General features: G+C 63.2%; 47 protein-coding genes, 1 tRNA gene, 2 pseudogenes and 1 riboswitch (1 of these 51 running past the window's edge). Of the genes and pseudogenes, 32 read left to right on the top strand and 18 right to left on the bottom strand.

Features of this window, described 5'->3' with window-relative positions:
* Positions 1 to 413 carry the 3' portion of a YebC/PmpR family DNA-binding transcriptional regulator gene (locus J1C49_RS15965; protein ID WP_227446838.1) on the top strand. 337 nt of this gene lie to the left of the window's left edge, so only the last 413 of its 750 coding nucleotides appear in the window; its start codon lies beyond the left edge, outside the window; its stop codon occupies positions 411 to 413.
* A 247-nt stretch (positions 414 to 660) separates the two neighbouring features.
* Here J1C49_RS15965 and J1C49_RS15960 read toward each other — a convergent pair whose 3' ends face one another.
* Together J1C49_RS15960 and J1C49_RS15955 are read right to left on the bottom strand one after the other, a co-directional pair.
* Positions 661 to 2,739, bottom strand: a complete 2,079-nt coding sequence (locus tag J1C49_RS15960) for a calcium-binding protein (RefSeq protein ID WP_227446837.1) — start codon at positions 2,737 to 2,739, stop codon at positions 661 to 663.
* A 405-nt stretch (positions 2,740 to 3,144) separates the two neighbouring features.
* Complete coding sequence (locus J1C49_RS15955) at positions 3,145 to 5,181, bottom strand: calcium-binding protein (protein WP_227446836.1); 2,037 nt, start codon at positions 5,179 to 5,181, stop codon at positions 3,145 to 3,147.
* A 327-nt stretch (positions 5,182 to 5,508) separates the two neighbouring features.
* Between J1C49_RS15955 and J1C49_RS15950 the strand changes: the two genes are divergently transcribed.
* From J1C49_RS15950 to J1C49_RS15900, 11 genes are all read left to right on the top strand, one after another.
* Positions 5,509 to 6,102, top strand: a complete 594-nt coding sequence (locus J1C49_RS15950) for a LysE/ArgO family amino acid transporter (protein WP_227446835.1) — start codon at positions 5,509 to 5,511, stop codon at positions 6,100 to 6,102.
* A 64-nt stretch (positions 6,103 to 6,166) separates the two neighbouring features.
* Positions 6,167 to 7,066 carry a DMT family transporter gene (locus J1C49_RS15945; protein ID WP_227446834.1) on the top strand — a complete coding sequence of 300 codons (900 nt, stop codon included), beginning with the start codon at positions 6,167 to 6,169 and terminating at the stop codon, positions 7,064 to 7,066.
* Positions 7,067 to 7,194: 128 nt separating this feature from the next.
* Positions 7,195 to 7,377, top strand: a complete 183-nt coding sequence (locus J1C49_RS15940) for a hypothetical protein (protein ID WP_370639426.1) — start codon at positions 7,195 to 7,197, stop codon at positions 7,375 to 7,377.
* Between the two features lie 231 nt (positions 7,378 to 7,608).
* Positions 7,609 to 8,769: a DUF1036 domain-containing protein gene (locus J1C49_RS15935; RefSeq protein ID WP_227446832.1), complete on the top strand. Its 1,161-nt coding sequence runs from the start codon at positions 7,609 to 7,611 to the stop codon at positions 8,767 to 8,769.
* 118 nt (positions 8,770 to 8,887) lie between these two features.
* Complete coding sequence (betI, locus tag J1C49_RS15930) at positions 8,888 to 9,457, top strand: transcriptional regulator BetI (RefSeq protein WP_227446831.1); 570 nt, start codon at positions 8,888 to 8,890, stop codon at positions 9,455 to 9,457.
* Positions 9,454 to 10,959 (top strand): choline-sulfatase, encoded by a 1,506-nt coding sequence (betC, locus tag J1C49_RS15925; RefSeq protein WP_227446830.1) that lies wholly within the window; start codon positions 9,454 to 9,456, stop codon positions 10,957 to 10,959. The genes betI and betC overlap by 4 nt, the downstream gene beginning before the upstream one ends.
* A 96-nt stretch (positions 10,960 to 11,055) precedes the next feature.
* Entirely contained in the window at positions 11,056 to 12,513 is a 1,458-nt protein-coding gene (gene betB, locus J1C49_RS15920; protein ID WP_227446829.1) for a betaine-aldehyde dehydrogenase, read from the top strand.
* Positions 12,510 to 12,755, top strand: coding sequence for a DUF6552 family protein (locus tag J1C49_RS15915; protein WP_227446828.1), 246 nt, complete (start codon positions 12,510 to 12,512; stop codon positions 12,753 to 12,755). The genes betB and J1C49_RS15915 overlap by 4 nt, the downstream gene beginning before the upstream one ends.
* Before the next feature lie 13 nt (positions 12,756 to 12,768).
* Positions 12,769 to 14,421, top strand: coding sequence for a choline dehydrogenase (gene betA, locus J1C49_RS15910; RefSeq protein WP_227446827.1), 1,653 nt, complete (start codon positions 12,769 to 12,771; stop codon positions 14,419 to 14,421).
* Positions 14,422 to 14,647: 226 nt separating this feature from the next.
* Positions 14,648 to 15,325, top strand: coding sequence for a thermonuclease family protein (locus tag J1C49_RS15905; RefSeq protein ID WP_227446826.1), 678 nt, complete (start codon positions 14,648 to 14,650; stop codon positions 15,323 to 15,325).
* Positions 15,326 to 15,420: 95 nt separating this feature from the next.
* Positions 15,421 to 15,657 (top strand): YdcH family protein, encoded by a 237-nt coding sequence (locus J1C49_RS15900; protein WP_227446825.1) that lies wholly within the window; start codon positions 15,421 to 15,423, stop codon positions 15,655 to 15,657.
* Between the two features lie 185 nt (positions 15,658 to 15,842).
* On the opposite strand, the gene J1C49_RS15895 is transcribed toward J1C49_RS15900, so the two are convergent.
* The 5 genes and pseudogenes from J1C49_RS15895 to J1C49_RS15875 form a co-directional block, all read right to left on the bottom strand.
* Positions 15,843 to 16,358 carry a glutathione peroxidase gene (locus tag J1C49_RS15895; protein WP_227446824.1) on the bottom strand — a complete coding sequence of 172 codons (516 nt, stop codon included), beginning with the start codon at positions 16,356 to 16,358 and terminating at the stop codon, positions 15,843 to 15,845.
* A gap of 121 nt (positions 16,359 to 16,479) precedes the next feature.
* Positions 16,480 to 17,340, bottom strand: a complete 861-nt coding sequence (locus tag J1C49_RS15890) for a DMT family transporter (RefSeq protein WP_227446823.1) — start codon at positions 17,338 to 17,340, stop codon at positions 16,480 to 16,482.
* 69 nt (positions 17,341 to 17,409) lie between these two features.
* Positions 17,410 to 19,227 carry a M3 family oligoendopeptidase gene (locus J1C49_RS15885; RefSeq protein ID WP_227446822.1) on the bottom strand — a complete coding sequence of 606 codons (1,818 nt, stop codon included), beginning with the start codon at positions 19,225 to 19,227 and terminating at the stop codon, positions 17,410 to 17,412.
* A gap of 433 nt (positions 19,228 to 19,660) precedes the next feature.
* Positions 19,661 to 21,256 carry an ATP-dependent DNA ligase gene (locus tag J1C49_RS15880; RefSeq protein ID WP_227446821.1) on the bottom strand — a complete coding sequence of 532 codons (1,596 nt, stop codon included), beginning with the start codon at positions 21,254 to 21,256 and terminating at the stop codon, positions 19,661 to 19,663.
* Between the two features lie 251 nt (positions 21,257 to 21,507).
* Positions 21,508 to 22,497: pseudogene (locus tag J1C49_RS15875) on the bottom strand (ligase-associated DNA damage response exonuclease); the annotation flags it as partial.
* Positions 22,498 to 22,848: 351 nt separating this feature from the next.
* On the opposite strand from J1C49_RS15875, the gene J1C49_RS15870 reads away from it, so the two are divergent.
* The gene (locus J1C49_RS15870) at positions 22,849 to 23,616 is read left to right on the top strand and encodes an HpcH/HpaI aldolase/citrate lyase family protein (protein ID WP_227446820.1); all 768 of its coding nucleotides are present in this window, start codon (positions 22,849 to 22,851) and stop codon (positions 23,614 to 23,616) included.
* Between the two features lie 182 nt (positions 23,617 to 23,798).
* Here J1C49_RS15870 and J1C49_RS15865 read toward each other — a convergent pair whose 3' ends face one another.
* Positions 23,799 to 24,761 carry an alpha/beta fold hydrolase gene (locus J1C49_RS15865; RefSeq protein WP_227446819.1) on the bottom strand — a complete coding sequence of 321 codons (963 nt, stop codon included), beginning with the start codon at positions 24,759 to 24,761 and terminating at the stop codon, positions 23,799 to 23,801.
* The gene (locus J1C49_RS15860; RefSeq protein ID WP_227446818.1) at positions 24,761 to 25,051 is read right to left on the bottom strand and encodes an SCP2 sterol-binding domain-containing protein; all 291 of its coding nucleotides are present in this window, start codon (positions 25,049 to 25,051) and stop codon (positions 24,761 to 24,763) included. Before J1C49_RS15860 ends, J1C49_RS15865 begins: the two co-directional genes overlap by 1 nt.
* A gap of 63 nt (positions 25,052 to 25,114) precedes the next feature.
* Here J1C49_RS15860 and J1C49_RS15855 point away from each other — a divergent pair, with 63 nt between their 5' ends.
* From J1C49_RS15855 to J1C49_RS15835, 5 genes are all read left to right on the top strand, one after another.
* Entirely contained in the window at positions 25,115 to 25,681 is a 567-nt protein-coding gene (locus tag J1C49_RS15855) for a tetratricopeptide repeat protein (RefSeq protein ID WP_227446817.1), read from the top strand.
* A gap of 83 nt (positions 25,682 to 25,764) precedes the next feature.
* Entirely contained in the window at positions 25,765 to 28,725 is a 2,961-nt protein-coding gene (locus tag J1C49_RS15850) for a helicase-related protein (RefSeq protein WP_227446816.1), read from the top strand.
* Positions 28,726 to 28,828: 103 nt separating this feature from the next.
* Complete coding sequence (locus tag J1C49_RS15845) at positions 28,829 to 29,197, top strand: RNA-binding S4 domain-containing protein (RefSeq protein WP_227446815.1); 369 nt, start codon at positions 28,829 to 28,831, stop codon at positions 29,195 to 29,197.
* A gap of 47 nt (positions 29,198 to 29,244) precedes the next feature.
* Positions 29,245 to 29,583 carry a ferredoxin FdxA gene (fdxA, locus tag J1C49_RS15840; protein WP_227446814.1) on the top strand — a complete coding sequence of 113 codons (339 nt, stop codon included), beginning with the start codon at positions 29,245 to 29,247 and terminating at the stop codon, positions 29,581 to 29,583.
* Between the two features lie 290 nt (positions 29,584 to 29,873).
* Entirely contained in the window at positions 29,874 to 30,383 is a 510-nt protein-coding gene (locus J1C49_RS15835) for a CarD family transcriptional regulator (RefSeq protein ID WP_227446813.1), read from the top strand.
* 310 nt (positions 30,384 to 30,693) lie between these two features.
* Here J1C49_RS15835 and J1C49_RS15830 read toward each other — a convergent pair whose 3' ends face one another.
* Complete coding sequence (locus J1C49_RS15830) at positions 30,694 to 32,568, bottom strand: monovalent cation:proton antiporter-2 (CPA2) family protein (RefSeq protein WP_227446812.1); 1,875 nt, start codon at positions 32,566 to 32,568, stop codon at positions 30,694 to 30,696.
* 87 nt (positions 32,569 to 32,655) lie between these two features.
* Positions 32,656 to 33,597 (bottom strand): alpha/beta hydrolase, encoded by a 942-nt coding sequence (locus tag J1C49_RS15825; RefSeq protein WP_227446811.1) that lies wholly within the window; start codon positions 33,595 to 33,597, stop codon positions 32,656 to 32,658.
* Between the two features lie 115 nt (positions 33,598 to 33,712).
* Positions 33,713 to 33,789, top strand: a riboswitch (SAM riboswitch).
* Positions 33,790 to 33,860: 71 nt separating this feature from the next.
* On the opposite strand from J1C49_RS15825, the gene metZ reads away from it, so the two are divergent.
* The 4 genes from metZ to J1C49_RS15805 all read left to right on the top strand — a co-directional run bounded on the left by metZ (position 33,861) and on the right by J1C49_RS15805 (position 39,544).
* Complete coding sequence (gene metZ, locus J1C49_RS15820; protein ID WP_227446810.1) at positions 33,861 to 35,063, top strand: O-succinylhomoserine sulfhydrylase; 1,203 nt, start codon at positions 33,861 to 33,863, stop codon at positions 35,061 to 35,063.
* Between the two features lie 120 nt (positions 35,064 to 35,183).
* Positions 35,184 to 36,284, top strand: coding sequence for a GTP cyclohydrolase FolE2 (folE2, locus tag J1C49_RS15815; protein WP_227446809.1), 1,101 nt, complete (start codon positions 35,184 to 35,186; stop codon positions 36,282 to 36,284).
* A 204-nt stretch (positions 36,285 to 36,488) separates the two neighbouring features.
* On the top strand, positions 36,489 to 37,940 hold the full coding sequence (locus J1C49_RS15810; RefSeq protein WP_227446808.1) for a TrkH family potassium uptake protein: 1,452 nt from the start codon (positions 36,489 to 36,491) through the stop codon (positions 37,938 to 37,940).
* Entirely contained in the window at positions 37,940 to 39,544 is a 1,605-nt protein-coding gene (locus J1C49_RS15805) for a 5-guanidino-2-oxopentanoate decarboxylase (RefSeq protein WP_227446807.1), read from the top strand. Before J1C49_RS15810 ends, J1C49_RS15805 begins: the two co-directional genes overlap by 1 nt.
* 360 nt (positions 39,545 to 39,904) lie before the next feature.
* Here the strand turns inward: J1C49_RS15805 and J1C49_RS15800 are convergent, their stop codons facing one another.
* Complete coding sequence (locus J1C49_RS15800) at positions 39,905 to 43,003, bottom strand: valine--tRNA ligase (protein ID WP_227446806.1); 3,099 nt, start codon at positions 43,001 to 43,003, stop codon at positions 39,905 to 39,907.
* A 704-nt stretch (positions 43,004 to 43,707) separates the two neighbouring features.
* Positions 43,708 to 43,926 carry a DUF1127 domain-containing protein gene (locus J1C49_RS15795; RefSeq protein WP_227446805.1) on the bottom strand — a complete coding sequence of 73 codons (219 nt, stop codon included), beginning with the start codon at positions 43,924 to 43,926 and terminating at the stop codon, positions 43,708 to 43,710.
* Between the two features lie 242 nt (positions 43,927 to 44,168).
* Here J1C49_RS15795 and J1C49_RS15790 point away from each other — a divergent pair, with 242 nt between their 5' ends.
* Positions 44,169 to 45,236, top strand: a complete 1,068-nt coding sequence (locus J1C49_RS15790) for an Mrp/NBP35 family ATP-binding protein (RefSeq protein ID WP_227446804.1) — start codon at positions 44,169 to 44,171, stop codon at positions 45,234 to 45,236.
* 635 nt (positions 45,237 to 45,871) lie between these two features.
* Here the strand turns inward: J1C49_RS15790 and J1C49_RS15785 are convergent.
* The 4 genes from J1C49_RS15785 to J1C49_RS15770 form a co-directional block, all read right to left on the bottom strand.
* Positions 45,872 to 47,041 carry a DNA polymerase III subunit delta' gene (locus J1C49_RS15785; RefSeq protein ID WP_227446803.1) on the bottom strand — a complete coding sequence of 390 codons (1,170 nt, stop codon included), beginning with the start codon at positions 47,039 to 47,041 and terminating at the stop codon, positions 45,872 to 45,874.
* Positions 47,038 to 47,697: a dTMP kinase gene (tmk, locus tag J1C49_RS15780; protein ID WP_227446802.1), complete on the bottom strand. Its 660-nt coding sequence runs from the start codon at positions 47,695 to 47,697 to the stop codon at positions 47,038 to 47,040. The genes J1C49_RS15785 and tmk overlap by 4 nt, the downstream gene beginning before the upstream one ends.
* The gene (locus J1C49_RS15775) at positions 47,694 to 48,866 is read right to left on the bottom strand and encodes a D-alanyl-D-alanine carboxypeptidase family protein (protein WP_227446801.1); all 1,173 of its coding nucleotides are present in this window, start codon (positions 48,864 to 48,866) and stop codon (positions 47,694 to 47,696) included. Before J1C49_RS15775 ends, tmk begins: the two co-directional genes overlap by 4 nt.
* A 189-nt stretch (positions 48,867 to 49,055) precedes the next feature.
* On the bottom strand, positions 49,056 to 50,009 hold the full coding sequence (locus J1C49_RS15770; protein WP_227446800.1) for an SPOR domain-containing protein: 954 nt from the start codon (positions 50,007 to 50,009) through the stop codon (positions 49,056 to 49,058).
* Positions 50,010 to 50,264: 255 nt separating this feature from the next.
* On the opposite strand from J1C49_RS15770, the gene J1C49_RS15765 reads away from it, so the two are divergent.
* From J1C49_RS15765 to J1C49_RS15725, 9 genes are all read left to right on the top strand, one after another.
* A tRNA-Ser gene (locus tag J1C49_RS15765) sits at positions 50,265 to 50,354 on the top strand.
* 142 nt (positions 50,355 to 50,496) lie between these two features.
* A complete protein-coding gene (locus tag J1C49_RS15760) occupies positions 50,497 to 51,690 on the top strand; it encodes a site-specific integrase (RefSeq protein WP_227446799.1) in 1,194 nt (397 codons plus the stop codon).
* A gap of 43 nt (positions 51,691 to 51,733) precedes the next feature.
* Positions 51,734 to 52,633, top strand: a complete 900-nt coding sequence (locus J1C49_RS15755) for a hypothetical protein (protein ID WP_227446798.1) — start codon at positions 51,734 to 51,736, stop codon at positions 52,631 to 52,633.
* A 113-nt stretch (positions 52,634 to 52,746) separates the two neighbouring features.
* Positions 52,747 to 52,977 (top strand): MerR family transcriptional regulator, encoded by a 231-nt coding sequence (locus J1C49_RS15750; protein ID WP_227446797.1) that lies wholly within the window; start codon positions 52,747 to 52,749, stop codon positions 52,975 to 52,977.
* Complete coding sequence (locus J1C49_RS15745; RefSeq protein ID WP_227446796.1) at positions 52,977 to 53,168, top strand: hypothetical protein; 192 nt, start codon at positions 52,977 to 52,979, stop codon at positions 53,166 to 53,168. Before J1C49_RS15750 ends, J1C49_RS15745 begins: the two co-directional genes overlap by 1 nt.
* Positions 53,161 to 53,490 (top strand): hypothetical protein, encoded by a 330-nt coding sequence (locus J1C49_RS15740; protein WP_227446795.1) that lies wholly within the window; start codon positions 53,161 to 53,163, stop codon positions 53,488 to 53,490. The genes J1C49_RS15745 and J1C49_RS15740 overlap by 8 nt, the downstream gene beginning before the upstream one ends.
* A complete protein-coding gene (locus tag J1C49_RS15735) occupies positions 53,459 to 54,001 on the top strand; it encodes a helix-turn-helix domain-containing protein (RefSeq protein WP_227446794.1) in 543 nt (180 codons plus the stop codon). The genes J1C49_RS15740 and J1C49_RS15735 overlap by 32 nt, the downstream gene beginning before the upstream one ends.
* 29 nt (positions 54,002 to 54,030) lie before the next feature.
* Complete coding sequence (locus J1C49_RS15730; RefSeq protein WP_227446793.1) at positions 54,031 to 54,543, top strand: hypothetical protein; 513 nt, start codon at positions 54,031 to 54,033, stop codon at positions 54,541 to 54,543.
* Positions 54,544 to 55,021: 478 nt separating this feature from the next.
* Positions 55,022 to 56,455 carry a S1C family serine protease gene (locus tag J1C49_RS15725; RefSeq protein WP_227446792.1) on the top strand — a complete coding sequence of 478 codons (1,434 nt, stop codon included), beginning with the start codon at positions 55,022 to 55,024 and terminating at the stop codon, positions 56,453 to 56,455.
* A gap of 735 nt (positions 56,456 to 57,190) precedes the next feature.
* Here J1C49_RS15725 and J1C49_RS15720 read toward each other — a convergent pair.
* Positions 57,191 to 57,343: pseudogene (locus J1C49_RS15720) on the bottom strand (IS3 family transposase); the annotation flags it as partial.
* Positions 57,344 to 57,671: the final 328 nt, after the last annotated feature.

Here is a 57,671-nt window from a genome sequence, read left to right as displayed (position 1 = left end):
GGTCGACCTTTACCAAGAATGGCGGCAATCTCGGCGAGACGGGGTCGGTCGGGTTCATGTTCGAGCGCAAGGGCGAGGTGCTGTATCCTGCCGCCGTGGGCGATGCGGACACCGTGATGATGGCCGCGATCGAAGCCGGCGCGGAAGACGTGGAGAGCACCGAGGACGGTCACGTGATCTGGTGTCAGGATACGGACCTCAACGAGGTGAGCACGGCCCTTGAGGCCGCGTTGGGTGAGAGCGAGTCCACGAAGCTGGTCTGGAAACCCACCACCACGACCGAGCTTGATCTCGAGGGCATGCAGTCACTGATGCGGCTCGTCGAGGCGCTCGAGGACGATGACGACGTGCAGCGCGTGACAACCAATTTCGAAGCCTCCGACGAGGTTATGGCGCAGCTCGAAGAGGCCTGAGGCCTCCGCTCCGGCGTCAGACATGCGCAGCTTGCCGACACCACAAATGAAAGAACCCCGGCACGGAAACGCGCCGGGGTTTTTCTTTCGGAAGCCGTGCCACCTCAAGGATGACCGCATGCAGTGTGCCGCGCTGACCCCGCTGGATATCGCAAGCCGCGCTGCGGTGCTTCCTGATGAGAACGGCGCCTGAGCCGATGTGACGGATCACCGGCTGGCTTGCGGCCGCCGGTGGTTCAAGTTGGCATCAGAACGAATTTATGACTTCGTCCACGATGATATCAAACGTGAAACCTTGCAGATCGATCCGTGAGTCCAGTTCCCTTGCATCTGTCACGCCGCGCAAGGTCAGCGTGTCGCCGGTTGTGAAGGACAACGTGAGCGAGCCATCCGCAGAGGGTTGCGCGTCGAGGATGTAATACGGGCCCGTCCGTTCGAAGAAAGCCGCACCTTCCAGTTCCAGCGTATCCCGCTCCAGATCGAAGTCCACAATCGTGTCGTTTCCGTCACCGGCCTGGAACACAAACGTGTCCGCTCCGTCGCCGCCGCGCATTGTGTCATCGCCAGCCTGACCATGAAGCCGATCGTTGCCAGAGTTGCCTTCGAGCCGGTCGTCACCATCGCCACCAAACAAGGTGTCGAACCCGTTCTGACCGAACAGCGTGTCATTGCCGATCTCGCCATGAAGCTCGTCAGAATTGATGCCGCCATTGATCACGTCATCACCTTCGGCGCCAAACACGGTGTCCTGCCCGGCATTGCCGTTGAGCGTGTCGTTGCCTGTGCCGCCGTTGAGGCTGTCAAAGCCCGCATCACCGGACAGCGAATCATCACCCGCGCCCCCCAGAATCGTGTCGAGGCCGAGCCCCCCGGAAATCGTATCGGCGCCAGCGTCTCCGAGAAGGCTGTCAAAACCGTTATTGCCGGAGATCTGGTCATCCCCCGTCCCGCCGGAAATCGTATCGAACCCGTCAAGGCCGATGATCGTGTCGTTGCCCGCGTTGCCCGCGATGACGTCAAAGCCGATCCCGCCAACGATGCTGTCATCACCGCCACGCCCAAAGATCGTGTCGTTCAGAGCGCCGCCCTGAATGGTATCCGCGTCGTCGCCGCCGTCGATCAAGTCGCTCGCGCCGCCGCCGACGAGCGAGTCCATGCCGAGCCCGCCATTGATGGTATCCGCGCCGCGGCCGCCAACCAGTGTATCATTGCCTGCGCCGCCATTGAGCAGGTCCGGCCCGGGTGTGCCGGCTGCCGTGCCACCATCCGGATTGGTCACCTCGATATTCGTCACGCGCACGTCGATCGTGTAATCGGACGGGGCGTCAGTGCTGCCTTCGGGCAGGCCCTGGGCGGCGATGAAATAGGTGCCGTCCTCGGTCGCGCGATAGCTGAGCGGTCCGCGCGTGTCGGTTGTGTCGTCCGGCGAACGGCTGTCAAGCAGCGCCCCGTCCGGCGCATGCAGGGCAAAGACCGTGTCCGGCGCATCATCGGTGATATCGAAGCGGTAGGTGTAACCGGCGAGCAGATCGACCGCGATCCAGTCCTCGTCCTGCGGGAAATCATAGGTTCCGGTATAGCTGCCGGTTTCAACGTCACCGTGGCTGAGGGTGATCTCTTCGGTGGTCTCGGCGCTGGCTGGCGTTTCGGTGGACACCGAGATGGTGTAATCGGCCAGTGCCCCGCCGTCGTCCTGCACAACCGCGTAGAACACGCCGCTGACATCCGGGGTGATGGAGATGGAGAGCGAGCCAATGGTTCCGGAACCTGTGCTGTCGCCCGGCACGGGCGCACCGGTTTCGGTCACGAGCTGGAGCATTGGCGTGACACTCTCGGGCGCCGTGAACGTGACCGCGTAGTTCCGACCTGCCAGGAGACTGACGGCGATCCAGTCACTGTCTGTGTCGGTCTCGAAGCTGCCCATATAGGGCATGCCCGAAGACGCGGCTGCAATCGTCGTGGGGCCGGACCGCTCTTCCGAGAGCAGCGTGAACGCATAGGGCAGATCCCCGGTGCCGGACACGTCCGCAGCCAAGCGCAGGAAATACAGGCCATCCGCGGGAACTTCCATACCGTCGATCACATCCGGAGCGCCGTCACCCAGCACAGTGCCCGCTCCGTCGAGCAGGGTGACACGGTCATAGCCGAGGATCGTATCGTCGAGGTAATAGGTGCGATCATTGGTTGCGTTGAATGCAATGATATCGAAGATGTCTTCCGCTCCAGGCGCCCGCGACAGCGTTCCGATGAAACGGTCATCTTCGTTGATCGTGTAGGTGTCGGTCAGCGTAGAGGGTGCGTCCGTGGTCTCGGTGAATGTGGGCATGCGTCTGTTTCCCGTCTATGCGAAGGTTCCGGTCGACCCGTCGGGTCATTTTTCTCGCAGAATAGGGTTTTTGGTGGATTGGCGAAAGTAATTATTAATAAACGAGTTTTCTGTTCGCCACCGCGGGACAATCCGAACCGGTTTGCAAAACTGTTCGTATTTTTGACGAATTTATCGTGATTTTTGCTCCGGATTGCTGGGCGCCACGTGCCGCTTTGCGGTGTGCCGAGCGCGCCGGGGCGCGTCGTCATCCCTCTTGGCCGCGCGCGCAGGGAGCGGCAGGAGGGCGGCCTTTCTCACCAAGCCGCCGCTCCCACCGGGCCGTGTTTCTCTGCCGCGCGAAGCGATGCGACCCGGGGCGCAAAACGCGGCCCCGCATGAGCGGGGGCCGCGACGTGATCCGGCTCAGATCAGCTCGACATTGTCGAGAATACGCCCGAGCGATGTCACCCCGGTGAAGGTCAGCGTTTCGCCATCGGCAAAGGTGAGCACGAGGTTTCCCGCATCGTCCGTGCCGCTGTAATCGCGCAGGTCGACATCATCCGGATCGGCTTCGTTGAACAATTCCGCATCCAGTGCGACCTCGTCGAGCCGTCTTTGGAAATCGCCGATCGTGTCGTTGCCGCCCCCCCGCTCGAACACGAACCGGTCCACACCGAGGCCGCCGCGTAGCAGGTCGTCGCCTTCGCCACCATTGAGCGTATCGCTGCCGAAATTGCCTTCGAGCGTGTCATTGCCCGCGCCGCCGTTGAGCGTGTCGAACCCGTTCTGCCCCAGCAGCACATCGTTCCCTTCGCCGCCATTGAGGATGTCGGACGCGATCCCGCCGGACAGGAGGTCGTCCCCGGCGTCGCCATTGAGCGTGTCGAACCCTGCATTGCCGTTTAACGTGTCATTGCCTTCGCCGCCATCGAGGCTATCGGTGCCGGACTGCCCCGAAAGCAGGTCGTCGCCGCCACCACCGGCCAGCGTGTCAATTCCAAGCCCGCCGGTCAGTGTGTCATTGTCGGCCCCCCCGTCAAGGCTGTCGAAACCGTTATTCCCGATCAGCACGTCCTCGCCGCTGCCCCCGAGCAGGGTGTCATAGCCATCGAGGCCAACAAGCGTGTCGTCCCCGATGGAGCCGGCCAGTTCGTCAAATCCGATCCCGCCATTGAGGTCGTCATCCCCGGAGCCGCCATCGAGCGTGTCGTTGCCTTCGCCGCCGCGCAGAATGTCATTGCCTTCGCCGCCAAGGATCACATCGAACCCGCCGCCGCCGATCAGGCTGTCATTGCGGCCTCCGCCTTCGAGCGTGTCGCGCCCGAGCCCGCCGTCGAGCGTATCATTGCCGCTGTTGCCAATGATCGAGTCGTTGCCTCCAAGACCACGCACGAGCTGGCCTGTCGGAGTCAGAACCTCGATCAACGGCACCGTGACGTCGATCGTGTATTCCTGAGGATCGACGATTGGGGCAGGCCGGCTGCGGTTGATGCTCAGATCGGTCGCGAAATAATAGGTGCCATCCGTGATGGGGCGGTATGAGAACCCTGTGGTCGGCCCGTTGGTCGTATCGTTGTCAAAGACAAGGGAGTCGCCATCGGAATCGCGCAACCGGATTGCCGTGTTGCTGACGGCATCCTGGAAGTCGAAGCGGTAGGTATAGCCCCCCAGAAGCTCCAGAGCGATCCAGTCCTGATCCTGCACATAATCGTGCCGTCCGGTATAGGAGCCGACGTCGTCCACATTGTAATCGAGCGCGATGCTCTCGCGGGTGAGTGTATTGTTCACCACCTCGGTTTCGACGGCGATGAGGTATTCGGTGGTGTCGTTGAAACCTTCGCTCGCACGGATGAAATACGTCCCGTCTGCCGGCGCGGTTGCCCAGACAAAGGTCGTTCCGGACACGCTGCTTTGCGGGGAGGAGATTTCGGTGACAGCGCCCTCTGTCACCACATCGACGGAGGGGCGTGCGGCCGAAGAGACCATGGTGACAATGTAACTCAGATCGTCTTCCATATCGAGCGCGATGTAATCGATATCGTCGTCATACTCCCAGATGCCCGCATAGGATCCGTTTGCCTCGACGCTCACATTGGTATTGGTTCCGTTGCGCTCTTCGGCCCGGATCTCGAAATCCAGCACATTGTTCACAAAGAAATCGGCCTCGAACCGCAGGAAATAGGTGCCGTCTTCCGGCAGGCTGAAGAATTGATCGTCCGGGCTGCCATTATCGCGAAAGCTCGCAATCTGCGTGCCGTCATCGGCAAAGACCTGAACGAACCGAAAGCCCAGTTGATCCGGAGTGAGATAATAGGTTCGGTCCGCCAATCCGTTGAAGGCGATTGTATCGAAATCGTCGTCGCCGCTTCCGAGCGACCCGATGAATCGATCCCCTTCATTCATCACATAGGTCGTGGTCAAAGCGGCGGGAGCATCGGTGGTTTCGGTTATCGTGGCCATGGAACTCTCTTCTGGATCAATCTGTGAAAAAGCGGGCGCGTGGACCTCCGCAATCCACAAGACGATACAAGCGTGACTTCGGGCGTCAAAGCCTTTGTGCCTCGGTTCACGGCCCATCCTTTCAGGACTGCCCGTCTGAGCGACGCCGATTAATTTCCGGGTGGCATTTTTGTGCGATGCTGACGGGCGTCGCGCGACACAAGGGTCGGGCGGATCGCGGGGATTGCCGGGATCGCGGTCTTGCACCTTTTTCCCGGCTCGCTTAGCCGTCGCAAACGGTGGTTTGCACCGCCTGATCAACACCCAGTTTTGCGGAAGGGATGCCATATGCAAGCGGCCATGGCGGGTTTTGCCCTCGGGTTGAGCCTGATCCTCGCGATCGGTGCCCAGAATGCCTTCGTGCTGCGTCAGGGCTTGCGCCGGGCACATGTTCTGCCGGTGGTGCTTGTCTGTGCCTTGTCCGACGCGATCTTGATTGTTGTCGGCGTGGCGGGGTTCGGCGCGCTCGTGGAGGCGGTGCCGGGGCTGGAGTTCTGGATGCGTGTGTTCGGGGCGGCATTCCTGTTCTGGTATGGTGCCCGCACATTGCGCTCCGCGTGGCGGGGTGGTGCTGTGATGCAGGCATCGGAGGGCACCGGAAGCCTGCGCGCCGCGGTGCTCACCTGTCTTGCGCTCACGTGGCTCAATCCGCATGTCTATCTCGATACGGTGGTTCTTCTGGGCTCGATTGCCGCGCAATATGACAACCGCCTCGCGTTTGGAGCCGGGGCTGTCACCGCGTCTTTTGTGTTCTTCTTTTCGCTCGGCTTCGGTGCCCGGGCGCTGGCGCCGGTTTTTGCGCGGCCCAAGGCGTGGCGCGTGCTCGATCTGGTCATCGGGCTGACAATGTGGGCTATCGCGGTCAAGCTGGTCCTGATGTGATCGCGGCCTGACGCGGCGTGAAACGACGCTTGCACCTGCATCGCGACGCGCTAAGCCTTGCGGTATGGATCAAAGCACGCAAAGCCCGGGCCGGGGCATTTTCTGGATGGCCGTGACAGGGCTCTGCTTTGTCGCCGTTACGGCGCTCGTGAAGGTGCTGGGGGGGCGTATACCTGCCTCCGAGCAAGCGTTTCTGCGCTATCTTCTGGGGCTCGTGTTCCTGATCCCGATGTGGCCTGCCATGCGCGCGGCAACACTCGACGCGCGGCTGTGGCGCCTCTTTGGCCTGCGCGGCGTTTTGCATACCGCGGGCGTGACGCTGTGGTTTTATGCCATGACGCGGATCCCCATCGCCGAGGTCACGGCAATGAATTACCTCAACCCGGTCTACGTGACGATCCTTGCGGTGTTCCTGCTCGGTGAGCGGCTGGCGATGCGGCGTATCGCGGCGATTTGTGCTGCGGTGATCGGGGCGTTGTTGATCTTGCGACCCGGGTTCCGGGAGCTTGATCCGGGGCATTTCGCGATGCTGCTCACGGCGTTGTTCTTTGCGGGCAGCTATCTTCTTGCCAAGATCCTGTCCGGCGAGGTGCCTGCGTCTGTCGTCGTCGGGTTCCTGTCGGTGACCGTGACCATCGGGCTTGCGCCGCTGGCGCTTTCGGTCTGGGTCTGGCCAACCCCGGCAGAGCTTGGCATCCTGTTTGCGGTGGCCTGTTTTGCCACGGCAGGGCATTTCACCATGACGCTGGCGTTTGCGGCGGCGCCGGTGACGGTCACTCAGCCCGTGACCTTCCTCCAACTGGTCTGGTCGGTGGCGCTCGGCGCGCTTTTCTTCGCCGAACCGGTCGACCCGTGGGTCATTCTGGGCGGGTCCATCATCCTGTCGGCCGTGGTTTTCATCACATGGCGCGAGCACCGGCTCAAGAAACGGGTCACGCCGGCCGTTTCAGAAACAAAGCACTGATCTGCGCGCCACTGTCTCTGTATCTTGAAAAATCCCCGGGAGGGACGCAATTCCGCCGCGATGCTCACCGTTTATTAAGGGGTGAACTTCAATGTTGAGTGGAGAGTGACATGTTTGCGGAGTACAAATTGACAGACGATATGGCTGAGATCGAGGCATTCCTTCTGAGCGAACGCCAGAAGGTTTTGTCAGAGGCGGAGTGGCGTTTCCGGATGCGCGGCTACGGGTACAACCTGCGCCGGACGGAAGACGGCGTCGAAGTGGCCCGACTGCCCCAGAACACGCCGCTTGGTACGCTGCGCCTGACCTGAACACCGAAAATGGTGGCTGCTGCGGTCCCGTTATGGGCGCGTGACGAGCGTCCGGGCCCCGATTGAATGAACGCTGTGCACGTGGTCGCCGTGTGCGAGCCCTGATTTCCCTTACTGGTTGCGCGCGGCGGACGCGCACCATGCATGCCGACCTGTGTCGGCAATACTGAATTGAGACTCGACAGAACCCCAGCTGACCTCGTTTGATACGAGAAACCGGAGGGAACCGTGATGAGCTCTCATATTTCGAAAGATTGGTATCGGAAGGCCGATCCAGCGTCTCATGATCGCAGATGGGACGGGCCGTGTGCAAAGGATCTTTGGGTCCGTGTTGCGCGTGCAGGGCGACGGCTCGGCACCGGCATTGCCGTGGCGGCGTTTGCCGCTATCGGCACCGGGTCTGCGGCTTGGGCGGGGGTCACCGTCTGCAATGAAACCGGTTCGGCGCGCAGTATCGCGATTGGCTATGAAGCCAGCGATGGGACATGGACATCCGAAGGTTGGTGGAACGTGGCGAACGGCGCCTGTCAGGCGGTGTTTGACGGCGTGCTGGGGCGCAACGATCTATACTATCGCGCGGAGCGCTCGGATGAAAGCTTTACGGGACCTTATGCGTTTTGTACCGAGCGAGGAGCCTTTACCATTCGCGGGGATACGGATTGCGAAGCGCGTGGCTATCAGCGCACGCGGTTCCGCAAGATCGATACCGGGCGAGCAGATGCCTTTCGGTTCTCCATCCGTCCCGACGGCAGCGCGCTGGCGCTCATCCCTGATGCGCTTCCTCGAGACAGGCCTGCGCCCCGACGCGTGACCGGCGCGTTGCAGCGCGGCCAGCTCGGGGAGCCGTTCTCGCAGACCGGTGTCTTTGTCGGGTGCCAGACGATCGACGGGATGGATTATTGCGGTTTCGAGGTTGAGGGGTGGCGCTACTTTGCGATCTACGGTCAGGGTACCGATGACCGACTTCTGGACGCGTTGCAGGATTGGCCCGTCCCGATGGCCGTGGCGCTGAGCGGGGACATGGTCACTTATGGCGACATCACCGTCGAGGTTGCGCTTGGTGAGGTTGCCGAGGTTATCGGCGGGGATCCGTTCGAAGCGGAGCGCCGCGCATTACAAGGCACATGGCGATCCGTCGATGATCCTGCCTCCGTGTTCCGCGTGGTGGGGGCAGACGTTTACGACTATTACAACGGTGATTGGACCGGGCATCAATGGCTCCAGCTGGTGGCCTCCTGCGACGGGGCGGAGGGCCTCGGAACCGGCGTTCTGCGCCGTGAGCTCGAGACCGGGGATGCGTGGTGCGTGATCATGGACCGTTATGGCGCGGACCGGATCGAGTTCGTCAATCCGGGGCGGGGCAATATCCTGACATATGAGCGGGCTGAATGAGGCGCACGCACGGCGTCTGAGACGAAGCGCGGGGGCGGGGCATCTGCGCTTGTCGGGGTCATGTGCACCGGCTTGATTTTTGATTGACTCGTCAGTCAAAAAACGGCACGCAGAGCATATGCCCAAGCTCGGACAAGAACCCATTCGACGCGCCGCATTGCTTGCGGCCACCGTTGAAGCCATCGGCGAGGCCGGTACGCTCGACGTCACGGTGACACAGATCGCCCGACGCGCGGGCATGTCGAGCGCGCTTGCGCATCACTATTTTGGCGGCAAGGTGCAGATCTTCCTCGCTGCCATGCGGCATATCCTGCGTGATTACGGATCGGAGGTGCGCGGCGCGCTGGCCGTGGCACCGCCAGAGCAGCGGTTGGAAGCGGTGGTGCGCGCCAATTTCGCGGACAGCTGTTTTGCTCCGGCCACGGTCTCGGCCTGGCTCAACTTCTATGTGCTTGCGCGCAGCGAACCCGAAGCGGCGCGGCTCCTGCGCGTTTACCAATCCCGATTGCGCTCGAACCTGATCGCGGCATTGCGCGGGCGCACGGCGCAGCCGGAGATGGTCGCGGACACCACGGCCGCGTTGATCGACGGGGTCTATCTACGCGCGGCGCTGACCGGGGGCGGGCTGGAGGATGCCGAAGGGCGGGTCTTGCGCGCGGCCTATGCGATGATGGAGCCCAAGACGTGAAGCCGAATTTCCTGATTGTCATGGTGGACCAGCTCAACGGCACGCTGTTTCCCGACGGGCCTGCGGCGTGGTTGCACACGCCGACCCTGCATGCGCTGGCGGCGCGGTCGACGCGCTTTGCCAACACCTACACGGCCAGCCCGCTCTGTGCGCCGGGCCGTGCGAGCTTCATGTCCGGGCAATTGCCGAGCAACACGAGGGTCTATGACAATGCCGCCGAGTTTGCCTCCGACATTCCGACCTATGCGCATCATCTGCGCCGCGCGGGATACTACACGGCGCTTTCGGGCAAGATGCATTTTGTCGGCCCGGATCAGCTGCATGGCTTCGAGGAGCGTCTGACGACGGACATCTATCCGGCAGATTTCGGCTGGACCCCGGACTACACCAGGCCCGGGCAGCGCATCGACTGGTGGTATCACAACATGGGGTCGGTCACCGGGGCAGGGGTCGCCGCGATCACGAACCAGATGGAATATGACGATGCGGTTGCGTTTCACGGCATCGAGAAGATCTACGATCTGGCGCGGACGGATGATGACAGACCGTGGTGCCTGACGGTGAGTTTTACCCATCCGCATGACCCTTACGTGGCGCGGCGCAAATACTGGGACCTTTACGAGGATTGCGCACATCTTCAGCCGCGCGTGCCGGCGATGGCCTATGAGGCGCATGACCCGCATTCGAAGCGGATATTCGACGCCAATGACTGGCGGTCTTTCGAGATCACCGCAGAGCATATCGCGCGGGCGCGACGGGCGTATTTTGCCAATATCTCCTATCTCGACGACAAGATCGGGCAGGTTCTGGAGGCGCTGGAGGAGACCCGGCAGGAGGCGGTGGTGATCTTTGTCTCCGATCACGGCGACATGCTTGGCGAGCGCGGCTTGTGGTTCAAGATGTCGTTTTTTGAGGGGTCCGCACGGGTGCCGTTGATGATTGCAGAGCCGGGTGGCATGGGGGCGCGCGTCGATGCGCCGGTCTCCACCATCGATCTGTGCCCGACCCTGTGCGATCTAGCGGGGGTTGAGATGGGCGCGGTCATGCCATGGACCGAAGGCGAGAGCCTTGTGCCGGTGATGCGCGGCGGCGCGCGCAAAAGCCCGGTGGCGATGGAATACGCGGCCGAAGCCTCCGAGGCGCCGCTGGTGGCGCTGAGGCAGGGGCGGTGGAAATACACCGCCTGCGCGCTTGATCCCGAGCAGCTTTTTGACGTCGAGGCCGATCCGGACGAGCTGGTGAACCGCGCGAGCGACGCGGATGTGGCGGATGTGCTCGCCCGGTTTCGGGCAATGGCGCGGGAACGTTGGGATCTGGAGCGGTTCGACGCGGATGTGCGCCAGAGCCAGGCGCGGCGGCTCGTGGTCTATGACGCGCTGCGGCAGGGCGGCTATTTCCCGTGGGATTTCCAGCCGTTGCGCGATGCGTCCGAGCGGTACATGCGCAACCACATGGACCTCAACGTGCTCGAAGAGAGCCAGCGCTTCCCGCGCGGAGAATAAACCGGGACCGGTCGCATTGACGACGCTCCCGCCCGCCCACCCCGCGTCGCCAATGCGACCTCGGGGCGGCGATGTTGGTGAAAGGAACAGTGAACCATGGCCTATGACACGCAGCCCGAGGCGAGCCATTTTGTGGACGGGGCGTATCTCGAAGACACAAACGGGGCGGCGATGGACGTGATCTATCCGGCCACCGGCGCGCGGATCGCGGTGGTGCATGAGGCCACGCCCGCGGTGATCGAACGCGCCCTGACCAGCGCGCGCCGGGCGCAGGCGGAATGGGCGGCGATGATGGGGGTCGAACGGGGCCGCATCCTGCGCCGGGCCGCCGATATCATGCGCGAGCGCAACCGTGACCTGTCGGTGCTTGAGACCCATGACACGGGCAAACCGCTGTCGGAGACGCTCTATGTGGATGCCACATCCGGCGCGGACGCGCTTGAGTATTTCGGCGGTCTGGCCGGATCGCTCACCGGAGAGCATGTGCCGCTGGGGGCGGACTGGGGCTATACGGTGCGCGAGGCGCTGGGCGTCTGTGTCGGTATCGGGGCCTGGAACTACCCGACGCAGATCGCCTGCTGGAAGGGTGCACCCGCCCTGGCCTGCGGCAATGCGATGATCTTCAAACCGTCGGAGACCACGCCGCTCTGCGCGCTCAAGGTGGCCGAGATCCTGCACGAGGCGGGGCTGCCTGCGGGGCTCTACAACGTCATTCAGGGCGCGGGTGACGTGGGGCGCGCGCTGGTCGCCGATGGGCGCGTCGACAAGGTGTCGCTTACCGGGTCGGTGCCGACGGGCCGCAAGGTCTATGCCGCTGCCGCCGAGGGCATGAAGCACGTCACCATGGAACTGGGCGGGAAATCGCCGCTGGTGATTTTTGACGATGCCGATCTTGAGAATGCGGTGAGCGGCGCGATCAACGGCAATTTCTATTCCACCGGTCAGGTCTGTTCGAACGGCACGCGGGTGTTTGTGCAGGACGGCATCCGCGAGGCGTTCCTCGAACGTTTGGCCGAGCGCGTGCAAGGCGCCGTGATGGGCGATCCGCTGGATGAGGCGACAACGCTCGGGCCGATGGTATCGCAGCGCCAGCGCGAGATTGTCATGGGCTATATCGCGAAAGGGCGCGCGGAGGGGGCGCGGCTGGTTTGCGGTGGTGCCGCACCGGAGCGCGCGGGTTTCTTTGTGGAGCCGACCGTGTTTGCGGATGTGACCGACGACATGACCATTGCGCGCGAGGAGATCTTTGGTCCGGTGATGGCGGTGCTTGGCTTTGCCGATGAGGCGGAAGTGATCGCGCGCGCCAATGACACGCCCTACGGGCTGTCGGCGGGTGTATTCACGCGGGATCTTGCGCGCGCGCACCGCGTGATCGGGCAATTGCAGGCGGGGAGCTGCTTCATCAATTCCTACAACGACGCGCCGGTCGAGCTGCCCTTTGGCGGCTCCAAGGCGTCGGGGGTGGGGCGCGAGAACGCCAAGGCCGCGATCGAGCATTATTCGCAAATGAAATCGGTCTATGTGCGCATGGGCGATGTGGAGGCCCCGTTTTGAGCGCGCCGACACCGTCCCGGTCGCCGCTGCAACCGGTCGATATCGTCAAATGGGTGGCCACGGTCATTCAGCTGATCGGCTACGGGCTGACCGGGCTGAACAGGGCGCCGTGGAACGTCTACCTGTTTTTTGCGGGCATCGTCCTTTGGTTTGCGGTGGGTGTGATGTGGCAGGACCGCGCGATCATGGTCGTGCATCTGGGCGCCTTCATTTCGCTGTTCATCGGCTATCTGAACGCCTGAGCGGAGCATAATCATGCAGGCAGAGTATATCGTTGTGGGCGCGGGCAGCGCCGGGTGCGCCATGGCCTACCGGCTGGCAGAAGCGGGCAAATCCGTGATTGTGATCGAGCATGGCGGGTCGGATTGGGGTCCGTTCATCAACATGCCTGGCGCGCTGAGCTATCCGATGAACATGGCGCGCTATGACTGGGGATATGAGACCGAGCCGGAGCCGCATCTGAACGGGCGGCGGCTGGCCTGTCCGCGGGGCAAGGTGCTGGGCGGGTCGTCCTCGATTAACGGGATGATCTATGTGCGCGGGCACGCGCTCGACTATGACCATTGGCGCGAGGAGGGCGCCGAGGGCTGGGGCTATGCCGATGTGCTGCCGTATTTCCGGCGCATGGAAAACTGGCATGCCTGCGGGCATGGCGGTGATCCGGCCTGGCGCGGCACGGACGGGCCGCTGCACATCACCCGAGGCGCGAGGGACAACCCTTTGGTCAAGGCCTTTGTCGAGGCCGGACGGGAAGCTGGGTACGAGACCACGGATGACTACAATGGCGCGCAGCAGGAGGGCTTCGGCCCTTTCGAGATGACCGTCTGGAAAGGCGAGCGCTGGTCCGCGGCGAAGGCCTATCTGCGCCCGGCACAGGCGCTTGGGGCGAAGGTTGTGCGCGGCCTCGCACGGCGCGTGGTGATCAACGAAGGGCGCGCCACGGGTGTGGAGGTCGCGCGGCGTGGGCGGGTGGAGATCCTGCGCGCCACGCGCGAGGTGATCGTGGCGGCGGGGGCGATCAACGCACCGGCGCTGCTCATGCATTCAGGGATCGGACCGGCGGCGCATCTGGCGGAACACGGGATCGACGTGATCGCGGATCGTGCCGGCGTTGGTCAGAACCTGCAGGATCATCTCGAGCTATACATCCAGATGGCCGCGTCCCAGCCGGTTAGCCTCTTCAAATACTGGAACCTGCTGGGCAAGGCCTATGTCGGTGCGCGCTGGCTGCTGCAGCGCAAGGGGCCGGGCGCGTCGAACCAGTTCGAGAGCACCGGTTTCATCCGCTCCGAAGCGGGCATTCCCTATCCCGATATCCAGTTCCATTTCCTGCCGCTGGCTGTTCGTTATGACGGATCGGTTGCAGCGGAAGGGCATGGGTTTCAGGCGCATGTAGGGCCGATGCGGTCCCCCTCACGGGGCGCGATCACGCTGCGCTCCGGCGATCCTGCGGACGCCCCGCGGATCTTTTTCAACTACATGTCCGAAGAGCGCGACTGGGTGGAGTTTCGCCGGGCCATTCGCCTCACGCGGGAGATCTTTGCGCAAGAGGCCTTTGCACCCTACCGGTCGCATGAGATTTCGCCCGGTGAGGCGGCGCAGAGTGACGAGGATCTCGACGCATTTATCCGGGAGCACGCGGAAAGCGCTTATCATCCCTGCGGCACGTGCCGGATCGGGCGGCGCGACGATCCGATGGCTGTGGTCGACCCGGAGAACCGGGTGATCGGGGTCGAGGGGCTGCGCGTGGCGGACAGTTCGGTGTTCCCGCGCATCACCAATGGCAATCTTAACGCGCCATCGATCATGGTGGGCGAGAAAGCCGCGGATCACGTGCTGGGCCGGCGATTGCCCTCCGAGAACGCGCAGCCATGGATCCACCCCGAATGGCGCACGGCGCAGCGCTAGCCCCCTGTCGGGTCCTGAAGACCCGTGCCGGCCCGGCCCACGGCTCTGAACGCTGAAAGGGCTGGCCGCACCGCCACTCTGAGCCGGTCCGGCCGCGCGGGGCCGTGGTTAACCACGCTCGACGCGATGCCTTGATCTCGCCACATTCGACGCGCAGGCCAAGGCCATGGTTCGATTATGTTTCATGCTGTGCGCGGCCCTGTTCTGGCCGCTGGGCGCGGGGTCCATGCTTGACGCATCGGACGCTGCAGGCGCCACCGAGATGCCGGATGCCGATTTGCGCGGCGTCGTCCGCATGATCGACGGCGATACGCTCGATGTCGGCCCCGTTCGCGTGCGTTTGCATGGCATCGACGCGCCGGAGCAGGATCAGCGCTGCGGTGGTCCGGACGGTCGCCGCTGGGCGTGTGGTGCCTGGGTCACCACGCAAACACAGGCGCTTTTTGATGGTCGGGACGCCGCCTGCACGGCGCTGGAGCGGGATCGCTACGACCGCGTGATTGCACAGTGCACCATCGGCGGGCGCGACATGGGCGCGCTTCTTGTTTCCCGTGGGCTGGCCTTTGCCTACCGGCGGTATTCGACCCGCTATGTCGCGGCCGAGCGCGCGGCCCGCGCCGCGCAGACCGGCCTGCACGGCAGTGCAATCGTTGCCCCCGAACAGCATCGTGCAACCCGCATCACACGCGAGCGGGACAGCGCCGGACAGCAGCATGCGCAAGGCGGCAAGCCCGGCGGCGTCTGCGTGATCAAGGGCAATATCGGACGGTCGGGTGCGCGGATTTACCATCGTCCCGGGCAGGAATGGTATGCCCGGACGCGGATCGACCCCGCCAAGGGGGAGCGTCTGTTCTGTTCCGAAGACGAGGCCCGTGCCGCCGGTTGGCGCCCCGCCCAACGATGAAGCGGCATTCGTTGCGATTTGATCCGGGTCAAAGTCAGCAGGTCATGCACGTGAAACACTCCTTTTGTAAGGACCAAGGATCGAAGGAGAGCGACATGTCCCACACGCCCCATGAGCTGGCAGAAGAATTTCCGGAATACGTGGAGCGCATTCATGAGCTGAAGCAGGAAAATGCGCATTTTGCCAAGCTGGCGGATGAGTATCACAGGGTGAACCGCGCCGTTCACGGAGCCGAGACGAACGTGACCCCGATGGGGCAATTCTCGGAAGAGGATCTGCGCAAGCAACGCGCGGCTCTGAAAGACGAGATCTGGGGCCTTTTGCGCGCTTGAGGACCGTGCCGTCACCGGCAGTGCCACACTGGCCTTGAGGGCCTTCCCGGCAGGAGACCGCGCAGCAGCGCGGACGACCTGTGGTGTGGCCATGCGCGGATGTGGGGGCAAATGCGGCCCAAGGGGCGGAACGGGGAAAGCCGTCCGCCCCAAAGATGCGTCTTGCCCCGCGCCGGGGCGCGTTCTCAGTTCAAGAGCGGCTCGATGCGCGAAACGAGCGCGCGAGAGAGCGGTTTGACGGCCGACCCATATGTGGCCACCACCGAGCCGTCCGGGGCGAAGAGCACCTTGTTGAAATTCCACGACGGCTCGAATCCGACGGTTTCGGCGAGCCATGCGTAGACCGGGTGGGCGTCCGGGCCACGCACCTTGGTGATGTCCGTCATGGGCAGCGTGAGACCGAAATTCACCTCGCAGAACTCCTTGACCGCCTCGGCGCTTTTGAGCTCCTGCCGAAAGTCGTTGGACGGAACCGCCAGCACCACCAGTCCCCGATCCTTGTAGCGCTCATAGAGTGCCTGAAGGCCGTCATATTGATCTGTAAACCCGCAGCGCGAGGCGGTGTTGACCAGCAGCACAGGTTGCCCGGCCCACTGGTCAAGCGACAACGTCCCGCCATCGATATTGGCAAAGGGCGCCGACGGTGCTGCCAATGCAGGAACGGCGAGAAAAGACAGTATGAAGGCGATGATACGCAGCATGATAAACCCCTTTCAGCATGAACGTAGGCGCTTCGTGTCAAAGTCAATCCGAGGCGTTCTGGCACGCCGGGTGTTGCGCATCACACGCGGGCAGGGACGCGCATGCGCGGCGATTGCGGGATCAGGTGACGCGATTCTGACGCACGACAAGTGACCCGAAGCCCGACAGCGCAATCAGCGCCAGTCCGGTGAGGGCAACCGGATCCGGCCAATCGCCAAACACCAGCACACCCAAACCTGTCGCTGAAATCAGTTGCGTGTAGATCAATGGGGCCACGAGGCTGGCTTCGGCCCTCTTGTTGGCAATCACCAGAAGGTAATTGCCTGCCGCCGATCCCAGCGCGCTCAACAGGAAAAGCGGCCAGACCGCGTTGGTGAGGGGAGGACTCCCGCTGGACAGACCCAGTGGCGCCAAGACCACCGCGCCGATCAGCAGTTGCGAAATCAACAGAAAGCGCGGGCGGAACGCCCCCGCCACCGCCCGCGTGGTGGCCAGGTAGGCGCCATAAAAGAGCCCTGCAAGAAGGGCAAAAACCATACCTGTCCCGCCGCCAAATCCGGGTTGGACCACCAGCATCACGCCGACAAACCCAAGCCCGAGCAGCGCCGTGCGTGCGCCCGAGGGGCGCTCCCCGAGGAACAGGACCGCCAGCACGTAAGAAACGACCGGGCCTATGAAAAACGCACCGAACACGTTGGCGATGGGTTCGGTGCGCAAGGCTGTCAGGATCGCACAGATGCCGCCGGCGATAAGCACCGCGCGCAAGACAACGCGCCAATCCGCAAGCTGGTGCAACTCGCTACGCCGCAACCCGCTCAGCGGCAGCAGCACGACCGCTGCAATGGCAAAGCGCGCCCACGCCACAAGCACCGGCTCGATCCCTGCTTGCGTCAGCAACTTGCCCGCCGTGTCACCGACAACCACGCAGGTCACAGCGGTGAACACCAGCGCACCAAGCCGCACCGAATCGCCCCATGTCATTCCGAAGCGCCCCCGTGCACCGTCGTCCTGCCGGGCCGGTACCATGCCGGCGACCGCTTCGGAAGCGGGTTATTGGTCTTCCATCGCCTCCAGCTGGTCGATGAATCCTTCGATCATGGAAAGCCCCTTGTCCCAGAACGCCGGATCGGACGCATCCAGCCCGAACGGCGCGAGGAGGTCGGAATGGTGCTTCGATCCGCCCGCTTTCAGCAGGTCGAAATACTTGTCCTGGAAGCCTTCGGGCTGTTCCTGATATGCGGCATAGAGCGCGTTCACCAGACCGTCGCCAAAGGCATAGGCATAGACGTAGAAGGGGGAATGCACGAAATGCGGGATATAGGCCCAGAAGGTTTCGTAGCCCTCAACGAAGTCGAAGACCGGCCCGAGGCTCTCGGCCTGCACACTCATCCAGAGCGCGTTGATGTCGTCGGGCGTGAGCTCACCGGCCCGGCGCGCCTCGTGCAGCTTGCATTCGAAATCGTAAAACGCGATCTGGCGCACAACCGTGTTGATCATGTCCTCGACCTTGCCCGCGAGCAGCACCTTGCGCTCGGCGTCGTCCTTGGCGTTTTCGAGCATCTTCTGGAACGTCAGCATCTCTCCGAACACGCTCGCGGTTTCGGCAAGGGTGAGCGGGGTCGAAGACAGCATCTCGCCCTGTCCCGCGGCCAGAACCTGATGCACCCCGTGACCGAGCTCATGGGCCAGCGTCATGACATCGCGCGGTTTTCCAAGGTAGTTCAACATGATATACGGATGCACATCGGTGACGGTGGGATGCGCGAAGGCACCCGGCGCCTTGCCCGGCTTGACGGCCGCATCAATCCAGCCCTTCTCGAAGAACGGGGTGGCGATATCCTCCATGCGAGGGTCGAACCCGGTATAGGCCCGCATGACCGTGTCGCGGGCCTCGTCCCAGCCAACGATCCGGTCGCTTTCCATCGGCAGCGGCGCGTTGCGATCCCAGACCTGCATCCGTTCGAGGCCAAGCCACTTGGCCTTGAGCGCATAGTAGCGATGTGACAGGCGTGGATAGGCCCGCACCACGGCGTTGCGCAGCGCTTCCACCACCTCCGGCTCCACGTCGTTCGACAGGTGCCGCCCGGTCTGGGCCGTGGGCATACCGCGCCAGCGATCGAGGATCTCCTTCTCCTTGGCCTGCGTGTTGTGCACCCGGGCAAAAGTCCGGATGTTGGCGCCGAACACCCGCGCCAATTCGCGCGTGGCGGCCTCGCGCTTGGCCCGGTCCTGCTCCGTCAAAAGGTTCAGCGTCGCCTCGATGCTCAAGGCCTCGCCGTCGATCTCGAATTCGAGCCCGGCAATGGTCTCATCGAACAACCGTTCCCACGCGTCGCCGACAACCCCCATGTCATGCAGGAATTTCTCCATCTCGTCAGAGAGTTGATAGGGTTTCATCGCGCGGATGCGATCAAAGGCCGGCTTGTAGCGGCCAAGCTCGCCATCGGCTGCAAACAGCGCATCGAGCACCCCGTCATCGAGCCGGTTCAGCTCAAGCGTGAAAAACACGAGCGGCGTGGTGTAAAGCGTGATCTTTTCCTGATGGTCAGACAGGAACTTCGCGCGCTCACTGTCGGTGGTATGCTGATAATAGCGCAGCCCGGCATAAGACATGATCCGACCCGCGATGGCCTCGATCTTCTCGTGGCGGTGGACCGCTTCCAGAAAGCCAGCCGCATCGAGGGTGCCAAGCTTGCCTTCGTAATCGGCAGCAAAACTGCGGCACGCCTCCTCGAGCCAATCGAGATCGCGCTTCAGTTCCGGCGCGTCCGGTGCAGGATAGAGATCGGTCAGATCCCACTCGGGCAAGGCGCCAAGATCGCGCCCTCCGGCTGAGGCATTGGCGTCGAAAACGGGTCTCATGGTCATGTCAGGGCTCCCTTGGCGCTTTTGTCATCACGTAAGGCGCAGGGACCCGTGGCTCAAGCCCCGATCGCGCGCGGCCCCGCTCACGGCTCCAAAAATCACGATGCACAAAGCATGCACATGCCATGCACAAACCATGCGCATGACGCGGAGCACTCTTCCAGACGGCCACGTCTTCGACTCACCGGGGTGTCTCACGCGCGTCGCCGTGGACCTGGGGAAAACGGCCCTGCTTCTTTGGGCTTCAAATATCCCGGGGAGCGCGAGGGGCTGGCCCCTCGCCACCGCAACGCCCGCCTCCGGCGTGACGGGCTGGCCCCTCGCCATCACAACGCCCGCCTCCGGCGTGACGGGGGTGTTTCCCGGAACGGCATCGCCCCGCTCGCGAACGTGTGCCAATCCACCGACGCATGGGGATCCCGCACCCGGTCCTCGATCAAGACCCGTATGCGGCCAGCATCTGCTGCAGATCTTCGAGCGAATTGGCCTCGTTGACCGGTTTGTCATGGCGCCAGCGACTCATCCGGGGAAAGCGCAGCGAGATGCCCGATTTGTGCCGCGGGGAGGGCTGGATGCCCTCGAAGGCGATCTCGAACACATGCTCGGGGCGCACCTGCCGGACCGGGCCGAACCGCTGCAGCGTGTTTTTCCGGACCCAGGCCGTGATCTGGGTGAACTCCTTGTCAGTCAGCCCGGAATAGGCCTTGGTAAAGGGCACCAGCTCGTTGCCTTTCCACACCGCAAAGGTGAAGTCCGTGAACAGGTTTGCGCGCCGTCCGGACCCTTGTTGGGCGTAGATCATGACCGCATCGATCGTCAGCGGATCGAGTTTCCATTTCCACCAATCCCCCTTTTTGCGCCCGGACAGATACGGGCTGTCGCGGCGCTTCAGCATGACCCCTTCGGCGCGGCGCGCGCGCGCGCTGCTGCGCAAGGCGGCAAGGCTTTCCCAGCCGTCGAAGGAGAGCACCGGCGACGCCTGCAACGCCGCATCCTCGGGCAGCCCGTCCAGCAGGGCCTCGAGCCGCGCGCGCCGCTCGGCCATGGGGGCGGCGCGCAAATCGGCGCCGTCCTGCTCCAGCAGATCATAGGCCAACAGGATCACCGGCGCCTCGCGCAGCAGCTTTTTCGGGACCGTCTTGCGCCCGATCCGCGGCTGCAGCGTCGAAAAGGGCATTGGCGCGCTGCCGTCCCATGTGACGATCTCGCCATCGAGCACCGTGCCATCGGGCAGGAAGTCGCGCGTTCGGGAGAACTCGGGGAAGCGTTCGGTGATCAGTTCCTCTCCGCGCGACCACAGGTGATGTGTGCCGTCGCGGAGGATAAGCTGGCCACGGATGCCGTCCCATTTCCATTCCGCCTGCCAGTCTGTGGCGGGGCCAAGGCTCTCTGGCGGCTCACCCAGCTGGTAGGCAAGGTAGAACGGGTAGGGGCGCGAGGCATCCGCTGCGGGATCGTCGGTCTCGATCAGGGCCTTGTAGCTGGTTGTCTCGGGCGTCCAGCCGCCCATGAGCTTGAGCGCGATCACCGGCTCGTCCTGCCCGGTGGCGCGGCTGAGCGCGCGGGTCATCAGTTTCTGGCTCACGCCGATCCGGAAGCCCCCGGTGATCAGCTTGTTGAAGAGAAAGCGCTCGGTCGCGTCTAGCTCATCCCATGCCGCGATGATGGCGGCTTTGCGCTCTGTGATTTCTGCCCCGTGCAGACCGCGCAGCACGCTGATCCAGTGCGACAGGGGCTTGTCGCTTTCGGAGCGGGCCGGCGGCAGGATCAGCGCCAGCGTCTCGGCGAGATCTCCGACGATGGGGTAGCTTTCCTCCAGCAGCCAGAGCGGCACGCCCGCCACCTCTGCCGCCCATTCGCGCAGCTGGGTCGTGGTCACGGCCCGTTTTGGGCGTCGCCCGGAAAACAGCGCGATGGTCCAGAGCCGGTCCGCGTCAGAGGCATCGCGGAAAAACGCCGCCAGCGCCTCGGTCTTGCGCGTGGTCTTGGTGGTCTGGTCTATCGCGGTGAAGAGCGCTGCAAAGTCCTTCATCGGCGGTCCGGGCCCGTGTTTGGGCCCGTGTCCAGGTCGGTTTGGCCCGACGCCGTGGCGTCATCGGGATCTGGGTCGGCGGGGGCCGACGCCGTGGCGTCTTCACGGTTTTGGCCGGTGGGATACGGGACCGTGGCGTCCGGGGCGGCGGATGTGGCCGGGTCGGAGGTCTCCGGAGCGGCCTTGTGGGCTGTGGCGGCCTGTTCTGTGGCGGCCTGTTCTGCGTCGGCAGGCTCGACCACCGGCATGTCGTCCTCTTCCTCGCCGCCAAACTGCGTGGGCACCACCGCCGCATCATAGCCTTCCGCGTGCAGCCAGCGGGCGAAGATCTCCGTATAGCCGTGGGTGGCGAAGACCCGCTCCGCGCCGGTCTCGCGGATGGCAGCCTGCAAACCGGGCCAATCCGCGTGGTCCGACACGACAAATCCCCGATCTGCCGCACGCCGTCGGCGCACCCCGCGCAGCCGCATCCAGCCCGAGGCAAAGGCCGAGGACGCGGGCTTGAACCGCCGCGCCCAGGCGCTGCCGAGGGCCGAGGGTGGTGCAATCACCAACGCACCCGGACAGGATTTGACGTCGAGCCCCGCGGTCACATGGGTGGTGTCGGGCAGGGCATATCCCTGCGCGCGCAGCACCGCGTTCGTGGCTTCGACCGCGCCATGCGTGAGGATGGGGGCAATTTCCGGGTCGATCATGCGCAAAAGACGCTGCGCCTTGCCAAGCGAATAGGCCGCCAGCAGCGAATAGGTGCCCTGCGCGGCATTTGCGGCCCACCAGGCGTTGATTTCTTTGGCCACGCTGGCCTGATCGGCCCAGGTGAAGACCGGCAGACCGAAGGTGCATTCGGTGATGAAGGCGTGGCAGGGCACGGGCTCGAAGGCCTCGCACAGCCCGTCGGGCGCGGTCTTGTAATCGCCGGAGACGACCCAGACTTCGCCGCCCACCGACACGCGGATCTGCGCAGAGCCGGGCAGATGGCCGGCGGGATGAAAGGAGACCTCCGCATCCCCGATCCGGTGCCGCGTGCCATAGTCGACACCTTCTGCGGTGATCGCGCCGAGCCGGTGCCGCATCACCGGCAGCGCCGCCTTGGTGGCGAGGTATCGCGCATGGCCGGGGCGGGCGTGGTCGGCATGCCCATGGGTGATCAGCGCGCGGTCCACGGGCCGCCATGGGTCGATGAAGAAATCGCCCGCCGGGCAATAGATGCCGCGCTCGGTAAAGGTCAGGACAGGTTTCATCGACCACGATACTAGAAGGTTTCCCGCGCATGACCATGCCGCGGTGCGATCCGGGGCGTGATTGGCGCCGCGCCGGGGGGCGCTCAGCGGGAGGCGGCGGTTGGGGGCCAGACCTTGGTGACGCGCGTGACACGGAGCATTCCTGTTCCGGACGCTGCGTAGAGCTGCGCCCCGGCCCGGCGTCGGGGGCGTTCGTGAGGGCGTGGGAGGACCAGCGGGCGCAAGCGCAGCCCGTGTCCGACGTCGCGGTCTTCCGGGCGGCAGGCGGTTTCGATGCGCGGCGCTTGGGGGCTTGCCAAGACCCGCGCGCGCAATAGGGTGGCGGCAGCCAGTTGCAGGGGAGGCGCCGACATGAGAACAGCCGGATTTCGAGAGAAGATGCTGAGCGGCGCGCCGCTGGCCGGAACATTTCTGAAAACACCGGCCTTTCAACTGGTTGAGGTGCTGGCACAGTCAGACCTCGATTTCCTGTGTCTCGATGCGGAGCACGCGCCGTTTGACCGCGCGGCGCTCGACATCTGCATCGGCATGGGGCGTGCGCTCGATTTCCCGATCCTCGTGCGCGTCGGCGAGGCAACCCCCGCCGCGATCCTGCAATCGCTGGATCACGGCGCGGTCGGCGTGGTGGTGCCGCATGTCATGACCGCCGAACAGGCGGAGACGATGGCACGGGCGGCGCGGTTTGGACTGCATGGGCGCGGCTATGCCGGATCGACGCGCTGGGCAGATTACGCGACCCGCGCCATGCCGGATCTATTGGCAAAAAGCCGTTCGGAAACCGTCGTGATCGCACAGATCGAGGAGCCGGAAGGCGTGGAGGCCTGCGAGGCGATTGCCGCTGTTCCTGGCATCGACGGGCTTTTCCTCGGACCTGCGGATTTGTCTGTGGGCTATGGTCACGACCATCAGTCCAGCGACGACCTTGCCGCCGCCTTGACCCGCGTGGGGGAGGCCGCACGCGGTGCCGGCAAGGCCTATATGAGCTTCGTGCCCGACGCGGAAAAGGCGCAGGAATGGGCACGCGCCTACGGGGTGAGCATGTTTTTCATCGGCTCGGAGCATGGCTGGATGCGGGCAGGGGCGAATGCCGCGGCGCGCGGGGTGCGTGCGATCGACTGACCGGTGCCGACGGGAGAGGCCCCGGTCAGGGCCCGCCATTGACCTAGCCCGTCATTGACCTTGCGCGTCATTGGCCCGACCCGCTGATCACCTGGCCCGTCATTGACCTGTCCCGCCGATGGCCCGGCCCGCCGGTGACCTGTCCCGCCGGACAGCTTGACGATGCCGGCGGTTGAGAGCCTTCAGGCGGAGAGAGCCGGAGCCTCTCCGGCGCGGTCAAAATGTGCGGTCAACCCCGCAATCACGACCTCCCGGATCTCGGGGCGCTCCATGAGGATCTCATGCTCTGCGCCGTCGAGCATTTCCAGTCGCCCGTTTGGCCAGCGCGCCATCCGGTCTGCGATGCGCGGCACATCCACGATCCGCTCGTTGGTGCCGCAATAGGTCAGGCAGGGCACGCGTGGCGAGGGCAGGCGTGACAGCGCCCAGCATTCCGCCAGCGCCTCGTGCAGCCAATGCATCGACGGGCCACCCAGCTGCAACTCGGGCTGCGCCAGAACCTGACGCCGCATGTAATCCCACATGTCGGGGTCGGTCGTGAGCGTGTTGTCCTCGAACGCCCCTGTCGCGGTGTAGCTTTCGATTCCGGTGCCGGGGGCAAAGAGGTGGCTGAGGCCGACCTGTTTGGAGGACCAGCTCAGCGCCCAGGCCGCGGGGCGGATCGCCTGACGCATCTTGATGCCCCACATCGGCCCGGTGAAGGCGCAGGACGCAACCGGCAGGCCGTTGATCACGGCGCGCAGGCCAATCGCGCCGCCCATGGAATGCCCGATCAGGTGATAGGGGCGCGGGAGATCAAGCTGCTCTGCGGCCCGCATCATGGCCGCCACATCGCGCTGGTAATCCTCGAACACCGCCACATGGCCGGCGAGACGGTCGTCCAGCATGCGGTCCGCCATACCCTGACCGCGCCAGTCGATGGTCAGCGTGTGATAGCCGCGCGCGGCGAAATCGTCTGCCGTGCGCCCGTATTTTTCGACATATTCCGTGCGGCCAGGAAACAGAAAGATCGTGCCGCGCGCCTCGTCGGAAGGGTAATGGGCAACCCGCAGGCGCAGACCGTCATCGGCCTGCACCCACCAGCCGCGCGCCTCCGCCGGGCCTTCGGCGAGATCGGCGAAGAAGGGAGCAGAGGCAAGCGTCATCAGGCGAGAACCTGCGCAAGCTGCATCGCTTTGCCCATGTCGCCATCGATGGTCAGCTGGCCGGACATGAAGGCGGCGGTCGGGTTCAGCTCGCCTTCGAAAATCTGCTGGAACGTGTCCACATCGGCCGTCAGTGTCACGTCGGCCTCGGCCTCGCCCGCGTGGGCGCCGGTGTCGTCGACGATGAAACTGCCTTCGTCGCCCATGACAAACTTTGCGGTGCCATCAAAACCGTCCCCGGCCATCTTTTCATTCAGCGCCGCCACGGCTGCTTGGATCGTATCGCTCATCAGAGTGCCTTTCTCTCGTAATCGTGCGCTGGCATTCCTCAACCCAGGCGCTACACTTGGGTTATGAGCACGAGACATCGCAGTTTCAAATCTACCGTCACGGCACTTTTGGCCGTAGTCGGGTTTTCCATACCCGTTACCGGCTGGGCGGAGGATCGCGCGGCCGACCTTTTGCGTCAGCTGGGCGAGGCGGAGAATGCCGCCGCCGCGCAACGGCTCGAACGGCAGGTGATCGACGCCTGGGGCAAGTCCGGTTCGGCGAGCATGGACCTGCTGCTCAAGCGCGGCCATGACGCACTCGCCGTGCGCGACCATGCCGCCGCAACAGAGCATTTCCGGGCGCTGACCGACCATGCGCCAGCCTTTGCCGAAGGCTGGCACGGGCTGGCGCTGGCCTATTTCCAGGCTGAACGGTTCGGCCCGGCCATGGATGCGCTGGAACGCACGCTGACGCTCAACCCGCAGCATTTTGCCGCAATGCGCGGGATCGGGGCGATTCATGAGCGGGTCGACCGGCCCGTCCTGGCTTACGAAGCCTATGCGCGCGCTTTGGCCTTGCGCCCGCATGACGAAGACGTCGAAAAGGCGATGGAGCGTCTGGAGCGCGTTGCCTTGGGGATTCGGCTCTAGACAGGATACCGGGAAGATCGGGAGCCGCGCGTCTGCGCGGCCACCCGTCCAGACCGCGGCAGACAGGAAACGGTCCCTCTCTCATGGCTCTTCAGCAACGGATCGTGGCCGTCCTCGGCCCGACCAATACCGGCAAGACACATTATGCGATCGAGCGGATGCTCGGCTATCGCAGCGGCATCATCGGCTTGCCGCTGCGGCTGCTGGCGCGCGAGGTCTATGACCGGATCGTTGCGGCGCGCGGTCCCTCGGTCGTCGCCCTTGTGACAGGCGAGGAGCGGATCGTGCCGCCGCGCGCGCAATACTGGGTATGCACGGTGGAAGCGATGCCCGAGGGCATGGGCGCGGATTTCGTGGCCATAGACGAGATCCAGCTATGTGCCGATCCGGAGCGCGGCCATGTCTTCACCGACCGGCTGCTGCGGATGCGCGGCACCCATGAGACCCTGTTTCTGGGGTCGGACACCATGCGCGGGCTGATTGCGGCGCTTGTGCCCCAGGCCCAGTTCATGCGGCGCGAGCGCATGAGTGAATTGACCTACTCAGGTTCGAAAAAGATAAGTAGACTGCCGGTTCGGACGGCAATCGTGGGGTTTTCGGTTGAGAATGTCTATGCCATTGCGGAGCTTCTGAAACGTCAGAAAGGCGGCGCGGCGGTGGTCATGGGCGCCCTGAGCCCGCGGACGCGGAACGCGCAGGTCGATCTCTACCAGAATGGCGAGGTCGACTACCTCGTTGCCACCGACGCCATCGGCATGGGGCTCAATCTCGATATCGACCACGTGGCGTTTTCCTCCACCACCAAGTTCGATGGCCGGCGGATGCGCCCCTTGATGCCTAACGAGCTGGCACAGATCGCCGGTCGGGCCGGGCGCGGCATGGCGCATGGCACCTTTGGCGTGACAGGAGAGGCGCGCAACCTCCCCGACGAGTGGGTCGAGGCGATCACCAACCACAGTTTCACCCCGCTCAAGAAGGCGATCTGGCGCAGCGCCAAGCTCAGTTTCGGCTCCATCGACGCGCTGGACCGCAGTCTCGATGCCAGCCCGGACGACGAGCATCTGGCGAAAGCGCGCGAAGCCGACGACCTGCGCGCGCTGCGCACGCTTGCCGCAGAAGCGGAGGTGCAGGCCCGGGCCACCAACCCCCGGTCGGTGGAGCTTTTGTGGACGGTGTGCCGGATCCCGGATTTCCGCGGCATCTCGGCGGCGGAACATGCGGGGCTTTTGGGCGTTATCTTCGGGCATCTGCACGAGCGGGGACAGATCCCGGATGATTTCCTCGCCCGTCAGATCAACCGGATCGACAGGACGGATGGCGACATTGACACATTGTCGAAACGTCTCGCCTATATCCGGACATGGACATATGTCGCGCAACGCCGTGGCTGGGTCGGTGACGAAGACCATTGGCGCGGGCAGAGCCGCGCTGTAGAAGACCGCTTGTCAGATGCGCTGCACGAGCGGCTGACACAACGCTTTGTGGACCGGCGGACCAGTGTTCTGCTTCGCCGGTTGAAACAGAAGGAGGCCCTCTTGGCCGAAGTGAACGACAAAGGTGAGGTGACCGTCGAAGGACAATTCGTCGGTCGTCTGGAAGGCTTCCGGTTCCGGCAGGACAAGGATGCCACGGGACAGGAAGCCAAGACGCTGCGTCAGGCATCGATGCAGGCGCTCGTGCCGCAGTTCAACCTGCGGGCGGACCGGTTCTACAATGCGCCCGATACCGAGCTCGATTTCACCGAGCAGGGCGGGCTGATGTGGGGCGATCAGGCGATCGGCAAGCTGGTCAAGGGCGACGACCCCTTGCGGCCGCGGATCTCTGCGTTTGTCGATGACGAGGCGGGGGCAGACGTGGCTTCGAAGGTGGAGCGGCGCTTGCAGCATTTCATCGACCGCAAGATTGCCGCGCTCTTCGAGCCGCTTGTCGCGATGCAGAATGACGAGGCGCTCTCCGGTCTGGCGCGGGGCTTTGCGTTCCGGATGGTCGAGGCAATGGGCATTGTGCCGCGCGCCGAGGTGGCCGACGAGGTCAAGGCGTTGGATCAGGATGCCCGCGGCAGCCTGCGCAAACATGGCATGCGGTTTGGTCAATACACGATCTTCATGCCGGCTTTGCTGAAGCCCGCGCCAACCCGATTGAGGCTCGTTCTCTGGAGCCTTTTCAACGGCCTGGACGAGTTTCCTGAAGCGCCGCCACCGGGTCTTGTGACTGTCCCCGCCGCGCCCGGCGTGCCGGCGCAGCATCACCTTCTGAGCGGGTATCGCCCGGCAGGCGCGCGGGCGATCCGGATCGACATGCTGGAACGGCTGGCCGATATGCTGCGCGGTGAGGACAGCCGGGGCGGCTTCGAGGCGAACCCCGACATGCTGTCGATCACCGGGCTGACGCTGGAGCAATTTGCCGACCTGATGGACGGTCTGGGCTACAAGGCGGCACGCGCGGAGCGTGAAAAGGTCAAGCCGGTGGACGCGGTTGTGCCCGACGGGGACGGCGTAGCGGCGAGTGACGAGACACCTGTGATGGACGCGACCAACCAGATCGCCGACGGCGCTGCGGCTCCTGCCGGTGACGCGAACGAGGTGGCTGCCGAAGCGCCGGCGGACGTCCCTGCGGAGGCGGTCGCCAAGCCCGATCAGGGCGAAGCGCCGATCGCAGCCGACCCAGTGGACCCCGAGCCGGCAGCAGACCCGATCCCCGAAACTCCGGCGGAAGAAATTCCGCCCGGCGCTGTGGCCGACAAACAGGTCACCGCGCAGGAGATGGAGGTGTTCTATACCTTCACATGGGCCGGAAATCGTAACCGGAACCGGGGCAATCCGCGCCGCGAGGCGCGCGGCAAACCCGACGACGCGCAGCGCAGCGGCGGCCGCAACAAGGATCGCGGCAAGCCGAAAGGTGGCAAGGGACCGAAGGGCGCAAAGGGCGGACCGCGCCCGGATCGCGGCCCCAAGACGTTCGAATCACGGCCTCAGAAGAAAGACCGGATCGACCCGGACAACCCCTTTGCGGCGGCCCTCATGGGGTTGAAGGACAACAAATAGGCAAAGCCTGACGCAATCGTGAAGCCCGCCCCGAGGACACTTGAATATGTGCCGGTGGCGGGCTTTTCTTTGGACTGAGGCGAGTTTTCAGAACGAGGGCGGCATGAGCAAACTGCGCATCGACAAATGGCTGTGGCATGCGCGGTTTTTCAAAACGCGGTCGCTGGCCGCAAGGGTGGTGTCGGAGTCGCGATGCCGGGTCAATGGCACACCGATCTCGAAGCCGGCCTTTGCCGTAGAGCCCGGTGACGTTCTGACCTTTCCGCAGGCACGGGACGTGCGGGTGATCCGCATCGAAGCGCTTGGCGAACGGCGCGGCCCGGCGCCGGAAGCCCAGGCGCTTTATACCGATCTCGATCCCCCCAAACCCCGCGAGCTGGCCCCCCCGGTGCCTCGGTTCGAAGGCAAGGGCCGCCCGACGAAGCGCGACCGGCGCATGATCGAAAAGTCGCGGTCAGACGCGCTTGAATGATCGCGCGGGAGCCATTAGTCACAACCCGCAACGTTTGAGGATCGCGCATGACCTATATCGTCACGGACAACTGTATCGCGTGCAAATACACCGACTGCGTCGAAGTGTGCCCGGTGGATTGTTTCTACGAGGGTGAGAACATGCTGGTGATCCACCCCGACGAATGCATCGATTGCGGTGTCTGTGAGCCGGAATGCCCGGCCGATGCGATCCGCCCGGACACGGAGCCGGACATGGAAAAATGGGTCGAGTTCAATCGCAAATACTCTGAAGCCTGGCCGGTGATCATCACCAAGAAAGACCCGCTGCCCGAGGCAGAGGAGCGCGACGGCGAGACGGGCAAGCTCGACAAGTACTTCTCAGAGGCGCCCGGCGAGGGCGGCTGATCGATTCGGCGCAGCGCTTCGCGTGAAGCCTGAGCTTTCGCGCGTAATTCATTGATAGAAATACGCTTTATGCCCCATTCGAATATGGTGTCATATGTCGTGAAATTGTGATATAACACTGTACAATGAAGGCACGTTGCAAAAGGTTCCGGATCGTTCGCGACCCGGTCAATTGATCGAAAGATCCGGAAAGGTGAACGGGTTTCGCAAGAGCCCGTCCGCCTTTTTTGTCGCCTGAGGATGTCGGGAGCCGCATCCGCCGCAGCGGGGAACACAAGGATACAACACGTATGAGCAAAGCGAAGAAGCCAGAATTCCGCCCGAATGACTATGTTGTCTACCCTGCCCATGGCGTCGGTCAGATCGTGTCCATCGAGGAGCAGGAAATCGCTGGCATCACGCTGGAATTGTTTGTGATCTCGTTCGAGAAGGACAAGATGACGTTGCGCGTTCCGACGCACAAGGCCACGGATGTGGGCATGCGCTCGCTGTCCAGCCCGGATGTCGTGAGCCAGGCGATGAAGACCCTCAAGGGCAAGGCCAAGGTCAAGCGGGCCATGTGGTCCCGCCGGGCGCAGGAATACGAACAGAAGATCAACTCCGGCGATCTGATTGCCATTGCGGAGGTGGTGCGCGACTTGCACCGCGCCGATGACCAGCGCGAGCAGAGCTACTCCGAGCGTCAGCTTTACGAAGCCGCGCTGGAGCGTTTGACCCGCGAAGTGGCGGCTGTATCCGGCGGCGACGAGGTCGCGGCAGCGCGTCAGGTGGATGAGGTGCTCGGTCTGCGCGCGGCGTAATCCGGCATCGGGCATGCAAGTGCCCGGACACCATGACGATGATCATCATCACAGCGATAGAGGCCTCGGGCGATGCCCGGGGCCTTTTGCTTGATGTTCCGCCAGACCCGCCCGTGCGGCGTTTGCGAGGCAGGCGGATGACCAGCGGCAGACGCGCAGCGGATGCATGCGACACCGCTGGGTGTGCGAGGCCGCGGCGATGCGGGTGCGACAGGAAGACCCGGTCGCCGTGGATATGCGTCTCGCAACAGGCGCGACCATGCCCGCGCGCTAAGGGACTCTGAGCCCGCCGTCAACGGCGGCCCCGTCCTCAGGCAGCGTCGTTGCCGCGGGCCTTGGCCTCCAGAGCGGTGTAAAGCGCCGTTTCGAGGTCCTTTTCCAATTCGCGCGCGCGCTTGATATAGGCTTCGTTCTCTGCGGCGGGGATCGCCGGGTCCCAAAGGGACGCCAGCTCGCGCACGGTTTCGCGGTCGTGGTAATAGAAGGTATCGCGCGCGATGGCGGCTTCGTAGTCGGACATGCCGACATTTTCGAGCGCATAGCGCCCGGCGCGCAGCGCGCTGTCGAACATTTCGCGGACGATGTCATTGGCCCCCGCCTGATACAGCCGGTAGACATGCGTCCTGTCGCGGGCGCGCGCGATGATGTGCAGATCGGGCCGGACGCGGCGGGCATAGGCCACCAGCTTTGAATTGGCCTTGGGGTCGTCGAGCGCGGCAACAAGCACCTGAGCGTCGTCAATGCCGGCGGCGTGCAGCAATTCCGGGCGGGTCGGGTCGCCAAAGAAGCCCTTGTAGCCAAACCGTCGCATCAGGTGGATCGTCTGCATGTTGTGATCCAGCACCACCGTTTTGTGCCCCGTCGATTGCACCAGCCGGTTCACCACCTGTCCGAAACGGCCGATCCCGGCGATGATCACCGTGCCTTTTTCGTCGATTGTATCGGCTTCCTGATTGGGGGTGCTGTCATCGGCCATGCGGCGCGACAGCATCTCGTAAAGGATGAAGAGCAACGGCGTGATCAGCATCGAGAGCGCCACGATCATCAAAAGCCGCCCCCCGAGCGCGTCGGTCAGAACGGAGGTCTGCAGCGCGAAGGAGATGAGCACGAAGCCGAATTCGCCCGCTTGCGCCAGCCCAAGGGTAAAGAGCCACTGGTCGCGCCCCTTGAGACCGAAAATCTTGCCGAGCCCGAAGAGAACCAGCCCCTTGAGCAGGATGACCCCGAGCGCCAGCCCGAGCAGGGTGAACGGCTCTGCCATCAGGGTGGGGATGTCGATCCCCGCGCCGACGGTGATGAAGAACAGCCCCAGCAGCAGCCCCTTGAAGGGCGCGATATCGGATTCGAGCTCGTGCCGGAATTCACTGTTGGCGAGAACGACCCCGGCAAGGAAGGTGCCCAGAGCGGGAGAGAGACCCACAAGCATCATCAAAAAGCCAATCCCGACCACGATGAGCAACGCGACGGCGGTGAACATCTCCGGCAGGCGGGAAGCATGGATGAAATGAAACGCCGGGCGGGCACCGAACACCCCGGCGAGGATGATCGCCACAACGGCCCCCATCGTGACAAGCGCGGCCCCCCAACCGGGTAAGCCCTCGACAAGAGACATGGTGTGATGCGCGTCGTCCGCGATGCGTGTCAGGGAGCCATCGGGTGCGATTTGCACCGGCGCTGCGACCGCGAGCAGTGGCAGCACCACCAACATTGGGATCACGGCGATGTCCTGCGAGAGCAGGACGGAGAAGGCGGAGCGGCCGCCCTGGGTTTGCATCAACCCCTTTTCGGTCAGGGTTTGCAGAACGATGGCGGTCGAACTCAGCGCGAGGATCATGCCCACGGCCACCGCCGTCTGCCATTCGAGCCCGAGCGCCATGGCCGCGCCGGTAAACAGCCCCATCGTGACAAAGATCTGCAGTCCGCCAAGCCCGATGAGCCGGGTGCGCATGTCCCACAGGGCACGCGGTTCCAGTTCCAGCCCGATGATGAACAGCATCATGACCACGCCGAACTCTGCGAAATGCTGAAGATCCTTGGTATCGGCGACGAGGCCGAGCGCGGGACCGATGACAAGCCCGGCCAGTAGGTAGCCAAGAACCGAGCCCAGCCCGAGGCGTGAGGCAATTGGCACGGCAATCACCGCCGCCAGCAGAAACACCGTTGCCTGGTAGAGAAAGCTGTCCATCTGTGCCTGTATCCTGCCGCGAAATGCGTCCTGCCTCCTGCCATGATGCGGGGGCGTGCGCGGCAGCGCAACCGCGCGTGGCGGCTGTCAGACACGATTCGCGGGGAAAGCCCGATTTGCGGGCCAAATCGGCCTTGGCGAAAAGCGCGACCAACGCGACTCTGTCCGGTCGGGCAGATGGGGGGCAAGGGTGGCCGGATCAAGCCGCCCGGCCAGAACCGCGCGATACAGGGGAAAGATCCCGACACGCAGATAGGGCGACCAGTGACAGATCCGGCGTTCGGGCAAGGCCAGCGGGTAGCCGGCCCGGCGCAGCACGTCGAGCGTTTCGGGGTGGTCAATCTGAAGCGTGGTCAGCCCGGGCAGGCGGGTCGGATCCTGTACAACACGGCCCAGCACCGGGTCGCCGCGCCGCGGCGCACGCACCGTGCGTTCGAGCATGAAATCAAACAGGTCGTTTTCCCGCGATGTGACGTTGAGCACCTGGCATCCACGCCCGCCCGGACTGTGGAGGGCCGTCTCCGCCGCGTGGGCATATTCGGCAGCGGCCATCAGAATCACGGTGCTTGTTTGGCGTTGCGGCGCAAGACACAGCGCGCGAAGCGCCACGCGCGCGCCCATGGAATGCGCGACAAGCCGCACCGGGCGGTCCGGAGCCATTTTGTGCAACCGGTGAAGCAACTCCCCCAGCACGGTGCCCGCGGTGTGGGCCTCGTCATAGGCGCGCCACACGCTGCCGCGCGCCTGCCAGCCGAAAGCGATGCCGAGCCCCTCGCCATACTGGCCGCGCAAGCCGAGCCGTTTGGGCCAGCTCACAATCCGCTTGCCGACGCGCTCCGGGCTGAGCGCGAGAATCGCATTGAAGGGGCAGTGGTCGGGATTGCCGGGCTGATACTTGTAGCCGTGGATCATGACCGTGATCGGACCGGGGTCAGCGCGCAACGCGCGGTGCAATGCCTGACCCAATCCCGTCGCCTGGCCATGCAGACGGGGCGTGCCGCTGGTTGCTTCGATTGCGATCATTGGCATGGGTCCGCTCCGCCTTTCTTCCGGTTGCGCGTGGTATGCCTATAGGCTGCGACCGATTGGTGAAGCTTTCGTTACGTCTGCGTGACGCTCTTGAAATGGTCGCGCAACAGGCGTATCCGAAGAATGTGGCGATTTGTTACCGGATTGCGGGCCACGTTAAACATGCCGCTAAAAGGTCGGACGAAGGGCTCCTTTCGCTTGACCGCGGTGGGAGCTTTTTTGTTGCGCGCGCGGGGTTGCCCGCACGCGAAGGAGAGACGGAAATGACGATTAAAGACAGGGCGGCAGGGCAGGCGCGCAGAGCGCGCACCAATCTTGTCCATGGCGGCACCAAGCGCAGCCAATGGGGCGAGGTCAGCGAGGCGATTTTCCTCACGCAGGGGTTTGTCTACGAGACGGCAGAGGCGGCTGAGGCGCGTTTTCTAAAGGCGGGCGAAGATGAATTCATCTATGCGCGCTACGGCAATCCCACAGTCGCCATGTTCGAAGAGCGCATGGCGCTTCTGGAGGGGGCCGAAGACGGGTTTGCCTGCGCGTCCGGCATGGCGTCGGTGAACGGCGCGCTGGCGTCGATGCTCAAGGCCGGCGATCACGTGGTCTCCGCGAGGGCGTTGTTTGGCTCCTGTCTCTATATCCTCGAAGAGGTGCTGACGCGCTACGGTGTGGAGGTGACCTTTGTGGATGGTGCGGATCTCGACCAGTGGCAGGCAGCGGTGCGTCCTGACACAAAGGCGGTATTTTTCGAATCGATGTCGAACCCGACGCTGGAGCTTGTGGATATTGCGGCAGTGGCACGCATCGCCCATGCGGCAGGCGCTCTGGTCGTCATCGACAACGTGTTTTCAACCCCTGTTTACTCCCGCGCGATCGAACAGGGCGCGGATCTCGTGATCTATTCCACGACCAAACATGTGGATGGGCAGGGGCGCTGCCTTGGTGGCGTGATCCTTGGCACGCGCGAGCATATCCGCGGCGTGGTCGAGCCCTACATGAAGCATACCGGCGGCTCGATGAGCCCGTTCAACGCGTGGGTCATGCTCAAGGGTCTTGAAACGGTCGATCTGCGCGTGAGGGCGCAGACCGAGGCCGCCGAGGCGCTTGCCGCGGCGCTTGATGGGCATGACAAGCTGTGCCGCACGATCTATCCGGGATTGCCCAGCCATGCGCAGCACGCGCTGGCGGAGCAGCAGATGGGCTGTGGCGGCACGATGATTGCCTTTGACATCATCGGCGGGAAAGCGGCCGCGTTCCGCTTCCTCAACGCGCTGGAGATGGTGATCATCTCCAACAATCTCGGCGACGCGAAATCCATCGCAACCCACCCGGCGACAACCACGCATCAACGGCTTTCCGACGCGCAGCGCAGCGCGCTTGGCATCACGGACGGGCTGATCCGCCTTTCCGTCGGGATCGAGGATCCGCGTGATCTTGTGGCCGATGTGCTCGGCGCTCTGGAGGCGGTCTGAGAAAAGGTGAGCGAAGTTTAATCTATTTCCCGTTGTGGGGCGTATTACTTTGCGAGAATGGATTTGGCGGCTTTCGTACCTACGTTAGATCCACGCACTACTGGTGAGGGGACCACCCTGATGAATATCCATACGCCCGAGATCGACCGCAAACCCAGCCGCGAAGAGGCCGAAGAGGCGCTTGCGCTGCTGCGCCGCTGGACTGGCAAGGCTCATGACGCGGAGATTGCAGAGCTTGACCCGGCGCTGGTGCGGCTCACGCCCGACGCCGATCCGGAGCCCTACCCGGCGCTCAAGCGCGTCTATCCCGAGGGATTTTCCGTCGATCCGGGTTACAAGAGCACGCTGCCTGATCTTCAGAACGGCCCCTCAAGCCTCATCAAGGGAGCAAACCGCGCGATCCAGCATGTGGGGATTTCCAATTTCCGCCTGCCGATCCAGTATCACACACGCGACAATGGCGATGTGACCCTTGAAACCAGCGTGACGGGCACCGTCAGCCTTGAGGCGGACAAGAAAGGCATCAACATGTCCCGGATCATGCGCAGCTTCTATGCGCATTCCGACAAGACCTTCAGCTTCGAGGTGATCGAGGCCGCACTGGACGACTACAAGAGCGACCTTGAAAGCTTTGACGCACGGATTTCCATGGCATTCCGTTTCCCGCTCAAGGTTGACAGCCTGCGCTCGGGGCTCGCTGGATACCAGTATTACGACATCGCGCTGGAACTGGTGGAGCGGGATGGGGTGCGCCGCAAGATCATGCATCTCGATTACGTCTACAGCTCGACCTGCCCGTGTTCGCTCGAGTTGAGCGAGCATGCGCGCCGGGAGCGGGGCCAGCTGGCCACGCCGCATTCGCAGCGATCCGTCGCGCGTCTATCGGTTGAGCTTACGGGTGACGCGGTTCTGTGGTTCGAGGATCTCATCGAGATGTGTCGCGTCGCCGTTCCGACCGAAACGCAGGTCATGGTCAAGCGTGAGGACGAGCAGGCGTTTGCAGAGTTGAACGCGGCCAATCCGATCTTTGTCGAAGACGCTGCCCGGCTCTTTGCCGATGTCTGTCAGGGCGATGCCCGGATCGGCGATTATCGCGTCGTGGCCAGCCATCAGGAAAGCCTGCACAGCCATGACGCCGTGTCGATCCTCGCGGAAGGCGACACGTTCGCGTCCGACAGCGTCGACCCGAAGTTGTTTTCGACATTGTTCCACGTGGGCTGACGCCCGACGCCATGTTGCTTTGAAAGGGCGGGCCGGAGCCACTCCGTCTCCGCCCTTTTTTGTGGCTGTCCGCGCAGGGCGCGCATGGTGTGCCGGCCTGGCCGCGCACCGCCCGTGGCGCGGGGTCGTCACTCCCGCCCGGAGCGCGCATCGCTGCTTGGTGAGCGCTTGACTATCGCGGCCTGCGCCGCCAACGCTGCACCCATGTACGACATCCGCCCCGTCGCTTATGTTATCGGTTTGCTGGTCGCGTGCCTTGGCGCGACGATGTTGCTGCCCATGCTTGTCGACCTCGCAGAAGGGCGCGGCCAATGGCCGGTCTTTCTGGAGTCGGCCATCATTACCATGTTCTGCGGCGGGTTGATCGCCCTGGCCTGTTCCAATGCCGTGCAAGAGGGGCTGACGATCCAGCAGACCTTCCTGCTGACCACGGGGGTCTGGGTTGCCCTGCCGATCTTTGGCGCCTTGCCCTTCGTGCTTGGCGCCACCGAGGCAAGCTATACCGACGCGTTCTTCGAGGCGATGTCGGGGCTGACCACCACCGGAAGCACCGTGTTTTCCGGGCTCGAAGACCTGCCCAAAGGGCTCCTGTTGTGGCGTGGCCTGCTGCAATGGCTCGGCGGCATCGGGATCATCGTTGTGGCGATGGTCTTCCTGCCCGAACTGCGCGTTGGCGGTATGCAGATCTTCAAGACCGAGAGCTTTGACACATTCGGCAAGATCCTTCCGCGCGCCACCCAGATTTCCTCGTCGATCTCGACGATCTATGTCTCGCTCACGCTGGCCTGTGCGGGGGCCTATATCCTTGCGGGGATGAACACCTTTGACGCCACGGTGCACGCGATGACGACCCTGGCGACGGGCGGTTTTGCCAATTACGACGCGTCCTTTGGCGCGTTCGGCCCGGCGGTGGAATACGTCGCGGTGGTGTTCATGATCCTCGCGGCCTTGCCCTTTGTCCGCTACGTGCAACTGTCGGCCACGCGGGAACTGCGCGCGGTGTTCGACGACCGGCAGATCCGCGGGTTCCTGCTCACGGCGCTTGTGCTGGTGCTCTTCATGCTGTTGTGGCGGGTGGTGTCGGCGGATGTTGCGCTGGAACCGGCGCTGCGTCGGGTGTTGTTCAACATGGTGTCGATCCTCACAGGCACGGGCTACGCTTCCGAGGATTACAGCGGCTGGGGCCCGTTTGCGGTGCTTGCCTTCTTCTTTGTCGGGCTGATCGGCGGCTGCGCGGGATCGACTTCCTGCTCGGTCAAGGTTTTCCGCTATCAGTTGCTGTTTGCCTCGATCAAGGTGCAGCTCAAGCGGATCCGCTCACCGCATGGGGTGTTTATCCCGCGCTATGACGGGCGTCCGATTGACGACTTGTTGCTTAGTTCCGTGATCTCGTTCTTTGTGGTGTTCGTGGTCAGCCTCGGTGTGCTGTCGGTTGCGCTGTCGCTGACCGGGCTGGATTTCATCACGTCGGTCTCGGGTGCGGCGACAGCGATTGCCAATATCGGTCCCGGGCTCGGGCCGGAAATCGGCCCCTCGGGGAATTTCGCCGGACTCAACGACACCGCGAAATGGATCATGTCCTTTGCGATGCTGGCCGGGCGCCTTGAGCTTCTGGCTGTTCTTGCGCTGTTCACCCCGCGTTTCTGGAGAGAATGATGTCCGCAACGCACCGCCCGCTGGGCGCCCAGATTTCCCATATGCTCAAATCGCGCGGTGTTTCCGTGGTTTTTGGCATTCCCGGTGTGCACAATATCGAGATGTATCGTGGGCTTGAGGAGGCCGGGCTGACCCATGTTCTGGCGCGTCACGAACAGGGGGCGGGGTTCATGGCGGATGGCTATGCGCGCGCCAGCGGAGCGATGGGCGTGTGCTACCTGATCACGGGCCCGGGTCTTCTGAATTCGACCACGGCGCTGGGGCAGGCCTATTCGGACAGTGTGCCGGTTCTGGCCATCGCATCCTGTCTGGACGAAACAGCGGCGCGCAAGGGCCAGCTGCACCAGATGAAAGATCAACGCGCGGCGGCAGAGACGGTCTGCGCGTGGTCTGAAACCGCGCTGACGCCTGATGCGGCCTACAGCCTCGTGGACCGTGCCTTTGGCGAGGTCGCTTCGGGAAGGCCACGACCAAGGGCGTTGCACGTGCCGATCGCCGCCTTGGGCGCGCCAGCGCCGGTATTTCCGGCCGCACCCCCGAAGGCGGACCCACCCCGGCCATCGGACTCGCAGATCCGGGCAGTGGTGGACCGGCTGTTGGCGGCGCACAGGCCGCTGTTTATTTTTGGCGGCGGCGCGAGGGGAGCGGCATCGGCGATCCCGAGACTGCTGGATCAAACCGGCGCGGCCGCGTTTACAACCTATGCCGGGCGCGGCCTCGTGCCACCGGATCATCCTTTGCTCTTTGGTTCCTTCCTCGCCCGGCCCGACAGCGCCGATGTGATCGCAGAGGCGGATCTTGTGATTGTTGTGGGCTCCGAACTGTCGGAATGCGACCTCTGGCGGACGGATCTGGGACACCGGTCTGCGATGCTGCGCATTGACATCGATCCCGCGATGCTGAGCGGTCATGCGCCGGACGACCTTGTGGTGCAGGGCGACGCGGGCGCGTTGCTGCAGGCCGTGACGGTGGCCATTGCGGCGCGCATAGACAACCGCGCTCCGGCGTGGTCCGCACAGCAGATTGTCGCCCGGCGTGACGTATGGCGTGCAGCGGTTGCCGCAGAGCGTCCGGGCATTCCCGAGATCTGTGATGTCTTGCGCGATGCATTGCCGGATGATGCGATGATCTATTCCGACATGACTCAGTTCGCCTATGCCGCCAAGGAAATCTGGGACATGCCGCGCCCGGGGCATTGGCATCACCCGTACGGGTTTGGCACGCTGGGCTACGCCTTGCCTGCGGCGATTGGTGGAGCGGTGGCGCGACCGGGCCTGCCGACGGTCGCCATTCTCGGCGACTACGGTCTGCAATACACCCTGCCCGAGCTCGGAACGGCGGTGGAACTGGGCCTGTCGCTGCCGATTCTCGTATGGGACAATGCCGAGCTCGGCGAGATCAAGGACGCGATGATCCGCGCGCAGATCGCGCCCAATGCCGTTGTGGCGCGCAATCCGGATTTTATCGCTTTGGCAGAGGCTTACGGAGCCAAGGCCTGCACGCCGGAGACGCTGCAGGCGCTTGCACGGGCGCTGTCAGATGCGCTTGAAGCCGGGCGACCGACGCTGATCCGGATGACACCGGCGCTGGTTTCTTTGGGCTGAAAATATCCCGGGGGGTCTGGGGGGCTGGCCCCCCAGCTGTGCTGTGGTCTGGGGGGCTGGCCCCCCAGCTGTGCTGTGGTCTGGGGGGCTGGGACCCCCAGCTGCGATGGGGTCTGGGGGACTGGCCCCCCAGCTGCGATGGGGTCTGGCGGCTGGCCTCCCAGCTGTGCTGGGGTGTCGCCCCAAAGGGGCACACAACATTGGCAAACAACTGGTGTGGCGGGGCTGGTGGGATGGCGGGTCGTCCCCAGCAATAACGCGATCTGGGGGCGACCCGCCCCCGAGTCATACCGTGATCCTCACCATGTGGTCACGGGTTGTGAGGCGGCTGAACTCTCTGGCCCTCGGCCTGTACGTGCCTTATCCGATTTCGGCGAGGCGGGTCAGCGCTTCGCGGAGTTTGGCGTCTTCCTCTTCGCGGGCGGCGAGGTTGGCCTTGGCTTCTTCGACCACCTCAGGCGGGGCGCTTTCTGCGAATTTCGGATTGCTCAAGCGTCCCTTCAAGCCATTGATTTCCTTGGCGAGCTTGCCCATGGCCTTTTCGAGGCGGGCTTTCTCGGCATCGACGTCGATGATATCGGCAAGCGGCATGCCAAATGTCGCGCCGCCGACGGGGACGGTGATGCAGCCCTTTGGAAATTCGTCAACGCTTTCAAGGCTTTCGATCCGCGCAAGGCGCTTGAGAAGCGCCTCGTTGCGCTCCCAGGCGGCGCGTTCGTCGGGGCCGATTTCGGTCACGAGCATCGGGACGTAAAGGCCTGCGGGAACGCGCATCTGGGCGCGCGCGGAGCGCACGCCTTCGATCACGCCGATCACCCAGCGCATCTCGGTATTGGCTTTTTCGTCAACGTTTCCAGAGGCTTGATAGGTCGGCCAATCGGTGTGCACGAGCATTTTGGCGCGGGTGCCGAGGCGGCCCCAGAGCTCTTCGGTGACAAAGGGCATGAAGGGATGCAGCAGGATCATGCACTGATCCAGAACCCAAGCCATGGTCGCCCGGGTTTCTGAAACGATTTCAGGGTCTTGCGCGTCAAAGAGCGGCTTGGAAAACTCCAGATACCAGTCGCAGACCTTGCCCCAGACAAAGGCATAAAGCGCCGATGCCGCGTCATTGAAGCGATAATCGGCAAGCGCCTGATCGACGGTTTCGCGGACCTGAACCGTCTCACCGATGATCCATCTGTTCACGGTTTGATCGGCATGCACAACATATGCACAATCCATGCACATCTCATGCGCATCGAAGACACCGTTCATCTCGGCAAAGCGGCAGGCATTCCAGAGCTTGGTGCCGAAATTGCGATAGCCCGCGATCCGGTCCACCGACAGTTTCAGCACGCCACCGATGGACGCCATGGAAGCGTTGGTGAAGCGCAGCGCGTCGGCACCGTATTCGTCGACGATCTCCAGCGGGTCGATGACGTTGCCGGTGGTCTTGGACATCTTCTTGCCCTTCTCGTCGCGGACGAGCTGGTGCAGGTAGACGGTGTGGAACGGCTTCTCGCCGGTCACGGCCAGTTGCATCATGATCATCCGGGCGACCCAGAAGAACAGGATGTCGAAACCGGTCACGAGCACGGAGGTCGGGAAAAAGCGCTTGAGCTCGTCGGTCTCTTCGGGCCAGCCCAGCGTTCCGATAGGCCAGAGGCCGGAGGAGAACCACGTGTCGAGCACGTCGGGGTCGCGCCACACGGGCACGATGACCGGCCCGGTGGGCTGCCGGATCGCGCCTTCGTTGCGCACATGCAGGTTGTGCAGATCCTCACCGAGCAGGTCGACCGCCTCGTGGATCGACTCGACAACGCGGAAATCGGTGCCGTCGGGGAAGTGATACCCGATCTGTTCCAGCGCGTCGGCCTCGTTGGCGGCACAGACGTGATAGGGCTCGCCTTCGGGGCCGGGGTAATACCAGACCGGGATCTGGTGGCCCCACCAGAGCTGGCGCGAGATGCACCATGGCTCGATGTTTTCAAGCCAGTGGTAATAGGTCTTTTCGCCCGAGTCCGGCATGATGGTGATGTCGCCGTTGCGCACCGCGTCGAGCGCGGGGCCGACAACCTTTTCGGCATCGACGAACCATTGATCTGTCAGCATCGGCTCGATGACAACCTTGGACCGGTCGCCGAAGGGCTGCATGATCGGTTTGGCTTCGACCAGCGGCACGCGCAGCGGCTCTTCGGACTCTTGCGTGTCCGCCTCGCCTTTCTTCTTCTTTGCGGGCAAGCCAAGGCGCGGGTCATCGGAGGTGGTCATCACCGCAAGGCCCTCGGCGGTGATCTCTTCGACCACGCGCTTGCGCGCCTCGAACCGGTCCAGCCCGCGCAGGTGATCGGGCACGAGGTTGATCTGGTCACATTCGGATTCGGTCAACTCCCGCTCGCGCAGTGCCACCGCGCGCGCAATCGCCGCCGCTTCGGCATAGGGCGCGCCGTCGTCGCGCATCGCACCCGTCGTGTCCATCAGACGATAGAGCGGGATGCCGCCGCGCTTGGCCACCTCATAGTCGTTGAAATCATGCGCGCCGGTGATCTTTACCGCGCCCGAGCCGAAATCCATATCGGGGTAGGGATCGGTGATGATCGGGATCAGGCGTCGGTGCTCTTTCGGGCCGACGGGGATCTCGCAGAACTTGCCGACAATCGGTGCGTAGCGCTCGTCCTTGGGGTTCACCGCAACCGCGCCGTCCCCGAGCATGGTTTCGGGGCGGGTGGTGGCGATGGAGATGTAATCACGCTCTTCCTCAAGCGTGATGTTGCCGTCTTCGTCCTTTTCCACATAGGTGTAGGTGGCACCACCCGCGAGCGGGTATTTGAAGTGCCACATATGGCCCGGCGTCTCGATATTCTCGACTTCCAGATCAGAGATGGCGGTCTCGAAATGCGGATCCCAGTTGACCAACCGCTTGCCGCGATAGATCAGGCCCTTTTCGTACATATCGACAAAGACCTTGATCACCGCGTCATGGAAATTCGGAGAATTCTCGTGGCCGGTGCGGGGATCGCCGGGCGCGCCGGCCATGGTGAAGGCGTTGCGCTCCCAGTCGCAGGAACATCCCAGCCGTTGCAGCTGGTTGATGATTGTGCCGCCATATTCCCCTTTCCAGGCCCAGACCCGGTCGAGAAATTCGGCGCGCGAGAGGTCCGTGCGGCGCTTTCCCTCTTCGGCCATCAGCTTCTTTTCGACCTGAAGCTGGGTTGCGATACCGGCGTGGTCCTGGCCCGGCTGCCACAGCGTGTCGAAGCCGCGCATCCGGTGCCAGCGCACGAGGATGTCCTGAAGCGTGTTGTTGAACGCATGGCCCACATGCAGGGCCCCCGTCACATTGGGTGGCGGGATCATCACGGTGAAGCTTTCGTCACGCGAACGGTTGGCGCCTGCGCGGAAAGCGCCGGTTTCGAGCCATTGCGCGGTGATGCGGGGCTCTGCGGTTTTTGCGTCGAAGGTTTTGTCGAGGGACATGAGGCCGCTCCTGTGCCGGTTCCTTGGCGCGGTGTTACCGGGCAGGGGCGCGGAATGGAAGAGGGCTGTGCCCGGTGCACCGGCGACGCGCCTGCGGCGATGGCTCCCTTGGGGCGTTGGGGGGCGCGCCGCGCGCAGGGGCCTTGTCCGGCGCGCATTGGCTCGTCGGGCGCGCCCGCATGGGAGGCGACGCTCTGTTGGCGCGCGTGCCGTGCGGCGCGGTTTGTCGTGATGGCGGGAGCGAGGGGAGGAATTTGGGCGACGGCGGACCCAAGGGAGGAGGAGGATCGCCGTCGCCAGCCAGTCCGTTGCCCGCGGGAGGGTGCAGGGTGGACCGGTTCGTGAGCGACAAACCCCAAGGGAGGAGGAGGGGCCTGCCACCGATCTGATCAGAGGCCCCTGGGAGGAGGTGGGTCTGATCAAAACCTGTGTGCCGCGTTGCCCGTTGTCCGGGCCGGTGCGGCGATTTGGTCATGCTGGGCGCAAAGGCGCGAAGCGGACCGGAATTGGGGGCGATGACCCCTCAAGGGAGGAGGAGAGGGGCCATCGCTTTAGTCGATCACAGTCCCGCCAGGGAGGCGGCAGGATCCGTCATCATGGGAGCATCTGCTCCGTCGTCTTGGCAGCGCACCCAGGGAGGAGCGGGTTTTGCTGCCGTCTTGCAGAGGGATCAGGGAGGAGGAGGATCCGATCTGCAAATCTTGTCATGCGCCGTAGACGGCTTCGTATGCCACGCTGCGCAGGCCTGCGCGGCTCAGGCCCAGATCGGCCAACTCTCTGTTGGAGAGCCCGTTCAGCTCGGCCAGGGTCCGGCGGTAGAGCGTGTAGCGGGCCCAACGGTCGCGGAGGCTGGCGATGAGGCTCGACGCCTTGTCGGAGGACAGGGCCGGTGCGTAGCGGGTTGTGTTCGATGCGTATGCCATAGTCTTCTGCTTCAACTTGTTTGCGTCGCGTTTGGTGCGTCGCTCGTTTCGTTGCCCTCAAGATGGCGCTAATGCTGCAACTGCACAATGGCCACACGAACAATGCTGCTATGCAGAAAACGCATGTTTCGAATGCTTGATTTCGAGGCGCCGTGACCGACTTTGCAAATGTTTGTCTCATATTCTTGTATCGCCGCTCCGCACACGCCAGTTAATGCAGCGACTGTGATGGGAGAAGAGGCATGGCGGATTTGGAACCAGCAATACGTTCGGCGCTGGCGCGCCTGGCACTGCCCGATGGCGGCGATCTCGTGAGCCGCGACATGATTCGGGCGTTGCACGTGGAGGGCGGGGCGGTCCGCTTTGTCATCGAGGCACCCAGCCCGGAGATCGCGCGCCAGATGGAGCCGCTGCGGCGTGCGGCAGAGGCGGCGGTGGCGGCGGTGCCGGGGGTGCAATCGGTGAGCGCGGCCCTGACGGCCCATGCGGCCCCCAAGGCGCCGCCCTCGCTCAAGGTTGGGGGCCATGCAAAGCCGCAGGCCGACGGCGCGATGATGCCGCCGGGGGTCAAGAGCCTGATCGCGATCGGATCCGGCAAGGGCGGCGTTGGCAAATCAACCGTGTCGTCGAACCTTGCGGTGGCGTTGGCGCGGGCGGGCAAGCGCGTCGGGCTGCTTGACGCGGATATTCACGGCCCGTCGCAACCGCGCATGTTTGGCCTGACGGCGCGGCCTGCGAGCCCAGACGGCAAGACGATCCTGCCGCTCACGGCGCATGGCGTGACGGTGATGTCGATCGGCTCGATGCTGGCCGAGGACAAGGCCGTGGTCTGGCGCGGGCCGATGCTCATGGGCGCCCTGCAACAGATGCTGATGCAGGTCGCATGGGGCGAGCTTGATGTTCTGCTTGTCGATTTGCCGCCCGGGACCGGGGATGTGCAGCTCTCGTTGTGCCAGAAGTCACAGGTGAAGGGCGCCATCGTGGTGTCCACTCCGCAGGACGTGGCGCTGCTCGATGCGCGCAAGGCGCTGGACGCCTTTGCCACGCTCAACACACCGGTCCTTGGGTTGATCGAGAACATGGCGGTGTTCACCTGCCCGCATTGCGGCAAGGACAGCCATATTTTTGGCCATGGCGGGGTTGCGGCGGAGGCCGACAAGATCGGCGTGCCGCTTCTGGCGCAATTGCCGATCGACCTCGACACCCGGCTCGGAGGCGATGGCGGCACACCTGTGGCACTGGGCGACGGACCGATGGCCGAGGCTTACGCACGGCTGGCGGACCGGCTGATCTCGGGCGGGGTGGTCTGAGCCGTCGCGGGTTTCACCCCCCTTGGTCGACAGAGCGAAACGGGGCCGTGCACGCGTGACCGTTGTTGCGGTCTGCATGGTGACTCGCTTGGGCGCGGCCCCCGGTTGGCACATGGGCACGGCCCGCGGTTGGAGCATGGGCGCGACCCGCGGTTGAAACATGGGCGCGGCCCCCGGTGGGAAAATGGGCGCGGCCCCGGTTGGCACATGGGTGCTGCCCGCGGCTGGCACATGGGCCCGGCCCCCGGTTGGAGCAGGTCGCGCCATCGTCGGAGGTTCCCGGTCAGGGGAGGCGGCGGGCCTTGGCGATTGGCTGCGCGGCCCTTGCCCGCTGTGCTGCGGGCTGATGCGAGTTGGGGCTATCGGGTTCGCGTGCAAGCCGGGCAGGGGGCGGAACGGGACCGCGTGCGCGACCAGTGTTGCGTCTTGCACGGTGACTTGCTGGGGCGCGGCCCCGGTTGCCACATGGGCGCGGCCCCGGTTGGAGCAGGCCGTGCCGTCCTCGGAGGGTCCCGGTCAGGGGGAGGCGAGTGGCTTCGGCGATTGGCTGCGCGGCGCTTGTCTTGTCGCGTGGCGGACAGATGCGCATCGGGACGCCGGGCGCGTCCGGGCCGGTGCGGTGACGCGCGGCGCGCTCAGCCGCGATAGGCTCCGGCGAGGGTCAGCAAAAGATCGGTGACAAGGCTTGCGGGATCGACATTGACCGCGCGGGCGTGGCGGGCGCGGTCGGAGGCTTTTTGCGCAATGTCCGCCCAGGCGCGACCGGCGGCGGGGTCGGGTGCCAGACGGCGCAGCACGTCCTTCTCGCCGCGTGCCACGTTGACCTCCGGCGGAAGGCGCATCACCCCGGTCCGCGCCAGCCGCGCGGTAAGCGTATCGGCCAGAGACAGACAGAGCGAGAGCCGGTCTTCCTTGCCTTTGCCGGCACAGCTTTCCGAGAGCGCCAGAAGGCGCGGACGGTCGAGATCGGGCAGGCTTCCCAGAATCCCGAGAAGATCGCCGTAAAGCGCCAGGCCGTTCTGCGCTCCGAGCCGGATTGCGGCCCCGATCGAGCCACCGGAGAGCTCTGTCAGCGCCGCGGCTTCGGCCGGGTCCATGCGCATGCCCGCCTGGTCGAGCGCGGCGGCCATTTCCTGCGCCCCGAGCGGCGACAGGCGCAGCGCGCGGCAGCGGGAGCGGATTGTCGGCAGAAGCCGGGCAGGCTGGTGGCTGACAAGCAGCAGCGTCGTGCGCGCGGGCGGCTCCTCCAGCATCTTGAGGATCGCGTTGGCGGCCTGTGTATTCAGCTCGTCGGCGGCATCCACGATCACCACGCGGCGTCCGCCATCGGCGGCGGACATAGAGAAGAAGTGGTTCAGTTTGCGCACCTCGGAGACGCGGATCTCGGCAGCGAAACGCCCTTCCGCCAATGCCTTGGCGCGGTCATTCTCGGTGCTGCCGGCACCGCCCCGGCGCACGAGGAACAGGCCCGGTTCCGACAACGCGGCCATGCGGCGCGCCACCGGGTGCTCCGGGTCGATGTCAAGCGTATCGGGCGCCGGTGGCGCGCCGAACAGCCCGTCTTCCGCGACGGGCGGGGTGGCCAGAAGAAACCGCGCGATCCGCCACGCGAGGGTTGCCTTGCCGACGCCCTGTGGCCCGGTCAGCAACCAGCCATGATGCAGGCGCCCGGACGTGTAGGCCGTAAGAAAATCCGCCTCGGCCTGTGCCTGCCCGAAGAGCTGCGGGGTTTCACGGGGATGCGGCGCGCCGGGCACGCGATCCGGCTCGGGGGGCAGGGCGGTTTCGGGAATGGTGCGTGTCATTGCGCGGCGGACACCTGTTCCAGCCGTGACAGGGCCGCCGCGGTCACATCGGCGGCCACGGTATCGGCGTTGCGGTTGCCGTCGATCACCACGAAACGGTCGGGGTTCGCCTTGGCGAGCGCGAGGAAACCGGCGCGCATCGCCTGTTGCAGCGGCAGGCCGAAATCCTCGAAGCGCTCTTCATCGGTGGCGCGCGCCTTGGCGCGGCCGAGCGCGGCGGCGGGATCCATGTCCACGAGGATGGTCAGGTCGGGTTCCACGCCGATCATCAGCGCGTGCAGCGCATCCACCGTGTCGCGCAGATCGCCGCGAGAGCTTCCCTGATACATGCGTGTGCTGTCGGCAAAGCGGTCACAGATCACCACGCGCCCGGCGTCCAGCGCGGGTTGGATCACCCGTTCGAGATGGTCCCGGCGCGCCGCCGTAAAGAGCAACAGTTCGGTTTCGGCCGACCAGCGGTCCGGATCACCCTGAAGCACCAGCGCGCGGATTTCCTCCGCACCGGCGCTGCCCCCGGGTTCGCGTGTGAGCACGACGTCATACCCTGCCTGGATCAGCGTCTCGGAGAGCCGCCGGGCCTGTGTCGACTTGCCGGAGCCGTCAATGCCCTCGAAGCTGATGAAGAGCCCAGGACCCGGGGACGCACGGGATGTCACATCGCCCCCTCGGTTCGGTCGGCGATGCGCGCGAGAACGGCCCGGCTGACCACGGCCATGCGGTCGAGAAAGCCCCCGGCCTGCACCGCTTCGGCGGCGTAGAGCGGCACGCGTGTTTCCTCCAGCCCCTCCGGCTGGATGATGAGTTCGGCCAGCCGCTGACCCTCGGTGATGGGGGCCTCGATCGGGCCGGTATAGACCACCTCGGCCTTGAGCCCCTCGGGGCGCGCCACCGGCAACAAAAGGGTCAGGTCATCCTTGGCGACAAGCCCCACCGTGTCCGACTGGCCAAGAAAGATATCGGCCTCGGCGATGGTGGTGCCGGCGGTGACGATCTGCTGTTCGGCGAACTGGCGGAAGGCCCAGTTGACGATGCTCTCGCTTTCTTCGGCGCGGGCGCGGGTGGTGTCGAGCCCGGTGATGGCAAAGATCACACGCCGGTCGCCCTGTTTGGCGGATCCGACGAGACCGTAGCCGGCTTCCTGCGTGTGACCGGTCTTGAGCCCGTCCGCGCCGATGCCGAGCCCGAGGATGGGGTTCCGGTTGAAGCGGTTCTGGCTTTCCTGCGGATCGAAGAGGAACTCTTTTTCGGCGAACATCGGATAATATTCGGGGAAGTCCTCGATCAGGCGGCGCGCCAGCAGCGCGAGGTCGCGCATGGACATGACATGCCCTTCCTGCGGCCAGCCGTTGGAATTCTTGAACACCGAGTTGGTCAGCCCCATCTGCTGGGCGCGCTGGGTCATCATGCGCGAAAAGCCCAGCTCGGTGCCGTCGGGGCTGAGGGCTTCGGCGATCACGACGCAGGCGTCGTTGCCCGAAAGCACGATGATCCCGCGGATCAGGTCCTCCACCGAGACGCGCTCGCCGGCGCGCAGGAAAAGCGTGGAGCCGCCGTAGTCCATGGCGGCCTGGCTGACGCGGAGCTCTTCGTCCATCTTCAGCCGCCCATCGCGGACCGCTTCGAAGGCCATGTAGAGCGTCATCAGCTTGGACATGGAGGCCGGCGGCAGGGGGGTGTCGGCATCCTTGGCAAGGAGCACGGTGCCCGTGGTCTGATCCAGCACGAAGGCGGCCTTGGCGCGGGTGTCGAAAGCGTGGGCTTGGCCGCCCAAGAGGGCGAGCGCCGCGGCAGCGGCAAGCAGGGTTCGGGGCAGGCGGGTCAGCATCCGGGTGCGCTCCTGTCTGGACGGGCGAACGAGTCGCGTTGTTCCCAGTGTATTGCCGAAAGTGGCGGCCCTGTCATCCCGACTGCGCGGGTTTCAGCGCGCGGCCGCGCATGACGCGCGGGGCAGCGTGTGACCGGCGCTCGCGGCGGTGCAGGGGGGCAGGCTGAGGCGCCTGCCGCCCGGTTCGGATCAGCCGCTGACGGCGTAGGCGTCGGTGAAGCCTGTGCTGCGGATCTTGCCGAGCAGGGTGTTCAGCTCGGATTTGCTTTGCGCCGGTCCGACCACCACGCGCCAGAAGGTCTTGCCGTTGGATTTGTGTTTCTTGACGGTGGGCACCATGCCGTCCTGCCGCATCGCGGTGGCGGTGTTGCGGGCGTTCTGCTCGATGCTGAAAATCCCGATCTGGATGAAGGGCTTGGCCAGTGCCTGCGTGGCGGGCTTTGGCGCGGGCTTGGGCGCCGTCGCCGCGGCAACCTCGCGCGCTGCCGGTTTTGCGGCAGGCACGGCCGCGGGCGCCGGGGTCGCCGCGTCGATCATCGCCTTGTCCAGTGCGGCGGCCGCGCCGGTGGCGATCGGGTCGAGCGTGCCCTCCACAACCTCGGGGGCTGCGGCAACCGTCTCGCTTGCGGCGGGTTCGGCCATCGGCTCAGGGGTTTCGGCCACGTCTTCCCGGCGCAAGGCGACGACATGCAGATTGGTTGGCGCGCCAGCCAGCATGCCGATCGCCTCTGCAGCATCCGAAGAGACCTGCAGGCGTGGACCGGGTGACTGGCGCTCGCGCTTGAACAGCGCGCCAATCACGAATTGTCCATTGGTTTCGTTGCGGATCAGCACCCGCTCGGGTTCTTCCACATCGGGATGGGCCACCCAGACACCGCCCAGCGAGGGGCGCCCGTCCCACAGACCGGCTTCCTTGGCCTCGAAGATCTCCGGCGCCTCCACATCGCGTTCGATGGTGGTGACGTCGCCGCCACTGGCACCGCCGGCACCGCGAGCGACAACCTCGCCGTTGCCGCTTGAGCCGGTGGCCTGCAAAAAGGCCGGAAGCTCCCCCTCGGCACAGGCCGTGAGGCCCAGAAGTGCAGTGAACAGAACGGAGATGCGCAACGTTTTGCTGCGCGAAACGGGAATGCGGCTTGTCATTGTCTTGCTCTCGCCTCTGCCTGCGCGAGGGTACGGCCCTCACGTCATGTTTTGACGGGCAATCAGTGGCCCGCTTGATAGGTTGGGGGCATAAAAGGCGCCCCGGGTACGCTGCCTCAGCCGAACACTTTCGGTTCGTTCCTTGAAACGATACCCTGTCCCGCCCCGCCTGAAAAGCCTGCAGGTGCAACAATGGAAGATTTTCCCTTGACGGCGCTTTCAGAATCACACCCGCGGCGATATTCGGGACGCACCGGAGGTTTGGCAGAGTGGTCGAATGCGGCGGTCTTGAAAACCGTTGGGCGTGAGAGCGTCCCGTGGGTTCGAATCCCACAGCCTCCGCCACCCCGACATTTTTCCCACTTTGATCCAATGTCAGAAGCTGTCCCAAAGACCTGTAAACGCGGGGCTTTTTGTTTGCCGTAGCTTTGTCTGGCTTTCATTCGGTTATACCTGTATGCTTCCCTTGCGTGGTATGAAGGGTGGTATGATGGCGGCGCTGGGCGGCAAGCTGACGAAGCGTTTGGTGGAGAACCTTGGTGCAGGGCGGCATGGTGACGGCGCCGGGCTTTATCTGGTTGTAGATCCGTCAGGCGCGCGGCGTTGGGTCGTGCGTGTCACCGTGAAAGGGCAGAAGAACCGCAAGGGCGCGCCACTGCGAACGGATTTTGGATTGGGGGGCGCGGATGTCGTCACGCTCAATCAAGCGCGGGAGAGGGCGCTAGAGTATCGGCGCATGGCAAAGTCGGGACTGAACCCGCGCTTCAATGCCAAGCGTGAGGTGCCCACGTTCGAAGAGCTGGCGCGGCAGGTTCATATTGACCGCCTGCCGACTTGGAAGAACCCCAAACACGGCCAACAATGGCTCAACACGCTGCGCGATTATGCCTTTCCAAAGATTGGGCGAATGCCGGTCGACAGCATCGGAACGCCAGAGGTGTTGATGTGTTTGTCACCAATCTGGACCGAAAAGCATGAAACTGCGCGCAGACTGGCACAACGTCTCAAGACGGTTCTGGATGTTGGCAAGTCTCAAGGCTTCCGCGAAGGGGAAAACCCGGTCACAGCGGTAAAGGAGGCCGGGGTTCTGCCCAAGGTCAAAGCCAAGGTAGTGCATCACGACGCGATGCCGTGGCGAGAGGTTCCCGCCTTCTATGCTGAACTTGAGGGGCGCACGGCGACAGCGGCAAAGGCGCTGCAATTCACCATTCTGAGCGCGTGCCGCACGTCCGAGGTGCTTGGCATGACTTGGCCGGAGGTGGATCTGGAAGCGCGTCTTTGGACCATTCCGGCGGAACGGATGAAAACCGGCGTGGTGCATCGCGTGCCGCTGACCGACGAAATGCTGCGCATTCTGGAGCCGATGGGGGCGATGGCGTCCGAGTACGTCTTCGAAGGGCAGAAACGGCACAAGCCGTTGTCGAATATGTCGATGCTTATGCTCATGCGCCGGATGGGGCGCGGCGATTACACGGTGCACGGGTTTCGCAGCAGTTTTCGCGATTGGGCGGCGGAAGAAGCGGGCGCGCCGCGTGAGGTCGCTGAGGCGGCTTTGGCGCATCAAATTGGGTCTGAGGTGGAGCGAGCTTATGCGCGGTCGGATTTGTTGGAGCGGCGGCGGGATTTGATGGAGTGGTGGGATAAAATGGTAAGTTGCAGGGGGGCGAATAGCCTTGGATGAAGGCAAGTGGACAAAGCCCAATCGGCGAACCAGAGCCGTAAAGGTGAAACTGATAGAGACCAAATTTGGCGCGCCTCTTGCTCTCGACTTGGAGTTCTTTAATCGGGAAAGGCCGAACGGTGAAAAGCTCGCAGAAGGAGACTCTTATTGGACTCTTTTCGTTCGGTTTAGAACGGGCCTTGACTCGGAGCGCACAGCTGTTTGGTATTTTGCCGATTGGAATGAAGCAAATGACGCTAAGGCACATTTTCAAAGGTTAGATAAACATGATGATCGATGGGCCGTGCCTTTTCGATTTTCGGAAGCTGGTCCAATGGGTGCGGAATTATTGCTTTCAGCTGGAGATGATAACTATTGGCCAATAGTATTTGAGGCGTTGCAAGGTGCCGATGTCATTGATGAAAACTACAAAGCTCGATGTCACGTTCTGAGTTGGTCTGGGAATGAAAATATCGAATGGCTGAAGGAGTGTTTTGGTGATAATTGGGATGTGGCGGCGATATTTGAATATTGCTTGCATCACTACGCCAAGTCGTCTCTTGCATATTTGGCCGCGCAGATTTGGTTTTTCGAGTATTGCACTGAAGACAAATATACAGTCGGGTATTCTGTCCGCCAACTTGAAGCTATCTACCATGGAGCCGAAGACTTAGCTCAAGCCGCCGCTGAAAATCGACGGTTGGCGGGATTGGCAGGTGGAGCCAACTCTAAAAACAAGCGGATGTCGCGCCTCGAAGCGTTGATGGTAGAAATTGAGCGATTGGAAGAAATTGTTCCTCTAATATCGGAGGAGCGCGTCCTAGAGCAGGCTTGGGAGAACCTAGAGAAAGCTCGGGAAGATGTTCCCAAGACGCCTAAGACCCGATTTGATTATGAAGTTGAACTTAGATCAGATCGCAGGTTCTCAGGAAGATATCGGGCGGTATTCAAAAAAACCGCTTAGGCGTTTTCCAGAACTTGGCAATCGCTTAAGCGCCGGAACATCCTTGATGACTGGCAGCGAAAGTTGCCCATAATTCAAAGCCATCGCAACCAACGCCAAGAGAGGTTTTGCAGATGGCAAATGACCAACAAACACCAAAACACATCCTAGAGGATGACCGAATCTTCTTCCCTGAAGATCCCGAAATGCGCCTCTTCGGCAGCATTGAAAAGCTTGCGCAATGGCGTCATCGTAATCGCGGACCGGCCTTCATTCGTATCGGGCGCCGAATTGGCTATCACGGCACCGACCTGAACGCCTATCTCAACGCCCAGCGCACTGACCCAAATGGGGAGGCGGCATAATGAAAAACCCCAACTCCGCACGCGGGGCCGGGGCCTTTCGTGTGACATCAAATGCCACGGTGGTACGTGCTGACGATGACACACAGGGGTCTTACGACGCAAGCCCGAAGGATGCCCGGTTCTACTGGAACCGACGCAGCAATTCGATTGAGCCTTTGGCGCTCCATATGGGGAGTGTCTGGCATGAATGACCATTGGTATAGCAACCCGACGCAGATCTACTTTGCGTGTCGCGCCTTGGCGATGGGCGAAACGCTCAACCATATGGACGTCATTAGGGGTGTGAAGGGCTGGCGTCTAAGCGCCATAGTAGAAACGCTGCGCAATCGTTATTCTTGGCCGATTGTGACCGAGTATCGCGGACCGGAGCGCATCGGCCACTACCACCTCGCAAAGACCTGCGACCCGACGAAACTGGACTTTCCGCCATCGGCGGAGCGTTTGGTGGAGGAATTGGTGACGCTGCGCAGGGGCGAACCTGATGCCAACTGCGCGGGTGGCCCAGATGGGTAGGCGCGGCAACGGAAAGAAGGGGGAGGGGCAATACGCCCCTCTGCCTTACGCGCTGTTGAAGAGCCCGGCATGGCGTAGCTTGTCTGGTGCTGCGGTGCGGGTCTTTCTCGAACTCCATACCCGCTACAACGGAAGCAATAATGCCGCCTTGCGCTTGTCCTATGCGGAGGCGTCCCAGGCGCTGGGCATTGGGAAAGCCACGGTGCAGAGGGCTTTTCGCGAATTGCAAGACAAAGGGATGGTGGTGCTAGAGCGCGAGGGGAACTGGTATCACCGCCAAGCCCATGAATGGCGCATCACAACAAAGCCGGTGCAGCGCGTGAAGGGCAAGGAGCCACCCTCGCATGATTGGCGCAACTATCGTCCCGAAAAAGAAAAGCGCGGTTCTGATATGGTACAACAGAAAGCGTCAGTGGTTCCATTCAAAAACCCAAGCGGTCCGCATGGTTCCAAACCAGAACCCGTCAGGGTCGAAAAAGGGGAGCGCAACGGTTCTCGTTCGGAACACTAATACTTACCACTCTTCCAAGGAGAAAGCACATGGCTGGAAAGGTTGAGAAGCCAACAGCAAAGGAGGCAAGCCCGGTCCGCAGTCATCCGGCGATTTCAGTCGGAACTGACGGTGCGATTGATGTTTGTCTGACGGGCAAAGACAGCTTGGTTGAGGCTCTTGGCATGAAGACGCGCGAAGCCGCTGAGGGCGTTTTCATGACCGCTATCGAGGGGCTAGGGGGGCAAGCGCAGGACCGCGCGGCGATGTTGTCAGCCATGTTCGCGGAGATAGAGCCGCGCGATGCGGTGGAGGCGATGCTTGTGGCACAGATGACCGCTACGCATGTCGCGATTACGGAGGCGGCAAAGCGCCACTCATTTCATAGCAATGTGAAGACGCGCGAAAGCCTTGAGAGGTCCATGACACGTCTCAGCCGTACGTATTTGGCCCAGATGGCGGCTCTCAAGAAGTATCGCTCGAAGGTGCAGCAGGTTGTGCGTGTGGAGCGCGTGACAGTCGAAGATGGAGGCCGGGCAATTGTCGGCAACGTGGAGATTTAGCCTGACACGCACGCGCGAGACAGGGGGGGGGCGTGTTTTTCATCATGGATGCTCCTTGGAAACCGGGGCGCTCTCCGCACTTATTTGCTAACGCAGTTTTCCACTTGCTAGGGGGCGCTGATGACCAAAAACGACACTAACCTCATAGACCCTACGGATAGGCTCAATAATGCGCCCAGGTGTTCTGCGATGGCGAAGCGGACCAGACAGCGGTGCCAGTGTCCCGCTGTGCGTGGTTGGGCCGTGTGTCGCTTGCACGGCGCAAATGGAGGCGCTCCAAGCGGTGTCGATCATCCTTCCTACCGTCATGGCCTTCGGACCTTGGAAGTCCGCAGCCTCAGGCGCGTGGCAAGGTTTCTGGATGAACAACTCGTTGAAAACCAGTAAGCGGCGTTGAGTTCCATTTCAAAACGAAGATACTTGAGGCGTTGCCATTGCAACGGGATGTGGCACTCTATGCTCTGCAAGAGGTGGATACATGAAAGCAATATCGCTTCTGTTCTGTTTGATATTGACTGTTGTGTCGGCTTTCCCAAGGACTGGGACAGCTCAGGACTACGCGGCGCTATTCTCAGATTTTGACGTCAGAAGTCTCACGTACAACGAGCGGCGATATTTGCAGGCAGCATTGGCTTTCGAGGGGCACTATTTTGGATTGTTGGATGGTGACTGGGGGCGGCTAAGTCGCCGGGCCATGGAAGACTACTCCCGCTCCGAGTTTAATGCACCATCTGAGGAATGGCACGCAGCTATCCTAGCCCTGTCGTTTCTTGAACGATACGAAAAAGACGGATGGGACATGTTCCATTTCGATGGACTCGGCATGTCGGTGATGCTTCCGTTGAAGACAATCCTCGTAGATCCGCCAAGTGACGAACTGCTAAACTACCGACATCAAAACAGCAGTCTTTCTGTATCCGTCGGCCGGCACACTACTCAAGTCGCAAGTAGTTTTCACGAATACACTTTCGGTGTGCACGCACTCGCATCTAAGCCATATTCCGTTCGGAAGGAAAATTTCGCAGTTACATCGGCAACAATGGCGGATGGTTCGGGCCTATATACACGCTCGAATTTCATTGGTGGCCTTTGGTCTACTATCATGGTTCATGCTGACAGGGCGGACCGGAAAGTGTTCTCGGCGGTCACATCGAGCATCGCGGTTGGTGAAAGTCCAAGCCTTGATATTTCGCTTGATGGGCATCTGCTTGAGACGCTCACGAAGACTATCGCCCTTGCCGCCGGAGACGACGCAGACTCAGAATCTAAGTCGGAAAAAGAGCCCAGTAGGATGCCAGCCGTAAGTTCTTCCGGGTCGGGCTTTTTTGTGTCGCAAGACGGTCATGTCCTCACGAACGCGCATGTTGTAGATGTGTGTCGCACTGTGTTGGTGGATGGAATGTCAGCAAAGATCGTTGATGCGTCGCAGGAATTTGATTTGGCGCTCCTAAAAACCGAGCTCCCCGACGACAAGGCAGTCGCGGTCTTCTCAGCCAGCCCCGCTCGCCTCAATTCGGATGTGACTGTGGCGGGGTATCCTTATTCGCAGATCCTTGGAGGTCTCAATATTACACGTGGTGCCGTATCCTCCTTGAGGGGCTTGCTCGGCGACGCAAAGACGCTCCAAATCACAGCGCCCGTCCAAAGCGGAAACTCTGGTGGACCTCTGTTGGGGGCAGATGGTGAAGTTCTTGGCGTGGTCGTGTCCAAACTGGATGCTCTTGCTGTAGCGAGTAACGGCGGTGACCTTCCGCAGAATATCAATTTTGCAATCACCGGCGAGATTGCAAAGCTGTTTTTGGCTCAGAATAATGTCTCTCCCGCTTTGAGCTTGGATGACGTACCGCTCGCGCCGGAAGACTTAGCTCAAACGGCAGCAAAATTTACCTCTCTAATTGAGTGCAGAAACTAGCAAGAAGCATCGCATGGAGTGGTATTTTTTGTGGTATGATTTCAAATTCTCTACAAAAAATCATTTTTAAACAGATAGTTATTGCATTTGTAATAAAGACACAGCTTCCGCCACCTACACATTGCGACCCCGAGATGAGGCCCCAGCGTGGGCCTTTTTTCTTTTTGGTTCAAAGGGGTTTAAGGAAAGCACCTGACTTGTGGAGACTGGCCGTTGGCCTGAAATTGGTCTCCCAAAGCCCGGCGTCTCTTGCCACCCGCTCTTCATTCAATTCGAGGCAGATTAAGAAAAGAGACGCCTTTTCAGCGGGTTGTTGAAATTGCGATACAGCGCGGTTGCAGCGGGACTATCTGCTTTCGGTCCGAACAGAGACACCCGAAGGCGCTGGCCCGGCGGGCGCTGCGCGTCTTGGAGGGCAGCGGCAATGCGGAGGGCGATCCCGTCGATCCCAGCCCCGAGGCCATCGACGCGCCGCTCGACATCTGGCCGATCTCCGAGGCGTGTCAGCCAACCTCTGCCACCAATGTGCTGCTTCTGGAGCAACGAAATCCCCTCCGCGCTCTCGCCGAATGGTCCTTCGGCAGGGGCGCGACCTCGCCCTCGACCCCGGCGAGATCGAGAACCGTTTCGAAGACGCGGCGACAGCGGCGAGCACCGCAGCACAGGCGGCATTCGACCGGGCGTTCGAGGACGACCTGCTCAGCGCGCCCGATCTCGGCCTGACCGAGGCCGCAAACCGGGTTCGACGAACGCTGTCTTGGCAGCAACGGCCTTGTTCCATTCGCGAACGTCGTTGGCGACAATCTCTGGGGGATTGGTGCCACGCACGGATGCCGGTGGTCTGGACAGGATGAACAAGTCGATCAGCGCACCGATGACGTCTTCTGAGAGATATGCCACTGTGCCCGACGACATGGCTTCGACACCGAGGGTGCCTGTGCAGCGTTTTGGGAAACGCCCACCTGATTGGCACGATACCGGTCCCACGGATCTCTGCACATCGCTGTTTCCAGAAGAGACCGTTTCGCGTGTTGCACAACATTTCCGGATGAGCGAGCATGACGATTGCGCCCGCGTCGCTTCGTGAACACACGCGGTAAGGATCGTGTAATGGTGACACAGCGTCGAAAGGCGAAAACACAGTCCGCGGACGATGATATTCGGGCCGTCCTTTCTGAAATAGACGCCCATTTGGCGCTGTGGCGGCTGCACGAGG

Origin of the sequence: Cognatishimia sp. F0-27 (genome assembly GCF_020667845.1) — a bacterium.
Lineage (GTDB): Bacteria > Pseudomonadota > Alphaproteobacteria > Rhodobacterales > Rhodobacteraceae > JAFMPQ01.
This window is presented reverse-complemented; position numbering and strand designations above follow the sequence as displayed.

Bases quoted from the DNA above. Each gene is read 5' to 3' on its own strand.
- J1C49_RS15750 (WP_227446797.1), top strand. From the start codon at position 52,747: ATGGCAAATGACCAACAAACACCAAAACACATCCTAGAGGATGACCGA.
- J1C49_RS15850 (WP_227446816.1), top strand. From the start codon at position 25,765: ATGGCTCTTCAGCAACGGATCGTGGCCGTCCTCGGCCCGACCAATACC.
- J1C49_RS15960 (WP_227446837.1), bottom strand. From the start codon at position 2,739: ATGCCCACATTCACCGAGACCACGGACGCACCCTCTACGCTGACCGAC.
- J1C49_RS15775 (WP_227446801.1), bottom strand. From the start codon at position 48,866: ATGCTGACCCGCCTGCCCCGAACCCTGCTTGCCGCTGCCGCGGCGCTC.
- J1C49_RS15835 (WP_227446813.1), top strand. From the start codon at position 29,874: ATGAGCAAAGCGAAGAAGCCAGAATTCCGCCCGAATGACTATGTTGTC.
- J1C49_RS15830 (WP_227446812.1), bottom strand. From the start codon at position 32,568: ATGGACAGCTTTCTCTACCAGGCAACGGTGTTTCTGCTGGCGGCGGTG.
- J1C49_RS15730 (WP_227446793.1), top strand. From the start codon at position 54,031: ATGGCTGGAAAGGTTGAGAAGCCAACAGCAAAGGAGGCAAGCCCGGTC.
- betB (WP_227446829.1), top strand. From the start codon at position 11,056: ATGGCCTATGACACGCAGCCCGAGGCGAGCCATTTTGTGGACGGGGCG.
- J1C49_RS15890 (WP_227446823.1), bottom strand. From the start codon at position 17,340: ATGACATGGGGCGATTCGGTGCGGCTTGGTGCGCTGGTGTTCACCGCT.
- J1C49_RS15955 (WP_227446836.1), bottom strand. From the start codon at position 5,181: ATGGCCACGATAACCGAAACCACCGATGCTCCCGCCGCTTTGACCACG.
- J1C49_RS15735 (WP_227446794.1), top strand. From the start codon at position 53,459: ATGCCAACTGCGCGGGTGGCCCAGATGGGTAGGCGCGGCAACGGAAAG.
- J1C49_RS15880 (WP_227446821.1), bottom strand. From the start codon at position 21,256: ATGAAGGACTTTGCAGCGCTCTTCACCGCGATAGACCAGACCACCAAG.
- J1C49_RS15860 (WP_227446818.1), bottom strand. From the start codon at position 25,051: ATGAGCGATACGATCCAAGCAGCCGTGGCGGCGCTGAATGAAAAGATG.
- J1C49_RS15795 (WP_227446805.1), bottom strand. From the start codon at position 43,926: ATGGCATACGCATCGAACACAACCCGCTACGCACCGGCCCTGTCCTCC.
- J1C49_RS15895 (WP_227446824.1), bottom strand. From the start codon at position 16,358: ATGCTGCGTATCATCGCCTTCATACTGTCTTTTCTCGCCGTTCCTGCA.
- J1C49_RS15800 (WP_227446806.1), bottom strand. From the start codon at position 43,003: ATGTCCCTCGACAAAACCTTCGACGCAAAAACCGCAGAGCCCCGCATC.
- J1C49_RS15905 (WP_227446826.1), top strand. From the start codon at position 14,648: ATGCTTGACGCATCGGACGCTGCAGGCGCCACCGAGATGCCGGATGCC.
- J1C49_RS15785 (WP_227446803.1), bottom strand. From the start codon at position 47,041: ATGACACGCACCATTCCCGAAACCGCCCTGCCCCCCGAGCCGGATCGC.
- J1C49_RS15810 (WP_227446808.1), top strand. From the start codon at position 36,489: ATGTACGACATCCGCCCCGTCGCTTATGTTATCGGTTTGCTGGTCGCG.
- J1C49_RS15865 (WP_227446819.1), bottom strand. From the start codon at position 24,761: ATGACGCTTGCCTCTGCTCCCTTCTTCGCCGATCTCGCCGAAGGCCCG.
- J1C49_RS15900 (WP_227446825.1), top strand. From the start codon at position 15,421: ATGTCCCACACGCCCCATGAGCTGGCAGAAGAATTTCCGGAATACGTG.
- J1C49_RS15770 (WP_227446800.1), bottom strand. From the start codon at position 50,009: ATGACAAGCCGCATTCCCGTTTCGCGCAGCAAAACGTTGCGCATCTCC.
- J1C49_RS15870 (WP_227446820.1), top strand. From the start codon at position 22,849: ATGAGAACAGCCGGATTTCGAGAGAAGATGCTGAGCGGCGCGCCGCTG.
- J1C49_RS15935 (WP_227446832.1), top strand. From the start codon at position 7,609: ATGAGCTCTCATATTTCGAAAGATTGGTATCGGAAGGCCGATCCAGCG.
- fdxA (WP_227446814.1), top strand. From the start codon at position 29,245: ATGACCTATATCGTCACGGACAACTGTATCGCGTGCAAATACACCGAC.
- betA (WP_227446827.1), top strand. From the start codon at position 12,769: ATGCAGGCAGAGTATATCGTTGTGGGCGCGGGCAGCGCCGGGTGCGCC.
- J1C49_RS15845 (WP_227446815.1), top strand. From the start codon at position 28,829: ATGAGCAAACTGCGCATCGACAAATGGCTGTGGCATGCGCGGTTTTTC.
- J1C49_RS15825 (WP_227446811.1), bottom strand. From the start codon at position 33,597: ATGCCAATGATCGCAATCGAAGCAACCAGCGGCACGCCCCGTCTGCAT.
- J1C49_RS15740 (WP_227446795.1), top strand. From the start codon at position 53,161: ATGAATGACCATTGGTATAGCAACCCGACGCAGATCTACTTTGCGTGT.
- J1C49_RS15790 (WP_227446804.1), top strand. From the start codon at position 44,169: ATGGCGGATTTGGAACCAGCAATACGTTCGGCGCTGGCGCGCCTGGCA.
- J1C49_RS15945 (WP_227446834.1), top strand. From the start codon at position 6,167: ATGGATCAAAGCACGCAAAGCCCGGGCCGGGGCATTTTCTGGATGGCC.
- J1C49_RS15760 (WP_227446799.1), top strand. From the start codon at position 50,497: ATGATGGCGGCGCTGGGCGGCAAGCTGACGAAGCGTTTGGTGGAGAAC.
- J1C49_RS15950 (WP_227446835.1), top strand. From the start codon at position 5,509: ATGCAAGCGGCCATGGCGGGTTTTGCCCTCGGGTTGAGCCTGATCCTC.
- J1C49_RS15855 (WP_227446817.1), top strand. From the start codon at position 25,115: ATGAGCACGAGACATCGCAGTTTCAAATCTACCGTCACGGCACTTTTG.
- J1C49_RS15725 (WP_227446792.1), top strand. From the start codon at position 55,022: ATGAAAGCAATATCGCTTCTGTTCTGTTTGATATTGACTGTTGTGTCG.
- metZ (WP_227446810.1), top strand. From the start codon at position 33,861: ATGACGATTAAAGACAGGGCGGCAGGGCAGGCGCGCAGAGCGCGCACC.
- folE2 (WP_227446809.1), top strand. From the start codon at position 35,184: ATGAATATCCATACGCCCGAGATCGACCGCAAACCCAGCCGCGAAGAG.
- J1C49_RS15805 (WP_227446807.1), top strand. From the start codon at position 37,940: ATGTCCGCAACGCACCGCCCGCTGGGCGCCCAGATTTCCCATATGCTC.
- J1C49_RS15745 (WP_227446796.1), top strand. From the start codon at position 52,977: ATGAAAAACCCCAACTCCGCACGCGGGGCCGGGGCCTTTCGTGTGACA.
- betI (WP_227446831.1), top strand. From the start codon at position 8,888: ATGCCCAAGCTCGGACAAGAACCCATTCGACGCGCCGCATTGCTTGCG.
- J1C49_RS15885 (WP_227446822.1), bottom strand. From the start codon at position 19,227: ATGACCATGAGACCCGTTTTCGACGCCAATGCCTCAGCCGGAGGGCGC.